Annotated in this window: 52 protein-coding genes (1 of these 52 running past the window's edge); 31 read left to right on the top strand and 21 right to left on the bottom strand. The window is 74.8% G+C overall.

Annotated features, from left to right (window positions below; translation table 11 throughout):
• Positions 1-128 precede the first annotated feature (128 nt).
• The 5 genes from AB0C78_RS36190 to AB0C78_RS36210 all read right to left on the bottom strand — a co-directional run bounded on the left by AB0C78_RS36190 (position 129) and on the right by AB0C78_RS36210 (position 4,135).
• Positions 129-1,358 (bottom strand): styrene monooxygenase/indole monooxygenase family protein, encoded by a 1,230-nt coding sequence (locus tag AB0C78_RS36190; protein ID WP_360757052.1) that lies wholly within the window; start codon positions 1,356-1,358, stop codon positions 129-131.
• A gap of 67 nt (positions 1,359-1,425) precedes the next feature.
• Complete coding sequence (locus AB0C78_RS36195; protein WP_151543153.1) at positions 1,426-2,079, bottom strand: ATP/GTP-binding protein; 654 nt, start codon at positions 2,077-2,079, stop codon at positions 1,426-1,428.
• The gene (locus AB0C78_RS36200; protein ID WP_151543152.1) at positions 2,057-2,398 is read right to left on the bottom strand and encodes a DUF742 domain-containing protein; all 342 of its coding nucleotides are present in this window, start codon (positions 2,396-2,398) and stop codon (positions 2,057-2,059) included. The genes AB0C78_RS36195 and AB0C78_RS36200 overlap by 23 nt, the downstream gene beginning before the upstream one ends.
• Positions 2,399-2,519: 121 nt before the next feature.
• On the bottom strand, positions 2,520-2,960 hold the full coding sequence (locus AB0C78_RS36205; RefSeq protein WP_225991995.1) for a roadblock/LC7 domain-containing protein: 441 nt from the start codon (positions 2,958-2,960) through the stop codon (positions 2,520-2,522).
• Entirely contained in the window at positions 2,957-4,135 is a 1,179-nt protein-coding gene (locus tag AB0C78_RS36210; protein WP_360757057.1) for an ATP-binding protein, read from the bottom strand. The genes AB0C78_RS36205 and AB0C78_RS36210 overlap by 4 nt, the downstream gene beginning before the upstream one ends.
• 120 nt (positions 4,136-4,255) lie before the next feature.
• Here AB0C78_RS36210 and AB0C78_RS36215 point away from each other — a divergent pair, with 120 nt between their 5' ends.
• Entirely contained in the window at positions 4,256-4,507 is a 252-nt protein-coding gene (locus AB0C78_RS36215; protein ID WP_360757059.1) for a hypothetical protein, read from the top strand.
• 153 nt (positions 4,508-4,660) lie between these two features.
• On the opposite strand, the gene AB0C78_RS36220 is transcribed toward AB0C78_RS36215, so the two are convergent.
• On the bottom strand, positions 4,661-5,605 hold the full coding sequence (locus tag AB0C78_RS36220; protein WP_360757061.1) for a LysR family transcriptional regulator: 945 nt from the start codon (positions 5,603-5,605) through the stop codon (positions 4,661-4,663).
• 73 nt (positions 5,606-5,678) lie between these two features.
• Between AB0C78_RS36220 and AB0C78_RS36225 the strand changes: the two genes are divergently transcribed.
• The 5 genes from AB0C78_RS36225 (at position 5,679) to AB0C78_RS36245 (ending at position 10,172) form a co-directional block, all read left to right on the top strand.
• Entirely contained in the window at positions 5,679-6,539 is an 861-nt protein-coding gene (locus AB0C78_RS36225; RefSeq protein ID WP_360757063.1) for an EamA family transporter, read from the top strand.
• Between the two features lie 121 nt (positions 6,540-6,660).
• Positions 6,661-7,827 (top strand): FAD-dependent monooxygenase, encoded by a 1,167-nt coding sequence (locus AB0C78_RS36230; protein WP_360757065.1) that lies wholly within the window; start codon positions 6,661-6,663, stop codon positions 7,825-7,827.
• 9 nt (positions 7,828-7,836) lie between these two features.
• Entirely contained in the window at positions 7,837-8,640 is an 804-nt protein-coding gene (locus tag AB0C78_RS36235) for an alpha/beta hydrolase (RefSeq protein ID WP_360757068.1), read from the top strand.
• Between the two features lie 79 nt (positions 8,641-8,719).
• Positions 8,720-9,991, top strand: coding sequence for an MFS transporter (locus tag AB0C78_RS36240; RefSeq protein WP_360757070.1), 1,272 nt, complete (start codon positions 8,720-8,722; stop codon positions 9,989-9,991).
• A 31-nt stretch (positions 9,992-10,022) separates the two neighbouring features.
• Entirely contained in the window at positions 10,023-10,172 is a 150-nt protein-coding gene (locus AB0C78_RS36245) for a hypothetical protein (RefSeq protein WP_360757073.1), read from the top strand.
• 54 nt (positions 10,173-10,226) lie between these two features.
• Here the strand turns inward: AB0C78_RS36245 and AB0C78_RS36250 are convergent, their stop codons facing one another.
• The 4 genes from AB0C78_RS36250 to AB0C78_RS36265 all read right to left on the bottom strand — a co-directional run bounded on the left by AB0C78_RS36250 (position 10,227) and on the right by AB0C78_RS36265 (position 12,614).
• Positions 10,227-10,541 carry a hypothetical protein gene (locus tag AB0C78_RS36250; RefSeq protein ID WP_360757076.1) on the bottom strand — a complete coding sequence of 105 codons (315 nt, stop codon included), beginning with the start codon at positions 10,539-10,541 and terminating at the stop codon, positions 10,227-10,229.
• Positions 10,538-10,795, bottom strand: coding sequence for a hypothetical protein (locus AB0C78_RS36255; protein ID WP_360757078.1), 258 nt, complete (start codon positions 10,793-10,795; stop codon positions 10,538-10,540). Before AB0C78_RS36255 ends, AB0C78_RS36250 begins: the two co-directional genes overlap by 4 nt.
• Positions 10,796-10,872: 77 nt before the next feature.
• A complete protein-coding gene (locus AB0C78_RS36260) occupies positions 10,873-11,106 on the bottom strand; it encodes a twin-arginine translocase TatA/TatE family subunit (RefSeq protein WP_360757181.1) in 234 nt (77 codons plus the stop codon).
• A 38-nt stretch (positions 11,107-11,144) separates the two neighbouring features.
• Positions 11,145-12,614, bottom strand: a complete 1,470-nt coding sequence (locus tag AB0C78_RS36265; protein ID WP_360757081.1) for an NAD(P)/FAD-dependent oxidoreductase — start codon at positions 12,612-12,614, stop codon at positions 11,145-11,147.
• 116 nt (positions 12,615-12,730) lie between these two features.
• On the opposite strand from AB0C78_RS36265, the gene AB0C78_RS36270 reads away from it, so the two are divergent.
• The 12 genes from AB0C78_RS36270 (at position 12,731) to AB0C78_RS36325 (ending at position 26,949) form a co-directional block, all read left to right on the top strand.
• The gene (locus AB0C78_RS36270; RefSeq protein ID WP_360757083.1) at positions 12,731-13,345 is read left to right on the top strand and encodes a TetR/AcrR family transcriptional regulator; all 615 of its coding nucleotides are present in this window, start codon (positions 12,731-12,733) and stop codon (positions 13,343-13,345) included.
• Between the two features lie 126 nt (positions 13,346-13,471).
• The gene (locus tag AB0C78_RS36275) at positions 13,472-15,322 is read left to right on the top strand and encodes an FAD-dependent oxidoreductase (RefSeq protein ID WP_360757086.1); all 1,851 of its coding nucleotides are present in this window, start codon (positions 13,472-13,474) and stop codon (positions 15,320-15,322) included.
• Positions 15,323-15,434: 112 nt separating this feature from the next.
• Positions 15,435-16,388, top strand: coding sequence for a hypothetical protein (locus AB0C78_RS36280; protein ID WP_360757089.1), 954 nt, complete (start codon positions 15,435-15,437; stop codon positions 16,386-16,388).
• Between the two features lie 38 nt (positions 16,389-16,426).
• On the top strand, positions 16,427-17,695 hold the full coding sequence (locus tag AB0C78_RS36285; protein ID WP_360757092.1) for an oxygenase MpaB family protein: 1,269 nt from the start codon (positions 16,427-16,429) through the stop codon (positions 17,693-17,695).
• A gap of 41 nt (positions 17,696-17,736) precedes the next feature.
• Positions 17,737-19,185: an MFS transporter gene (locus AB0C78_RS36290; protein WP_360757095.1), complete on the top strand. Its 1,449-nt coding sequence runs from the start codon at positions 17,737-17,739 to the stop codon at positions 19,183-19,185.
• 145 nt (positions 19,186-19,330) lie between these two features.
• Positions 19,331-22,156, top strand: a complete 2,826-nt coding sequence (locus AB0C78_RS36295; protein ID WP_360757098.1) for a Na+/H+ antiporter subunit A — start codon at positions 19,331-19,333, stop codon at positions 22,154-22,156.
• Positions 22,156-22,713 carry a Na(+)/H(+) antiporter subunit C gene (locus tag AB0C78_RS36300; RefSeq protein ID WP_360757100.1) on the top strand — a complete coding sequence of 186 codons (558 nt, stop codon included), beginning with the start codon at positions 22,156-22,158 and terminating at the stop codon, positions 22,711-22,713. Before AB0C78_RS36295 ends, AB0C78_RS36300 begins: the two co-directional genes overlap by 1 nt.
• Positions 22,710-24,284: a Na+/H+ antiporter subunit D gene (locus AB0C78_RS36305; RefSeq protein WP_360757102.1), complete on the top strand. Its 1,575-nt coding sequence runs from the start codon at positions 22,710-22,712 to the stop codon at positions 24,282-24,284. Before AB0C78_RS36300 ends, AB0C78_RS36305 begins: the two co-directional genes overlap by 4 nt.
• Complete coding sequence (locus tag AB0C78_RS36310) at positions 24,281-24,838, top strand: Na+/H+ antiporter subunit E (protein ID WP_151544448.1); 558 nt, start codon at positions 24,281-24,283, stop codon at positions 24,836-24,838. The genes AB0C78_RS36305 and AB0C78_RS36310 overlap by 4 nt, the downstream gene beginning before the upstream one ends.
• Positions 24,835-25,128: a monovalent cation/H+ antiporter complex subunit F gene (locus AB0C78_RS36315; protein WP_360757104.1), complete on the top strand. Its 294-nt coding sequence runs from the start codon at positions 24,835-24,837 to the stop codon at positions 25,126-25,128. The genes AB0C78_RS36310 and AB0C78_RS36315 overlap by 4 nt, the downstream gene beginning before the upstream one ends.
• Entirely contained in the window at positions 25,125-25,466 is a 342-nt protein-coding gene (mnhG, locus tag AB0C78_RS36320) for a monovalent cation/H(+) antiporter subunit G (protein WP_360757106.1), read from the top strand. Before AB0C78_RS36315 ends, mnhG begins: the two co-directional genes overlap by 4 nt.
• Before the next feature lie 76 nt (positions 25,467-25,542).
• Entirely contained in the window at positions 25,543-26,949 is a 1,407-nt protein-coding gene (locus AB0C78_RS36325; RefSeq protein WP_360757109.1) for an MFS transporter, read from the top strand.
• Between the two features lie 18 nt (positions 26,950-26,967).
• On the opposite strand, the gene AB0C78_RS36330 is transcribed toward AB0C78_RS36325, so the two are convergent.
• The 3 genes from AB0C78_RS36330 to AB0C78_RS36340 all read right to left on the bottom strand — a co-directional run bounded on the left by AB0C78_RS36330 (position 26,968) and on the right by AB0C78_RS36340 (position 30,473).
• The gene (locus AB0C78_RS36330; protein ID WP_360757112.1) at positions 26,968-27,657 is read right to left on the bottom strand and encodes a TetR/AcrR family transcriptional regulator; all 690 of its coding nucleotides are present in this window, start codon (positions 27,655-27,657) and stop codon (positions 26,968-26,970) included.
• A 63-nt stretch (positions 27,658-27,720) separates the two neighbouring features.
• Entirely contained in the window at positions 27,721-28,899 is a 1,179-nt protein-coding gene (locus AB0C78_RS36335; RefSeq protein WP_360757115.1) for an acyl-CoA dehydrogenase family protein, read from the bottom strand.
• Positions 28,900-28,916: 17 nt separating this feature from the next.
• Positions 28,917-30,473: an AMP-binding protein gene (locus tag AB0C78_RS36340; RefSeq protein WP_360757118.1), complete on the bottom strand. Its 1,557-nt coding sequence runs from the start codon at positions 30,471-30,473 to the stop codon at positions 28,917-28,919.
• A 115-nt stretch (positions 30,474-30,588) separates the two neighbouring features.
• On the opposite strand from AB0C78_RS36340, the gene AB0C78_RS36345 reads away from it, so the two are divergent.
• Together AB0C78_RS36345 and AB0C78_RS36350 are read left to right on the top strand one after the other, a co-directional pair.
• Positions 30,589-31,185: a TetR/AcrR family transcriptional regulator gene (locus AB0C78_RS36345; protein ID WP_360757120.1), complete on the top strand. Its 597-nt coding sequence runs from the start codon at positions 30,589-30,591 to the stop codon at positions 31,183-31,185.
• 165 nt (positions 31,186-31,350) lie between these two features.
• A complete protein-coding gene (locus tag AB0C78_RS36350) occupies positions 31,351-32,643 on the top strand; it encodes an SLC13 family permease (protein WP_360757123.1) in 1,293 nt (430 codons plus the stop codon).
• 34 nt (positions 32,644-32,677) lie between these two features.
• Here the strand turns inward: AB0C78_RS36350 and AB0C78_RS36355 are convergent, their stop codons facing one another.
• The 3 genes from AB0C78_RS36355 to AB0C78_RS36365 all read right to left on the bottom strand — a co-directional run bounded on the left by AB0C78_RS36355 (position 32,678) and on the right by AB0C78_RS36365 (position 34,662).
• Complete coding sequence (locus AB0C78_RS36355; protein ID WP_151544453.1) at positions 32,678-33,511, bottom strand: SAM-dependent methyltransferase; 834 nt, start codon at positions 33,509-33,511, stop codon at positions 32,678-32,680.
• Between the two features lie 87 nt (positions 33,512-33,598).
• Positions 33,599-33,808: a DUF397 domain-containing protein gene (locus AB0C78_RS36360; RefSeq protein ID WP_192809139.1), complete on the bottom strand. Its 210-nt coding sequence runs from the start codon at positions 33,806-33,808 to the stop codon at positions 33,599-33,601.
• Complete coding sequence (locus AB0C78_RS36365) at positions 33,805-34,662, bottom strand: helix-turn-helix transcriptional regulator (protein WP_151544454.1); 858 nt, start codon at positions 34,660-34,662, stop codon at positions 33,805-33,807. The genes AB0C78_RS36360 and AB0C78_RS36365 overlap by 4 nt, the downstream gene beginning before the upstream one ends.
• A 222-nt stretch (positions 34,663-34,884) precedes the next feature.
• Between AB0C78_RS36365 and AB0C78_RS36370 the strand changes: the two genes are divergently transcribed.
• Positions 34,885-35,403: a hypothetical protein gene (locus AB0C78_RS36370; RefSeq protein ID WP_360757127.1), complete on the top strand. Its 519-nt coding sequence runs from the start codon at positions 34,885-34,887 to the stop codon at positions 35,401-35,403.
• A gap of 133 nt (positions 35,404-35,536) precedes the next feature.
• On the opposite strand, the gene AB0C78_RS36375 is transcribed toward AB0C78_RS36370, so the two are convergent.
• The gene (locus AB0C78_RS36375) at positions 35,537-36,184 is read right to left on the bottom strand and encodes a nitroreductase family protein (RefSeq protein ID WP_360757129.1); all 648 of its coding nucleotides are present in this window, start codon (positions 36,182-36,184) and stop codon (positions 35,537-35,539) included.
• On the bottom strand, positions 36,181-36,984 hold the full coding sequence (locus AB0C78_RS36380; protein WP_360757131.1) for an FCD domain-containing protein: 804 nt from the start codon (positions 36,982-36,984) through the stop codon (positions 36,181-36,183). The genes AB0C78_RS36375 and AB0C78_RS36380 overlap by 4 nt, the downstream gene beginning before the upstream one ends.
• Positions 36,985-37,152: 168 nt before the next feature.
• On the opposite strand from AB0C78_RS36380, the gene AB0C78_RS36385 reads away from it, so the two are divergent.
• Positions 37,153-38,526, top strand: a complete 1,374-nt coding sequence (locus AB0C78_RS36385) for a gluconate:H+ symporter (RefSeq protein ID WP_360757134.1) — start codon at positions 37,153-37,155, stop codon at positions 38,524-38,526.
• A 7-nt stretch (positions 38,527-38,533) separates the two neighbouring features.
• On the opposite strand, the gene AB0C78_RS36390 is transcribed toward AB0C78_RS36385, so the two are convergent.
• Complete coding sequence (locus AB0C78_RS36390) at positions 38,534-39,934, bottom strand: HAMP domain-containing sensor histidine kinase (RefSeq protein ID WP_360757137.1); 1,401 nt, start codon at positions 39,932-39,934, stop codon at positions 38,534-38,536.
• Between the two features lie 34 nt (positions 39,935-39,968).
• Positions 39,969-40,646, bottom strand: a complete 678-nt coding sequence (locus AB0C78_RS36395) for a response regulator transcription factor (protein ID WP_360757140.1) — start codon at positions 40,644-40,646, stop codon at positions 39,969-39,971.
• A gap of 113 nt (positions 40,647-40,759) precedes the next feature.
• Here AB0C78_RS36395 and AB0C78_RS36400 point away from each other — a divergent pair, with 113 nt between their 5' ends.
• Entirely contained in the window at positions 40,760-41,398 is a 639-nt protein-coding gene (locus AB0C78_RS36400; RefSeq protein ID WP_360757143.1) for a PepSY domain-containing protein, read from the top strand.
• A 58-nt stretch (positions 41,399-41,456) separates the two neighbouring features.
• On the opposite strand, the gene AB0C78_RS36405 is transcribed toward AB0C78_RS36400, so the two are convergent.
• Positions 41,457-42,242 (bottom strand): SDR family NAD(P)-dependent oxidoreductase, encoded by a 786-nt coding sequence (locus tag AB0C78_RS36405; protein WP_360757145.1) that lies wholly within the window; start codon positions 42,240-42,242, stop codon positions 41,457-41,459.
• A 563-nt stretch (positions 42,243-42,805) separates the two neighbouring features.
• On the opposite strand from AB0C78_RS36405, the gene AB0C78_RS36410 reads away from it, so the two are divergent.
• From AB0C78_RS36410 to AB0C78_RS36445, 8 genes are all read left to right on the top strand, one after another.
• A complete protein-coding gene (locus tag AB0C78_RS36410; RefSeq protein WP_360757147.1) occupies positions 42,806-44,980 on the top strand; it encodes a DUF4407 domain-containing protein in 2,175 nt (724 codons plus the stop codon).
• Positions 44,977-45,723 carry a 4Fe-4S single cluster domain-containing protein gene (locus AB0C78_RS36415; RefSeq protein ID WP_360757150.1) on the top strand — a complete coding sequence of 249 codons (747 nt, stop codon included), beginning with the start codon at positions 44,977-44,979 and terminating at the stop codon, positions 45,721-45,723. The genes AB0C78_RS36410 and AB0C78_RS36415 overlap by 4 nt, the downstream gene beginning before the upstream one ends.
• Positions 45,720-47,093, top strand: coding sequence for a hypothetical protein (locus AB0C78_RS36420; RefSeq protein ID WP_360757153.1), 1,374 nt, complete (start codon positions 45,720-45,722; stop codon positions 47,091-47,093). The genes AB0C78_RS36415 and AB0C78_RS36420 overlap by 4 nt, the downstream gene beginning before the upstream one ends.
• The gene (locus tag AB0C78_RS36425) at positions 47,083-49,596 is read left to right on the top strand and encodes an AAA family ATPase (RefSeq protein WP_360757156.1); all 2,514 of its coding nucleotides are present in this window, start codon (positions 47,083-47,085) and stop codon (positions 49,594-49,596) included. The genes AB0C78_RS36420 and AB0C78_RS36425 overlap by 11 nt, the downstream gene beginning before the upstream one ends.
• Positions 49,583-51,397 carry a hypothetical protein gene (locus tag AB0C78_RS36430; protein ID WP_360757158.1) on the top strand — a complete coding sequence of 605 codons (1,815 nt, stop codon included), beginning with the start codon at positions 49,583-49,585 and terminating at the stop codon, positions 51,395-51,397. The genes AB0C78_RS36425 and AB0C78_RS36430 overlap by 14 nt, the downstream gene beginning before the upstream one ends.
• 118 nt (positions 51,398-51,515) lie before the next feature.
• Positions 51,516-52,649: a hypothetical protein gene (locus tag AB0C78_RS36435; protein WP_360757161.1), complete on the top strand. Its 1,134-nt coding sequence runs from the start codon at positions 51,516-51,518 to the stop codon at positions 52,647-52,649.
• Positions 52,646-55,234 carry a hypothetical protein gene (locus AB0C78_RS36440; RefSeq protein WP_360757164.1) on the top strand — a complete coding sequence of 863 codons (2,589 nt, stop codon included), beginning with the start codon at positions 52,646-52,648 and terminating at the stop codon, positions 55,232-55,234. The genes AB0C78_RS36435 and AB0C78_RS36440 overlap by 4 nt, the downstream gene beginning before the upstream one ends.
• A protein-coding gene (locus AB0C78_RS36445; RefSeq protein ID WP_360757166.1) for a hypothetical protein crosses the window boundary here: on the top strand, positions 55,231-55,670 show its start. 685 nt of this gene lie beyond the right edge of the window; only the first 440 of its 1,125 coding nucleotides appear in the window; it begins with the start codon at positions 55,231-55,233; its stop codon lies beyond the right edge, outside the window. The genes AB0C78_RS36440 and AB0C78_RS36445 overlap by 4 nt, the downstream gene beginning before the upstream one ends.

A 55,670-nucleotide genomic window follows, 5' to 3' on the forward strand; every position in this document is an offset into this window, starting at 1 on the left:
TATATCTTATCAAAAACACACAAAACTCAATCATCTCACACGGCCCCTCGGGCGCACCCGCCCCCCCCGCCCCCCGCGCCCGCCCCCCCCCCGCGCGGGACGGACGGCCTTCGGGGAGGTCGGGAGGGTCAGCGGGTGACGGTGGCCAGGTACTCCTCGGTCTTCACCGGGTCCAGCAGCCAGTTCGAGAAATCGCCCGGGTTCGCGTAGCCGTAGGCGAACCGGTACGCGACCGCCTCGTTCTCCGCCGCGATCGCCAGCACCTTCTGCACGTGCTCCGGCAGCGGCCCGAGCATCATGTTCGTGTAGGCCGTCGGGTGCTTGGCGTACTCCCAGTAGGCGTCGAACGTCCGCTGCATCCAGGCCGCGTCGAACGGGCGGTCGCCGTTGCGCAGGATCTCCTGGAAGTAGATCTCCGCGCAGCGCGCCGCGTTGTTGGCGCCCTGGCCGGTCACCGGGTCGTTCGCGACCACCACGTCGCCCATCCCGAGGACGAGCGCGGACTCCGACAGCCGCCCGACCGGGCGCCGCACGACCGGCGCGTACCCGCCGTACAGCGTGCAGCGGGCGTCGGTGGGCTCGGCGTCGACGGTCCGCTCGTACTCCCACGGCGCGTACTGCCGCATCATGTCGAGCGTGCGCGCCAGGTGCCCGGCGGGGTCCGGCCGGTCGTCCCACACGTCGAACGGCCCGCCCGGGACGGCCTCCCAGAGCAGGATGTCGCAGGGCCCCGTGTTGGTGTAGCCGGGCATGAAGAACAGCTCGCCGACCCCGGGCGTCGCGGTGATCCGGACGTGCGGCTCCGGGTGGTCCGGCCACGGCGTCATGCCGTGCAGGTAGATGCACGACAGCTTGCGCTGCGGACGGTCATACGGCGACCGGCTCGCGTCGCGGTCGAACAGGTCCACCAGCTCGCCCTTGCCCGCCGCGATCAGCGTCAGGTCGTACAGGGCGGAGAGCCCTTCCAGGTCGGACGTCATCACGCTGTGGTAGACGACGTTGCCGCCGCGCTCCTCGAACAGCTCCAGCCAGCCCGCCATCTTGACCCGCTGGTCCACCGACTGCGCGTAGTGGTCCCAGCGGCCGAGGGTCTGGAACGCCCGGTTGCCGGGCGGCCCCGCCACCGTCACCCGCTGCGCGACGATCTTCGGCGCGCGGTCCTCCCACAGGTTCAGCCCGTGGTCGCGCTCGATCTGCAGCTGCGGCCAGAACACGCACTGCGTCGACATGATCCGGCCGTGCCGGATCTCCTCCGGCGTCCGCGCCGACATGACGGTGACCTCGTAGCCCGCCGACTGGAGGCACAGGGCCAGCTGCAGGCCGGCCTGCCCCGCTCCGACGATCAGGATCCTTCGCAACGCTTCCTCCTTGTGCGGGGCGGTCATGGGCACCGGGACGGGCGGCCCGGCCCGGTCGCACCCGGGTTCAGCGGGACGCGACGCCGCCGAGGCCCGCGGTCCGGTCGAGGGTGTGGCCGAGCGTCGCCGTCAGCGTCCCGACGACCGAGCCGCGGTCCCGCGCGTCGCAGGCGACGACCGGGACGCCCGGGTCCAGCCGGAGCGCCTCCGCGACCTGCTCGAGCGTGTGCGTCTGCCGCCCGTCGAACAGGTTCACCGCCACGATGAACGGCACGTCGGAGTCGTTCTCGAAGTAGTTGACGGCCGCGAACGACACGTCCAGCCGCCGCGTGTCCACCAGGACCAGCGCGCCGCTCGCGCCGCGGCACAGGTCGTCCCACATCGGCCAGAACCGCGGCTGGCCCGGCGTGCCGAACAGGTACAGCACCAGGTCGGAGGCCAGCGTGACGCGGCCGAAGTCCATCGCGACCGTCGTGGTCGTCTTGCCGCCGGCGTCGGCGAGCGGGTCGACGGTCCGGGCCGCCTGCGTCATCCACGCCTCGGTGTTCACCGCCGGGATCTCCGAGATCGCCTCGACCAGCGTGGTCTTGCCGACGCCGAACCCGCCCGCGACGACGATCTTGACCGAGGTGCGGGGCGCCGCCGGCCGCGCGCCCGGCGCGCGGCGCCCGGCGTCCGGCCCCTGTCCCCGGCCCGGGTCAGGCGAGCTCGCGTAGACCATCGATCACTCTCTCCAGGACGTGCGGGTCGTACGGCGAGGCGCCCTCCGCGGCGATCACGATCCGGTCGCCCGCGGCCAGGTCGGCGAGCAGGACGCGGGTGACCCCGAGCGACACCCCGCAGTGCGCGGACAGTTCGGCGACCGACTCGGCGGCGGCGTGCGCCCGCTCGTACAGCGCCCTGGCCTCGGGCAGCAGCCGCTCGGCGAACGCCGCGTCGTAGCCCGCGCCCGACACCACGGTGTGCACGAACAGGTGCCGCCTGCCGCGGGTCCGCCCGCCGGTCAGCACGTACGGCCGCACCCACGGATTGGCCGTCATGTCCCTCCTCCCCGCAGGCCCGGCCGGACCGGCCTTCCCGGCCCTGCCGGCGCGTTCGGCCCTGCCGGCGCGCCCTGGCGGCGCGCGCGGACCGGGGCGGGCGCGGCGCCCGCGGCGCCGGTCACGGCATCGCCTGTTCGCTCATGCGGCGCAGGTCGTCGCGCATCTGCGGGGTCAGGACGTGCCCGGCGCCGTGCACGAACTTCGCCATCTCGTGCGCGACCGCGCCGAGGTTCGCGCCCTCGCCGACCAGCACCACCAGCCCGGCGAGCTGCCCGATCCCCATGAACAGCAGGTGCCCGGACGCGAACTTCAGCATCACCTGGTCGCAGCCGCCGGCGCCGACGTGCTTGGCGATGTTGTTGCCCAGGCTGATCATCCCGCTGGTCAGCGCCGCCATCGGATCGACGAACTCCGACGGCATCGGGCCCGACTCGACGAGCGCCAGCCCGTCCGACGACACGATCAGCGCGAACGTCACGCCGGGCGTGGACGAGGCGAACTGCCGCAGCAGCCACCCGAAGTCCTGGGGGCCGCTGGGGCCCGTGGAGGCGATGCTCACTGCCGTCCTTCCTCCAGGTCGTGCGCGGCTTCCGGAGCCTCGGGAGGCTCGGCCGGTTCGGCGGGCGCTGCGCCGGGGAGACGGGCTCCCGCGGTGAAGGCGTCCAGGTCGGCGGCGAAGGACGACCCGGCCTCGGCGTCCGGCGCGTCCGATGCCGGCGCGGCGGGGGCGGGCGGGCCGTCCGGTGCGGGCGGCGCGACGGGGCGCAGGCTGGCGCGCTCCCGGCGCGGCAGGCCGCCGAGGTCCGGCTCACCGCCGGCGTCCCGGACGCGCGCCGGCCGTGCCGCGGCGGGCCTCGCCGGACGCTCCGGTGCGAGCGTCGCGCGCTCCGGCGCCGCACCGGCCGGGCGCTCCACCCGGCGCGCCATCGCCAGGTGCGCCATCCCCGGCGGCATCTCGCCGGCCCCGGCCGTCCCGCCGGCCCCGGCGGTGCGCGGCTCGTCCGCGGGGATCTCGCAGAGCAGCGACGGAGGGATCGTCACCATCGCGACCGTCCCGCCCGTCCGCCCGGCGAGCCGCACGCCGACGCCGTGCCTGCGGGCCAGCCGGTGCACCACGGGGAAGCCCGTCTGCCGCGACGTCTCGTCCGTCATCGGCGGGACCGGCCCGGCCAGCGCCTTGTTCAGGCCCTCCAGCTGCGAGGGCGACATGCCGATGCCGGAGTCCTCGATGCGCAGCATCACGGCGCCGTCGGCGAGCAGGTGCGCGCTCACCGTCACCCGCGAGGGCGAGTAGCGGGTCGCGTTGTCCAGCAGCGCCGCGACCAGGGACGCGAGGTCCTCCGCCGCGTACGCGGGCACCGCGAGCTCCACCACCCGCAGGATCGACACGTGCTGGTACTGCTCGATGGACGACTCCGCCATCCGGATCACGTCCAGCAGCGACGTGTCGGCCCCGGACGCCTCCTCGGCGTCCCGGCCGGCGAGGACCCGCAGGTCGCGCGCCGCCCGCCGCATGCGCGTCACGCCGTGGTCGATCTCGTAGAGGGCCTCGAGCCGGTCCGGGTCCTCCTCCTGCCGTTCCAGCAGGTCCATGGCGGGACGCATCTTCTCCGCGAGGACGAGGAACTGAAGGCAGAAGCGTTCGCACAGGTCGGGCCACACGTCCGGGTCGGCGGGGACGCGCACCGGAGCCCGCGCCGGCGCCTGCGGCTGCGCGGCCACCGGCATCCCCATCTGCGGCTGCGCAGACGGCTGCGCGGGGGGTTGCGCGGGCGCCTGCGCGGGCGGCCGCATCTGCGGCTGCATCTGTGACTGGGGAGCCGCGGGCGCCTGCGGAACTCCCATTGGCTGCGCGTGCGCTTGCTGCTGCGGAACACCCTGCGGCTGCTGCTGCGGAACACCCTGCGGCTGCTGCTGCCCGAAGGCCTGCGGCTGCTGGTGCGGCTGCCCGAAGGCCTGCGGCGGCGGCTGTGGAACGGTCCGCTGCGGCGGGACGGCCTGCCGGGTGCGCCTCCGCCACTTCACCGGCGCGCTCCGGCGTCCGCTGCCGGCAGGTGCGCGCCGCAGGTCATCCGGCGTTTCGTCAAAGCAGCCTTCTTCACCTAAGCCTCGGCACCGTGCGACGCGGCAGCGGGCCGCGGGCGCTCGGGACGCCGGCAGACGGCCCCCTGCCGGGAGGGGCACCGGGAAAGAGTGGCACACGCACCGTCGTCGATCAATCCAATCCGGTTACATAACCCTTATGGCCACTAAAAGGCTTTATTCGCCTTTTGTCGCTATTGCCGCAAATCTCCCGCCACGTCCCCGGTGGCCGGCGACCCGGCGGAGCGCGTCCAGGCCGCGGGCGATCGGCTGCTGCCCCTCGGCGCCGCGCCGGACGAGGGCGATGAGGCGGCGCTTCGGCACCGCGCCGCCGCGCAGCGGCACCCGGACCACCCGGTCCTCCGGCGGCAGCGGCGCCAGCCGGGGCACCAGCGCGACCCCGAAACCGTGCGCGACCAGCGACGACACCGCGAACCACTCGTTCGCCCCGTGCGCGACGCGCGGCACGTACCCGGCGGCGGCGCAGGCGGCGAGCAGCAGCTGGTGCTGGTCGGGACGGTCCGGGCAGCCGATCCACGCCTCGCCCGCCGCGTCGGCGAGCCGGGCCGTCCCGCCGGACGCGAGCGGATGACCGGCCGGGACGAGCAGGTCCTGCGGCTCGTCCAGCAGGGTCGTGCGGGTGAAGCGGGCGTCGTCCGGGCCGGGGACCCGCCCGCCCGGGATCGCCACGGCGATGTCGGCGCGGTGCGACAGCAGCAGGTGCGCCGCGTCCTCGCTGTCCTTCTCCGCCATGTGGACGGCCAGCCCGGGGTGCTCGGCGCGCAGCAGCGCGGCGGCGGGGGCGACGAGCGCCGCCAGCGCGCTGGACACGCTGCAGAACCGCACCTGGCCGGACGTCCCGGACCGGTGCCCGGCGAGGTCGGCGCGGGCCCGCTCCCACTGCGCGGCCAGGACGTCGGCGTGCCGCAGCACGGTGTGCGCGGCCGGGGTGAGCCGCACCCGGCGGCCCTGCGCCTCCAGCAGGTCCACGCCGAGGTCGCGGGCGAGCTGCCTGAGCTGCTGCGACACGGTGGACGGCGTCAGGTGCAGCGCCTCGGCGGCGGCGGTGACGGTGCCGCGCTCCCGCAGCACGCGCAGGGTCTGCAACCGGTGGTCGATCATTCGGCCATCCAACATGGTTCCCTGCGGGATCTTTCGATGGACCCGCACGATCCGCCGATCGCAGACTGGCCGCATGACCACCCGGACCGGACCCGCGGAACGGGCGGCGGAACGGGCGGCCGTCCCCGCGCCGCTGCTGATCCTCGGCAGCGTCGTCTCGATCCAGGCCGGGCAGGCCTGCGGGAAGGGCATGTTCGCGATCGCCGGCGCGGCGGGCGTCGTCGTCCTGCGGCTCGGGTTCGCCGCGGCCGTCCTGCTGCTCGTCCGGCGCCCGCCGCCGCCGCGCGGCTCGGCCGGGCTCGCGCTCGCGCTCGGCGCGGCGATCGCCGGCATGCAGCTGATCTATCCGGCGATGCAGCGGCTGCCGGTCGGCGCGGCGTCCGCGTTCCAGTTCCTCGGCCCGCTCACGCTCGCGCTGGTCAGGGCGCGGCGCCCCGCGGACCTGCTGTGGGCGGCGCTCGCCGGCGCGGGCGTGTTCCTGATGCACGCCCCGGGCGGCGCGCCGCTCTCCGCGTCCGGCGTCGTCCTCGCGGTGGCGTCGGGCGCCTGCATGGCGATGTACCTCGTGCTCAACAAGCGCGCCGGTGCCCGTCCGGGATCGACCCTGACCTGGGGAGTCGTCGTCGGGGCGGTGCTCGTCCTGCCGCTCGCACCAGCGGCCGGCGGCGCCCTGCTGCGCCCGGGGGTCCTCGCCGCGGGCCTCGGCCTCGCCGTCCTGTCGGCCGTCCTGCCGTGGTCGCTCGACCAGGCCGCGCTGCGCCGCCTGCCCGAGCGGACGGTCGCCGTCATGGTCAGCCTCGAACCCGCCGCGGGCGCCGCCGCCGGCCTCGTCCTGCTCGGCGAGCACCTCGCCTGGCCGCAGTGGCTCGCGATCGCCTGCATCTGCACCGCCTCCACCGCCACCGCCCTCGGCCGCCGCGAGCGCGGGCTATAACCAACCGGTTATCGCACTCACCCGAACAAGCATTAGCCAGGTATGGCCGCAGGTCACAAGATGGTCGCACGGCACCGACGCCGACAGACGCACCCACCCGACGCGACCGAGAGGAACGACCGTGGCGCCGAGCAAGACCGCGGAGGTGATCGGGGCCGGGCTGGCCGGGCTCACCGCCGCCATCGCACTGGCCCAGCGAGGCTGGACGGTCCGCCTGCACGAGCGCGATTCCGACATCCGCGCGATCGGCGCCGGGATCTACGTGTGGGGCAACGGCCTCGCGACCCTCGAGGCGCTCGGCCTCTACGAGGAGGCCGCGCGCGGCGCCCACGTCGGACCGGTCCTGGAGACCCGCGACCACCGCAACCGCGTCGTCGAGGAGGTGCCGATCAACGGCCCCGGCCAGGCGCGGGTGCTCACCATCATGCGCGACCACCTGATCACCACGCTGATCGGCGGCGCCGAGAAGGCCGGCGTGGACATCCGCACCGGCTCGGAGGTGACCGAGGCGGGCCCCGACGGGCGGATCGTCCTGCGGTCCGGCGCGACGTCCCGCGCCGACGTCGTACTCGCCGCGGACGGCGTGAACTCCCGGATCCGCCACCAGTACGACGTCGTCGCGCACCGCGCCCCCGCCCGGCAGGGCGCCACCCGCCTCACCGTGCCCCGCTCGCCCGACTTCGTCCCGCCGCAGGACCAGGGCAAGTACATCGAGTACTTCAGCGGCCGGCGCCGCGTCCTGTACACGCCGAGCAGCGAGACGAGCCTCTACGTCGCGCTGGTCGCCGACGAGGACGACCGGCCCGCGAGCCGCATCCCGGTCGACACCGCCGCGTGGATCCGGTCGTTCCCGCACCTGGAGGACCTGCTCGGCGCGTGCGCCGGCGTCCCCGGACGCTGGGACACCTTCCAGTTCCTCACCCTCACCCGCTGGTCCCTGGGCCGGCTCGCGTTCCTCGGCGACGCCGCGCACGCCCAGCCGCCCTACCTCGGCCAGGGCGGCGGCTGCGCGATGATGAGCGCCCTCGGCCTCGCCGACGCGCTCAGCGGCTCCGGCGCCCCCGTCGACCAGCGGCTGCGCGACTGGGAGTACGCCGAGCGGCCCACGATCGAGCACACCCAGCGCTGGTCGCACCGGCTCGGGCGGCTCAACTACGTGCCCGACGCCGCCCGCGCGTCGCTGCTCAGGGGCTGCGGGCGGGTGCACCGCCTCGGCGCGTCCCGGCTGCGCGCCGCCCTGACCACCCCGACCGGCTCCGGACGGTTCGCCGGCGCGTCCGCCCGCTGAGAGGAAGACATGAGCGACCTGCAGACGATCCGGATCGACGGCAACCCGATCACCTACCAGGACCTCGGGCCGCGGGACGCGCCCGCCGTGCTGCTGATGAGCGGCTGGTGCCACGACCACCGGCTGTTCGACCAGCTCGTCCCGTACCTGGCCGGCGACCTGCGCGTGCTGTGCGTCGACTGGCGCGGGCACGGCGAGGACCGCGGCCCCGTCGCCGACTTCGGCTACCGCGAGCAGGCGTCCGACACCATCGCCGTCCTGGACGCGCTCGGCGTCGACCGGTTCCTGCCGCTGTCGCACTCGCACGGCGGCTGGGCCAACCTGGAGATCGCCGAACGGGTCGGCGCGGCGCGCGCGCCGCGGCTGATCGTCGTCGACTGGCTGATGACCCCGCCCGCCCCGGACTTCGCCGCCGGGCTCGCCGCGATCCAGGACCCCGCCACCTGGATCGAGGGCCGCCAGGGCCTGTACGACGTGTGGCTCAACGGCCACGACCACGAGCGCGTCCGCCGCCACCTCGACGAGGAGATGTCCGGCTTCGGGTTCGAAATGTGGGCGCGGTCCTGCCGCGTGATCGCCGACGCGTACGCCGAGTTCCGGTCTCCCCTCGACCGGATGGCCGCCCTCACCGAGCACCGCCCGGTCAAGCACCTGTTCTCCCAGCCCACCGACCCCGCCTACGAGCAGGCCCAGATCGACTTCCGCGCCGGGCACCCCTGGTTCGACTACCGGACGCTCGGCGGCCCCACCCACTTCCCGACCCTCGACTCGCCCGACAAGGTCGCCGCCGAGATCCGCGAATACCTCGGCTGACCCGGGCCCGCCCGGACGCAGCGCCGCGCACGGCGGACGCCCGCACAACGCAGAACCCACCCCCTGCAAGGAGTTCGCCATGCGCGATCCAGGTCCCGTCATGCCCGGAAACGACCCGCCCGCCCGGAAATGGGGCATGCTCGCGATCGTCTCCGCCGGATTCGTCGCGATGACCGTCAACTGGTTCGACATCTCCACCGGCTTCGACGCCATCGGCGAGGAGTACGGCAAGGCCATCCCCGACGTCGCGTTCCTCATCTCCGTCTTCGTCGCGGCGTACGGGATCCTGCACATCCCCGGCGGCCTCCTCGCCACCAAGTGGGGGCTGCGCCGCACCCTCGCGCTCGGCCTCGCGATCGAGGCGGCCGGCGCGCTGATGTCGGCGACGTCCGCCTCGTTCGCGCAGCTCGTGCTGTGGCGCGCCGTCGCGGGGGCCGGCGCGTCCGTCTTCGCCGCCGTCGGGATCGCCGCCGTCAGCATCTGGTTCCGCGACCACGCGCACGCGCTCGCCCTCGGCGTCTCGTCGGCGGCGTTCAGCGTCGGCACCGCCCTCGGCCTCTACGCGTTCGCCGACCTCACCGACGCCGCCGGCTGGCGGACGTCCGTCGTCGTCGGCGGCGTCCTGTGCCTCGCCGTCGCCGCCGCCAGCGCCCTGTTCTTCCGGGTGCCGCGCGGCGCCGGGTCCCTCGCGGGCGTCCAGATCACCCGCGACGGCCTCCGCCAGGCCCTGTTCAACAAGGACATCTGGCTGTACGGCCTCGCGTTCTTCGGCGCGTACGGCTCCTACCTCGGCGCCTCGCAGCTGATCTCCGGCTACGGCGAGGACCGGCACCTGCCCGGCGGCCAGGTCGGCGCCGCCGCGTTCCTCATCGGCGTCGCCGGCGTCCCCGGCAGCATCGCCGCGGGCTGGCTCGCCGACCGCTACCTCAGCCCGCGCCTGCTGTTCGCCGCCGGCGCGGTCCTGGAGGCGGTGTCGCTCGCCTGCGTCCCGCTGTCCGGCCCGCACACCTTCTGGATCCCGGCGTTCGGCGTCGGGTTCATGTTCAACTTCGTGTTCGCGATCTGGCAGACCGTCCCCGGGAGCATGCGCGGCCTCGCGCCGGAGAACATCGGCACCGCGGTCGGGCTCATGCTCACCATCTCGGCCGTCGGCGGGTTCGTCCTGCCCTGGGCGTTCGGCCTCATCACCGACGGCCCCGGCTACACCGCCGCCTGGACGTTCCTCGCCGTGGTCAGCGCCGTCACCGTCGCGTTCTGCCTGTTCACCCGGGCCGGTTCGCGGGCGTCCGCGCCCTCGTCCGGCGCGTCCCGGGCCCCGCTGCCCGGCGGCGCCGAAGCCCGGCCCCATTGAACCCGGCTGGGGGCGGGCGGACACTGGGGCCATGAAGCGTCCAACCATCGCGCGCATCGCCGTCGCCGCCGTGGCCGCCTCGCTCCTGGCCCTGCTCGGCGCCGCTCCCGCCTCCGCCTCCGCGTCGCACGCGGCCTCCGCCGCGTCCGCCTACCACCCCGACGGCAACAACTGGGAATGACGCCGTGACCGCGGGCCGCCTCCGGCCCGCGGTCCCAGCGCCGCCCGCCCCGGATCAGGCCGGGACGCCGTCGGCGTAGGCGTCGCTGAAGTTCCGGCTCGCCATCCGCTCGGCGGCACCGAACCAGCCGCCGATCTCCTCCGGCCCCCGCTTCGGCAGCTTCGCGTGCCCTTCGCGGATCCGGTCGAGCGCGGCGTTCGCCCGGTCCCGCACCGCCGCGAGGTCCTGGCCGACGAGCCTGCCGTCCTTCTTGCGGAACTCGCCGTCCACCAGCACCGTGTGGACGTCCGCCGCCGTCGACTGGAGCGCGACGGTGCCGGTCATGTGGCTCGGGCGCACCAGGTCCATCCGCGGCCGGACCACGATCACGTCGGCCTTCTTGCCGGCAGGGCGTCGCGGGTCGTCAGGTCGATCGTCCAGGGCATGGTGCCGGTGGCGTGCACCTTCGCGTTGTCGAGCATGCGCTGGGTCTGCAGGCCCGGCCGCATCTGCGAGGACAGGTCACCCGACCCCACGCAGACGATGTCAGTCGACACCCCGGGCCGCAGGCCGTGGTCGATCGCGCCGTAAAAGGTGCCGGCGAGGAACTGCGACAGGGACTCGTCCGCGGAAACGCCGCGCATCAGCGCCATCCACGTGTGCCGATGGCCAGCGATCATTCCCTATCGAATTCCATAACGGGCAGGAGCGGGGCCGGTATTCAGAGGTTCCGGGTTCGCTGGGCTTCGCTTTCCAGGCGGGCGGCTTCCTGGCGGAGGAGGGCGGCCTGCTCGCGGGGGCCGGGCGGGAGCGGCGGGGCGGGCGGGGCGTCGTCGTCGTGAAGGCCTTTGGTCTCGGTCTTGAGGATGCGGGCGGAGCGGCCGATCGAGCGGGCCAGTTGCGGGAGCTTCGCCGAGCCGAACAGGAGCAGGACGACGACGAGGATGATGAGGATCTAGGGGGTGCCGAGGCCGGCCATGGGGTGTCCTTCCGTCAGCGTTCGAGGTGGTAGTCGGACGGGTCGAGGCGGCGGGTGCGGCGGCGGTAGCCGGTCATGGAGCCGGGCCAGTTGTTGGTGTTGCGGTGCTCGGCGTCGAGGTACCAGCTGTCGCAGCCGCCCTGGTTCCAGACGGACGTCGACAGGCGGCGCTGGGCGTCGGCGTCGGAGGCGTCGAGGACGTCGGCGCGGACCTCCAGGGAGGTGACACCGCCGGCGAGGAGGCGGGCCGCCTGGACGATGTAGCCGATCTGGCTTTCGAGCATGTGGACGATGGAGCCGGAGCCGACGTTGGTGTTCGGCCCGTACATGAGGAAGAAGTTCGGGAAGCCGGGGACGGCGAGGCCGAGGTGGGCGCGGGCGCCGTCCTTCCAGGCCGCGTTGAGCTCCTGGCCGTGCAGGCCGATGACGCGCATCGGGGCGACGAAGTCCTGGGAGCGGAAGCCGGTGGCCCAGATGATGGTGCCGGCGCGGTGGTGGCGGCCGTCCCGGGTGCGGACGCCGTCGGGGACGACCTCGATGATCGGCTCGTCGACGACGTGGACGTTCGGCCGGTTCAGCGTCTCGTAGTACTCGCTGGAGGTGAGGATGCGCTTGCAGCCGGGCTCGTAGCGGGGCGTCAGCCGGTCGCGCAGCCGGGGGTCGCGGACGGAGCGGAGCGCGAACCGGCACAGGGCGCGGATGTGCAGGGACAGGACGCGGCGGCCGCGCGGCGCGATCAGGGCGGGGTTGAGCAGCAGCTCGAACCACAGGAAGATGCCGAGCCGGGACAGTTTCTGCACGGCGGGGACGCGCCGGTTGAGGGCGTGCCGCCAGCGCGGGTAGACGCGGTCGGGCTTGCGGCTGATCCAGTGGGTCTCGAGCTGGAAGACGGTGAGTTCGGCGGCGCCGGGCGCGATGAGCGGGACGAACTGGACGGCGCTCGCGCCGTTGCCGACGACGGCGACGCGCTCGCCTTCGAGGTCGTGCCGGTGGTCCCAGCGGGCGGAGTGGAAGACCGTGCCGGTGAAGCGGTCGAGGCCGGGCAGGTTCGGGACGGCCGGGTTGCCGAGCTGCCCGCAGGCGGCGACGAGGAGGTCGAAGTCGTGGAAGGCGCCGTCGCGGGTGTGGACGCGCCAGCGTCCGGCGGCGGGCTGGTACTCGGCCTGCGTGATCTCGGTGCCGAACCGGAAGTGCGGCATGAGCCCGTACTTCTCCGCGCAGTGCCGGAGGTAGCCGAGGATCTCGGGCTGCTCGGCGAACCGGCGCGTCCAGTCCGGCTTGGGCTCGAAGGAGTAGGAGTACAGGTGGGACGGGGCGTCGCAGGCGGCGCCGGGGTAGGTGTTGTCGCGCCAGACGCCGCCGAGGCCGGCCGCCTTCTCGAAGATCGTGATGTCGGTGAACCCGGCGCGGCGCAGGCCGATGGCGAGGCCGATCCCGCTGAACCCGCTTCCGACGACGGCGATCGACGGTCGTGTGCGTGGCATGCGCGGCTCCCTGCTGTCGCGGCGGGCGGCGGCCGGCGGCGCCCCGGCCGCGCGACCCGAATTTACCGACACTTGTGTCGGTTAGAGTGAACGGAACCGATGAGGGAGTCAAGACCATGGCGGAAATCGCCCCGAAGCCGCGGATGCGCGGGCCGGCCCGCAGGGCGCTCATCACCGCGGCGGCGCTGAAGCTCTTCGCGGGCCGCGGGTACCACGCGGTGTCGCTCGGCGACATCGCGGCGGAGGCCGGGGTGGCGCGGACGGTGATGTACGACCACTTCCCGTCGAAGCGGGTGCTGCTGCTCGCGGTCATGCAGGAGCAGAACGCGGCCCTGGTGGAGTACGTCGGCGCGCGCATCACCGGGTCGGGGCCGCCCGAGGAGCGGATGCGCTCGACGATCGACGCCTACTTCAGCTTCGCCGAGTCCAAGCCGCAGGCCCGCAAGCTGCTGTTCGACCGGACGGACGAGGACGACCCGGAGATCCAGACCGTCCGGCAGGGGATCCGCGAGTCGCGCACGCGCGCCGTCGCGGCGCTGCTCGGCGACGACATGCGGGCGACGGTCGGGATCGACCCGGGCGAGCCGATCGCCGAGGCGATGGTGGAGCTCGTCATCACCGGATTGGACGGGGTCGCGCAGTGGTGGGAGCGGCACCCGGACATGCCGAAGTCGTTGCTGGTCGAGGGCGCGATGCGGCTGCTGTGGACGGGGCTGGGCCATTCGGGCTGACCGGCCGGATCCGCGAAGAGAGGCCGCCGCGGGGGTTGACGCCCCCGCGGCGGCTTCCGCATAGTGGGGCCCCATCACGTAACCGACACAAGTGTCGGTTAGCACACCACCCCCAAGGAGTGCGCCGTGGAGGAGACAACTCCATCGCAGACCGGGCCGTCCGCACGCGAGCAGCAGAACGAGGGCGTCGGCCGCCGCCAGTTCGTCACCGGGGCGCTCGCCGCGGCCGGCGCGGTCGCCGCCGCCGGCGTCCTCGGCACCGGCCGCGCCCAGGCCGCGGCCCCGGCCGCGCGCCGCGCCCCCCGCACCGCGCGCGCCGCCCAGGCCGGCCGCCGGGTCGCGATCTTCGGCGGCGGGATGGGCGGCCTGTCCACCGCCCACGAGCTCGCCGAGCGCGGGTTCGACGTCACCGTCTACGAGCGGAAGGCGTGGGGCGGCAAGTGCCGCAGCATGCCCGTCCCGAACACCGGGAGCGGAGGCCGCCAGGACCTGCCGGCCGAGCACGGGTTCCGGTTCTTCCCCGGCTTCTACCAGAACCTGCCCGACACCATGAGCCGGATCCCGCTGGCCGGCGGCGGCAAGGCGTTCGACAACCTCGTCGCCGGCACCGAGGTCGCCGCGTTCTACAACGGCACCAAGCTGGTGCTGCCCGCGCGCGGCACCATCGAGGGCACGCTCAGCCCCGACTCGCTGCTGACCTTCCTGTCCACCGGGGTCAACCTGCTCGGCACCGTCCAGGCGTGGGAGGTCGCCTACTTCCTGCAGAAGATGATCGCGTTCGTCACCAGCGGCCCGCTGCGCAGGTACAACCAGTGGGAGAACATGAGCTTCTCGGAGATGGTGCACGCCGAGAAGATGGACAAGCCCTACAACGAGATGCTGGTGCAGCTGTTCACCGGCACGCTCGTCGCCGCCAAGCCCGACAAGGCCAACGCGCACACCATGGGGCTGATGGCCGAGGCGTGGGTCTACAGCACGCTCGGGCTCGGCGGGTACAAGGCCCCCGACCGGCTGCTCAACGCCCCCACCAACGAGGCGCTCATCGACCCATGGGTCGCCTACCTCACGTCGCTCGGCGTGAAGTTCCAGTCCGACGCGACCCTCACCCGCCTGGACGTCACCGACAAGAAGATCAGCGGCGCGCAGGTCACCGGCAGCGGCGGCACCACCGGCGTGGACGCCGACTACTACGTCCTCGCGGTCCCCGTCGAGCGGGCCGTCCCGCTGCTCAACGACCAGATCCTGGCCGCCGACCCGAACCTGAGGAACCTGGCGCAGATCACCACCGACTGGATGAACGGCATCATGATCTACCTGCGCCAGCCGATCAGCCTGGCCAAGGGGCACGTCGCCTACGCCGGCCAGCCGTGGGCGCTGACCTCCATCAACCAGGGCCAGTTCTGGAAGAAGAAGTTCGGCACGACCTACGGCAACGGCGAGGTCAACGACTGCCTGTCGATCGACCTGTCGTCCTGGGACACCAAGGGCGTCCTGTACGGCAAGACCGCCCGCGAGTGCACGTCCGACCAGATCTTCAACGAGGTCAAGGAGCAGCTGCGCCGGGCGATCCCGTGGGGCGGGGTCGTGCTCAACGACGCCAACATCCACTCCTACTACATCGACCCCGCCATCACCGGCAACGGCACCTCGCAGGTCGCCAACGACGAGCCGCTGATGATCAACAAGCCCGGGTCGTGGAACCACCGGCCGGAGGCCGCCACCGGGCTGCCGAACCTGTTCCTCGCCTCCGACTACGTCCGCGCCGACATCAACCTCGCGACGATGGAGGGCGCCAACACCGCCGGCCGCAAGGCCGCCAACGCGATCCTGGACGCCTCCGGCGCCGGCGGCACCCCCGCCAAGATCTTCAACCTGTACCTGCCCAGCGAGTTCCAGGGCTTCTACGACGACGATGACCGGCGCTACAAGGCCGGCCAGCCGAACGCCTTCGACCTCTACGACCCGGCCAAGCCGTAACGCCCGGGCTGCCACCCCCGAGGTCCACCGGATCCCACCCCCTGAGCCGCCGCCCGCGGCCCGGTCCAGCGCGCCGACCGGCCGGGCCGCGGGCGGCACGGAAGGCTCTGCCATGCAAGCGCAGTACCAGGCCCTCGCCGTCCTCTCCACCGGCATCTACTTCACCGGACTCGCCTTCCTGAAGATCGCGGCCACCGGCATGCCGCCGCTCGCCGGAGACCGCCCCGTCCACCTCGCCCGCACGCTGCTCACCGACCGGACCTGGCTCGCCGGCGGCACCGTCGTCGCCGTCGGCGCGTGCGTCCAGGCCGCGTCCCTGACCGGCCTCACCCTGGTCCGGGCGGAACCGATGTTCCTCGCCGGGATCGGCCTGCTGATCGTGCTGGCCGTGCCGGTCATGGGCGAGCGGCCCACGTTCCGCGAATGGGGCTGCGTGCTCGTCCTCGCCGCCGCGACGGCGCTGTTCGCGGACGCGTCGGACGGCGCGCCCGGAACCGGCCGCCACGGCGGGGCGGTGGTGCTCACCTCGGCGGCCACGGCGCCCGGCGCCGGGGCGGCCACCGCCGTCCCGCCGTGGCTGCTCGGGACCGTCGCGGCGATGTCGCTGCTGGTCCCGTGCGCCGGGTTCCTCGCCGCCGACCTGGCCCGCAAGGGCGCGCACGCCCGCCCGCTGACCGGCGTCGCGCTCGCCATCGACGTGGGGCTGCTCACCGGCACCGCCGAGCTGATGCTCACGGGCACCGCCGCGGGGATCGGGCACCCGTTCACGCCGGTCGCCGCCGCCTACCCGGCCCTGTTCGCGGTCACCGCGCCGCTCGCCCTCGGCCAGCTGCAGATCGCCCTCCAGCGCGGCCGGCTCGTCATCGTCGGGCTGGTCGCCACCGCGACCGCCAAGACGTACCTGCTGCTCGTCGGCACGCTGCTCTTCCACGAGCCGTGGCCGGACGGGGCGGCGCCCGAACTCGCCGTCGCGCTCGCGCTGGCGGTGCTGGCCATCGCCGCCGTCCCGCACCACGAACGCCGGCCGTCCCCCGCCCGGCTGCACCGCGCGCCGAACGCCCGATGACCGCGCCCGCAACCGCCGCCCACAACCGAGAGGACGACATGACCGAGAATCGCCTGCCGCATCCGGGATGGATGACCCGGCGCCCGTGGGCCCTGGCGCTGCGGCTGTTCGCCCCGGGCGACATCCGGGCGACGCCGGCGCAGCTGGAGGCGTTCCGCGCGTTCGCCTCCGCCGGCGACCCGCTTGCCGACGCGGTGGCGGAGATGATGGCCCGGCTGCCGGGCGGCACCGGCCGCCGCCTGTTCGAGCAGGCGCTCCGGCACGGCGTCGGCACGCTGGACGACCCGCCGCCCGAGCTGGTGGAGTTCTTCGCCTCGGTCGACACCGTCCCGTACTGGCTGGACCCGGACCTGCTGCGGCGCGGCGCCCGGGTGGTCGGCCGGACGGGGCTGCTCGGGCTCGCCGTGGTGATGCCGTGCGCGTCGCTGTACGGCGGCTACCTGGCGTCCCGCGCGAACAAGACCCTGCTGCGGACCGGGGAGCTGGACTCGATGGCGCCCCGGCGGCTGGCGGAGACCGCGAGCTGGTGGGTGGACGTCACCACGCCGGGCGGGCTCGGGCGCTTCGACGCCGGGTTCACGCAGACGCTGCGGGTGAGGATCATGCACGCGCAGGTCCGGGCCGCGCTGGCGCGCCGCGCGGACTGGGACCGCGAGGCCTGGGACCTGCCGGTCAACCAGGTGCAGCTGACCGGGACGCTGCTGCTGTTCTCGCTGGTCATGCTGCTCGGCTCGCGCGCGCTCGGGCTGCGGTTCTCCGCCGCCGACCGGGCCGCCGCGCTCCACCTGTGGCGGTACGTCGGGCACCTCATGGGCGTGGACCCGGACCTTGTCCCGGCGAGCGAGGCGGACGCGTGGCGGCTGCTCTGGCTGGAGGCCGCGACCGAGTTCCTGCCGGACGACTCGTCGCGGCGGCTGGGCCGCGCGCTCATGGACGCCGCCGCGCCGCTGCTGCTCCCGCCCGCCCTGAAGAACTCCCCCACGGCGCGGCGCGTCCTGACGAACTACCTGTTCTCCTACAGCCGCGTCATCCTCGGCAAACGCAACGCCGACCACCTCGGCGCCCCCGACAGCCGGCCCTACCGCGCCGCCGTCCTCGGCACCGCCGCGGGAGTGTTCGCATTGGAGAGCGTCCGGCGGCTGGTCCCGGGCGCGACGCGGCTCAGCGAACGGGCCGGGCAGCGCCGCCGCACCGCGCTGATCCGGCGGATGGTCGCCGAGCAGCGCGCCGACCGCTCGTACGGCCGCCACGACGCGCTCCGCTCCCCCGCCGGCGGCGGCCGGGCGCTCGACCCGGGGGCGGCCTGACGCGCCCGTTTGATCACGGCCCGGCGGGCAGGTACCCGGGGATGGGACGTCTCGGAACCGGCGGCCGGGCCGCAGGGGAACGCCCGGACACCGCACAAGGCCTGGGGACGCACCGCCGGGCGCTCGCCGCGCTCGTGCTCGCCGACGTCGCGTTCGCCTACCAGCAGACGGCGGTCGTCCCGGTGATCCCGGTGATCGAGAAGGAGATCGGGGTCTCGCAGGCGTGGGGCGCCTGGCTGCTCAGCGGCTACCTGCTGGTCGCGACGGTCGCGGCGCCCGTGCTCGGACGGCTCGCCGACCGGCACGGGCGCCGCGCGATGCTGCTGCTCGGGCTCGGGTTCTTCCTCGCCGGGTCGATCGCGGCGGCCGCCGCGCCGTCGCCGGTCGTGCTGATCGCGGCGCGGGCGGTGCAGGGCGTCGGCGGCGCGGTGTTCCCGCTGTCGCTGTCGATCGTCCGCGAGGAGTTCCCGCCCGGCCGGGTCGGGTCGGCGACCGGGGTGCTGACCGGCGCGTTCGGGATCGGGACGGCGCTGGGCTTCGCGACGGCCGGGGCGCTGACCGAGGCGGTGTCGTGGCACCTGGTGTTCGCCGTGGGCGCCGCCGTGGTGGCGCTGGCCATGCCGATGGTGGTGCGGTGGGTGCCGTCCAGGCCCGGCCCGTCGGGCGGGGCGCTGGACGTGCCGGGCGCGCTGCTGCTCAGCGGCGTCCTCGCGCTGCTCCTGGTCGGCCTCACCTTGCTGCCGCAGTCGAAGGGGGCGGCGTGGGCGGTGCCGGGCGGGCTGATCGCGGCGGGGCTCGCGGCGGGCGCGCTCTGGTTCCGCCGCGAGAACCGGGTGGCGGAACCGCTGATCGACCTGCGGACGCTCCGGTCCCCGGCGCAGGTGTGGACGAACGGGGTCACGGTCGCGATCGGCTACGCGCTGTTCGGGACGTTCTACCTGGTGCCGCAGCTCGTCGGGAACGGCCGCGAGGGCTTCGGCGCCGGGACGGGCACGGTCGGGCTGTACCTGCTGCCGCTGGCGGTGGGGCAGATCCTCGGCGGGCCCGCCGCGCGGACGCTGCAGAAGGGCGGGACGCCGCGCCGCCCGCTGGCGGCGGGGATGGCCGCGCTCGCGGCCGGGACGGCGGCGTGCGGGCTGATCGGCGGGTCCTCGCGTCCGGCGTTCCTCGCGGCGGCGTTCGTCATCGGCTGCGGCGCCGGGCTGACGATCAGCGCGAGCGGCACGCTCGTCAACGTGCAGGCGGACCGGGAGCACGCGGCCGTCTCGACCTCGGTGAACAGCACGGTCCGGCGGGTCGGCGGGTCGCTCGGCAGCCAGGCGAGCGCCGCCGTGATCATCCTCGTGGGCACCGGACGCGGGGGCCGGCTGACGGCGTTCGGGCTGGCCGCCGCGTTCGCGCTGGTGAGCGTCCCGTTCGCGGCGCGCGTCCCGTTGTCCTCCGCCGGCCCCGGGCAGGGGAACGGGTCGCAGCCCGACCTCAGCACCTGACCCGGCGGCACGCGCGGGTAAAGCAATCGTGTCGGCGGGCCGGAGAGCGTGGCGGCGCCTGCCCGGAGCACTAGTGTGACGGTCCAGCACGATCCGATCACCATGCGTGACTGCCGGTTCGCCGTCCATTCCTGCTGGGGCCTCATTGCTGCTGTTGCTCGCCGCGTACTGCGCGGCCGCGGCGGCGGCGCCGGTGCTCGTGCGGGTCCTCGGGCGGGGCGCGTTCCCGCCGCTGGCGGCGGTGCTCGCAGCGGCGGCCGGATGGGCGGCGTGGCCGTGGCTGCGCGGCGGCGCGCCGCGCACCGAGTCGTGGTCGTGGATCCCCGGCCTCGGCCTCCACCTGTACCTGCGCTCCGACCCGCTGACCTGGATGATGATGGTCGTCGTCGGCGGCGTCGGCGCGCTGATCGTGCTGTACTGCGGCCGCTACTTCACCGGCGCCGAGCCGAAGCTCGGCGCGTTCGCCGGGGAGCTGGTCGGGTTCGGCGCCGCGATGCTCGGGCTGGTCCTCGCCGACGACCTCGTCCTGCTGTACGTGTTCTGGGAGCTGACGACCGTCCTGTCGTACCTGCTCATCGGGTACGACGCGGAGCGCGGCATCGCGCGGCGCGCGGCGACGCAGGCGATCGTCATCACCACGTTCGGCGGGCTGGCGATGCTGGTCGGGCTGCTCCTGCTGGGACGGGCGGCCGGGACCGACCGGCTGTCGGCGATCGTCGCGGCGCCGCCCGGCGGCGGCGCGGTGACGGCGGCGGTCGTGCTGATCCTCGTCGGCGCGCTGTCGAAGTCGGCGCTCGTCCCGTTCGGGCTGTGGCTGCCGGGGGCGATGGCCGCGCCGACGCCGGTCAGCGCGTTCCTGCACGCCGCCGCGATGGTGAAGGCGGGCGTGTACCTGGTGGCGCGGCTCGCGCCCGCGTTCGCCGGGACGCCCGGATGGCGGCCGATCGTGCTGGGCTGCGGCGTCGCGACGATGCTGCTGGCCGGGTGGCGGGCGCTGCGCGAGCACGACCTGAAGCTGCTGCTCGCCTACGGGACGGTCAGCCAGCTCGGGTTCATGACCGTGCTGGTCGGCGCCGGGAACCGGGTCGCGGCGCTCGCGGGGTTCACGGTGCTGCTCGCGCACGCCCTGTTCAAGTCGGCGCTTTTCCTCGCGGTCGGGGTCGTCGACCATTCGACGGGGACGCGCGACCTGCGGAAACTGTCCGGGCTCGGGCGTCGCACGCCGGTGCTGTACGGGGCGGCGATCGCGGCGGCGGCGTCGATGGCGGGCGTCCCGGCGACACTCGGGTTCGCGGGGAAGGAGGCGGCGTACGAGGCGTTCCTCGGCGGCGACACCGGGCTGCTCATCCTGCTCGCGGTGGGTTCGGCGCTGACCGCCGCGTACAGCCTGCGGTTCCTGTGGGGCGCGTTCGCGCGCAAGGAGGGCGTCGCACCGCGCGAGGTGCACCGTCCCGGGGTGCTGCTGCTGGCGCCGGTGGTACTGCTCGCGGCGGCGGGCGTCGTCGTCGGCCTGCTCGCCGCACAACTGGACGCGCCGATCGGACGGGAGGCCGCGCCGTTCCCGGTGACGCGCCACGGCGGCTACCACCTGTCGGCGTGGCACGGGTTCGGGGTACCGCTGCTGCTCACCGCCGTGTCGCTGGCGGTGGGCGCCGCCCTGTTCGCGCTCGGACGGCGCATCGCGCGCGTCCCCCAGTTCTTCGAACCCGAGCAGGTCTACCTGCGGTTCATGCACGGGCTCAACACGTTCGCGCTGCAGCTCACCGGGACCGTGCAGCGCGGATCGCTGCCCGACTACCTGCTGATCATCCTGCTCGTCGCGGTCGGCCTGGCCGGCGGCGCCGTCGTCACGGGCCTGCCGTGGCCGGACCCGCTGAGCGACCGGATCTGGGACTCGCCCGCGCAGGCGCTCGTCGCGCTGCTCACCGTCGCGGCGGCGGCCGCGGCGATCCGGGCCCGCGACCGGGGCCAGACCGTCGTGCTGTCCGGCGCGTCCGGGTTCGGGGTCTCCACCCTGTTCGTCCTGCAAGGCGCCCCCGACCTGGCCCTCACCCAGTTCCTCGTCGAGACCGCGAGCCTGATCGTCTTCGTGCTGGTGCTGCGCCGCCTGCCCGCCCGGTTCTCGACCCGCTCCCCCGCGCAGCGCACCGTCCACCTGGCGGTCGGCGCGCTCGCCGGGCTCACCGCGACCACCGTGACGCTGCTCGCCGCGCAGGCCCGCCACGCGGTCCCGGTGTCCGCCGCCTACCCCGGCGCCGCCCGGGACGCCGGCGGCGGCAACATCGTCGCGATCGCGCTCGTCGACCTGCGCGCCTGGGACACCCTCGGCGAGAGCGTCGTCATCGCGCTCGCCGCCCTCGGCGTGACCAGCATGGTGTTCGCGCGGCGGCCGCTGGCGGCGCCGCCCCCGCCCGGCCCGGACACCACCGTGTGGGGCGTCGAGGAGGTCACCGCGCTGGACGACGCCCCGCCCGCCGGCTGGCTCGCCGCCGGGTCCACGCTCGCCGCCGAGCGGCGCTCCGTCGTGTTCGAGGTCGTCGCCCGGACGATCTTCCACACCGTGCTGCTGTACTCGCTGTTCCTGCTGTTCACCGCGCACTCCGCGCCCGGCGGCGGGTTCGCGGGCGGCATCGTCGCGGGGCTCGCGCTCGCCGTCCGCTACCTCGCCGGCGGCCCCTTCGAGCTGCGCGAGGCGGCGCCGGTCCCGGCGGGCGCGCTGCTCGGCACCGGCGCGATCGTCGCCGCCGGGACGGCGCTCGGCGGCCTGGCCTGGGGGAACGCGGTGCTGCAGAGCGCGTCCGTGGACGTGCACCTGCCGGTGCTCGGGCACGTCCACGCCGTCACGTCGCTGCTGTTCGAGATCGGCGTGTACCTGATCGTCGTCGGGCTCGTGCTGACCGTGCTGACCGTGCTCGGCGCCGAGATCGACCGGCAGACCGCCGCGGGCCGCACCGGCGAGGGGGCCGGCTGATGGGCCCGTCGCTGGTGCTCGCCGCGACCGGCGGGACGCTCGTCGCCGCCGGCGTCGTGCTGCTGCTGGAGCGCAGCCTGTCCCGGCTGGTCGTCGGCGTGCTGGTGCTCAGCAACGGGGTGAACCTGCTGATCCTCACGGCGGGCGGCCCGGCCGGCACGGCGCCGATCCTCACCTCCCGCGGCGGCCCGCACCGGGCGCTCAGCGACCCGCTGCCGCAGGCGATGATCCTCACCGCGATCGTGATCTCGCTGGCGTCCGCCGCGTTCGTACTGGCCATCGCCTACCGCGGCGGGCGGCTCAGCGGCGACGACGACGTCCGCGACGACATCGAGGACCTGCGGGTGCGCCGCGAGAGCGAGGACGACGTCGGGCTGCGCGCGGAGCGCGAGCGGCGCGCCGTCGCCGACCCGTCCGAGCTCGGCGCCCGCGAGGAGCCCGACAGCGACTTCCCCGGCGGCGTCCCCCGCGACGGCCGGCCCCGCGGCGGCGGGCGGGGGAACGGCGGGCGGCGCAACGGCGGGCCCCGCGGCGGCGGGCGGCGGGACGGCCGGTGAACGCGGAGAACGCGCTGGTCCCGCTGCCCGTGCTGCTGCCCGTGCTGGCCGCCGGCGTCAAGATCCTCATCGGGCCGCGGCGGCCGCTGCTGAAGCGCGCGATCAGCGTCGTCGCGCTCGCCGCGGTGCTCGCCGTCGCGGTCGCGCTGCTGGTCCGCGCCGACCGGGACGGCCCGCAGGCGGTGCGGCTCGGCGGCTGGCCCGCGCCGGTCGGCATCACGCTGGTCGCCGACCGGCTGTCGGCGGTGATGCTCGCCGTGTCGTCCGCCGTCACCCTGTGCGTGCTGGTCTACGCGTTCGGGCAGGACGTCGCCGAGCGCGACCGGGACACGCCGCTGTCGGTGTTCCACCCGTCCTACCTGCTGCTGACCGCCGGGGTCTGCGACGCGTTCCTCGCCGGCGACCTGTTCAACATGTTCGTCGGGTTCGAGATGATGCTGATGGCCAGCTACGTGCTCGTGACGCTCGGCGGCACCATGGCCCGCGTCCGCGCCGGGACGACCTACATCATCGTCGCGCTGCTGTCGTCGATGCTGTTCCTCGTCGCGATCGCCGTGCTGTACGCCGCGGCGGGCACGGTGAACATGGCGCAGCTGTCGTGGCGGATCGCCGAGCTGCCCGGCCCGGTCGCCCGGATCGCCGAGGTGGCGCTGCTGGCGGCGTTCGCGGTGAAGGCGGCGGTGTTCCCGCTGTCGATGTGGCTGCCCGACTCCTACCCGTCCGCGCCGACCCCGGTCACCGCCGTGTTCGCCGGGCTGCTCACCAAGATCGGCGTGTACGGCGTCATCCGGGCCGAGACGCTGCTGTTCCCCGGCGACCACCTGCGCCGGCTGCTGCTGGTCGCGGCGCTGCTGAGCATGCTCGCCGGGGTGCTCGGCGCGATGGTGCAGATCGACGTGCGGCGGCTGCTGTCGTTCACGCTGGTCAGCCATATCGGCTACATGATCTTCGGGGTGGCGCTGGGCTCGGCCGCCGGGCTCGCCGCGACCGTCTTCTACGTCCTGCACCACATCACGATCCAGACCACGCTGTTCCTCGTCGCCGGGCTGATCGACCGGCGCGGCGGCGCGACGTCGCTGGCCCGGCTCGGCGGGCTCGCGCGCACCGCGCCGCTGGTCGGCGCGCTGTTCTTCGTCCCGGCGATGAACCTCGGCGGGATCCCGCCGCTGTCGGGGTTCCTCGGCAAGCTCGGGCTGCTGCGGGCGGGGATCGCGCAGGGCGGGGCGCTCGTGGACGTCCTCGTCGCGGGCGCCGTGCTGACGAGCCTGCTCACCCTGTACTCGCTGGTGAAGGTGTGGAACCAGGCGTTCTGGAGCGCCCCACCGGACGACCCGCGCGACGACCCGCGCGACGACGCGCGCAGCGACGCGCGCGGCGACCGGCCGCAGGGCGCGCGCGCTGTGCGGCTGCCCGCCGCGATGGTCGCCGGAAGCACCGCGCTGGTCGTCCTCAGCCTCGCCTACACCGCGGCGGGCGGCCCCCTCTACGCGCTGTGCGAGCGCGCCGCCGCCGAACTACTCACCCCGCAGACCTACGTGCGGGCCGTGTTCCCATCGGGAGGCGCCACTTGAGGGAGTTCACCGTCCGGGCCGGACGCCGCCGCGCGATCCGGCTGCCCGCGCTCGTCTGGCTGACGGTCGTGTGGATGCTGCTGTGGGACCGGCCGACCGTGGGGAACCTGCTGTCCGGGCTGGTCCTCGCCGTGCTGCTGCAGCTGGCGTTCCCGCTCCCGCCGGTCGGCCCGCAGCTGCGGCTGCGGCCCCTCGGGCTCGCCGCGTTCGCGCTGCGCGCCGCCGCCGACCTGCTGCACAGCGCCGGGCCGCTGGCCTGGCAGGCGGCGGGCGGGCGCGGCCGGGCCAAGCGGAACTCGGTCATCGCCGTGCCGCTGCGCACCCGCTCCGACCTGATCCTCACCGTCATGGCGATCTCGCTGTCGGCGACGCCCGGCACGCTGGTGCTGGACGTCCGGCACTCCGACGCGACGCTGTTCCTGCACGTCCTCGGCGCCGCCGACGACGCGGCCGTGGCGAAGGCCCGCCGGGACGTGCAGGCCCTCGAACGCCGGACGGTCCGCGCCTTCGGCACCCGCGACGACCTGCGCGCCCTCGCGGAGGACCGGTCATGACGATCGTCCTGGACGCGGTGACCGCGATGCTGTTCCTCGCCGCCGCGTGCACGCTCGTCCGCATCGTGCGGGGCCCGTCGATGCTCGACCGGGCGATGGCGCTGGACGTCCTGCTCGCCGTGATCATGGCGGGGCTCGGCGCGTCCGCGGTCGCCGGCGGCGACACCTGGGTGCTGCCGACGCTGCTCGCCCTGTCGCTGGTCGCGTTCGTCGGCTCGGTCGCGGTCGCCCGGTTCCTCACCCACCACGTCCCCCGCCCGGACGAGCCGGAGCAGGGGGCGGACGCGTGAGGACGGCGTTCACGGCGGCGTTCCTGCTGCTCGGCGCGGGCGCCTCGCTCAGCGCCGGGCTCGGCCTGCTGCGGCTGCCCGACCTGTTCACCCGGATGCACGCCGCGACGAAGTCGCAGGCGGTCGGGCTGCTGCTGGTGCTGATCGGCGTCGGGATCCGGTTCCCGACCATCGAGCTGCTCACCTCGCTGGTCCTGGTCGCGCTGCTGCAGATCATCACCGTCCCGGTCGCCGCGCACCTGGTCGGGCGCGCCGCCTACCGCACCGGCCACGTCGACCGCGCCCTCCTGCACGTCGACGAGCTGGAGCGCGCCCTCGAACCGCCCGGCGACGGCTGAATCGTCCGGCGGCCGGCGGTTTGGCGGCGGCGCGTGCGGCTACACAAGGCGCCGACGGATCCACGGAAGGGCGGGCATGAGCGGCGGCGGGACGGGCGGCTTCGCGTGGCGCCCGCTGATCGCGGTCAGCTTCGGCTGGTTCATGGTGATCGTGGACGCGACGATCGTGAACGTCGCGCTGCCGCGCCTCGGCCGCGAGTTCGGCGCGTCGGTGTCCGGCCTGCAATGGGTCGTCGACGGGTACACGGTGGTGTTCGCCGGGCTGCTGCTGTCGGCGGGCTGGCTCGGCGACCGGTTCGGCGGCCGGCGGGTCTTCCAGGCGGGCCTCGCGCTGTTCGTCCTGGCGTCCGCGGCGTGCGGGTTCGCGACCGGGCTGGACGCGCTCGTCGGCGCGCGCGTCGTGCAGGGCGTCGGCGCCGCGCTGCTGGTGCCGTCGTCGCTCGCGCTGCTGCAGGGCAGCTACGGGGACCGCCGCAGCCGGGCCCGCGCGATCGGCGTCTGGGCGATGGTCGGCGGGTTCGCGTCGGGGGCGGGGCCGCTGCTCGGCGGGCTGCTGACGGCCGGGCTCGGCTGGCGCTGGATCTTCTTCGTGAACGTCCCCGTCGGGATGGCCGGGATGCTGCTCACGGCCCGCTGGGTGCGCGCCGGCGCCACCGGCCGCACCGGCGGACGGTTCGACGTGCCGGGCCAGGTGTCCGGCGCCGTCGCGCTGCTGTCGCTCACCGCGGCGATGGTGCGGGCGGGCCGGGCCGGCTGGGGCGACCCGCTCGTCGTCGGCGGGTTCGCGCTGTTCGCCGCCGCGACCGCGGTGTTCGCCGTCACCGAGACGCGGGTGCGGGCGCCGATGCTGCCGCCGTCGCTGTTCCGCAGCCGCGAGCTGACCGCGGCGACGGCCGTCGGCGGGCTGATGAACCTCGGCTTCTACGGGCAGCTGTTCGTCCTGACGCTCTACTTCCAGCAGGTCCGCGGCTACACGCCGCTGCAGACCGGCCTGGCGCTGCTGCCGCAGACCGGCGTCATCGCGTTCGGGTCGTGGCTCGGCGGGCGGGTGACGGCGCGCGGCGGCCCGCGCCTCCCGATGGTCGCGGGCATGGCGGCCGGCGCCGCCGGGTTCCTCGCCCTCACCATCGCGACCCGCTCGATCCCGTACGCGGCGCTCGTGGCGCCGATGATGGCGACCGGGTTCGGGATCTCGTTCACGATGCCCGCGGCGACCGCGGCGGTCGTGGAGGGGGCGCCGCCGGGACGCACCGGCATCGCGTCCGGAACGCTCAACGCCGCGCGGCAGGTCGGCGGCGCCGTGGGCATCGCGCTGCTCGGCGCGTTCATCGCCGGGGGCGCGGCGCACTTCACCGCCGGGATGCGCACCGCCATGCTCGTCGCGGCCGCCGCGTACGCGCTCGGCGCGCTGCTCGCGCTGTCGGTCCCCCGCGGCGTCCGCGGCGACGCCGAGGAACGCGACATGGCGGAATCCCGCCGCTGACCCGCGATCAGGCCGGGGTCAGGACGAGGCGTCCGGAACCGGCCGGTGCCCGAACGCCCCGGCCTCCCACAGCGTCCGGACGTTCCGGACGAGCGGCGGGCCGACCGCCCGCAGCGCGTCCAGGTCGTTGTCGGCGACCGCGTTCGTCACCAGCGTGCTGGTCGCGGCGACGATCATCCGGCAGGTGAAGCGGCCCGCGTCGTCGCGCACGCCGAGCAGGTCGGCGAGCACATCGGTGATCATGTTCTGCAGGTCGGCGCGCCGCCGGATCGCCTCCGGCCCGGCGGCGTACACCTCGATCAGGAACAGCCGGGTGTAGGGCAGCTCGATGGCGAGCGCCTCCAGGTAGGCGGTGAAGCCCTGCTCGAAACGGTCCATCGCGTCGCCCGCCGCGCCCCCCGCGCCCGCCGCCGGGCGGCCCGCGTCGTCCGCGCCGATCATCTCGAGCAAGTGCTGCACGAGCAGCTCCCGCGCGACGTCGAAGGCGGCCATGAAGCAGTCGAGCTTGCTGTCGAACACCTGGTAGAAGCTCTGCCGCGACACCCCGGACCGCTGGAGGACGTCCGCCACCGACGTGGCGACGTACCCCTTCTCGGCCATCACCTCGGCCATCGCGGCGCACAGCCGCGACCGCTGGATGCGTTCCACTTCCTCGGGTGACAGCGCCGAGCGCCCCCTGGGCAGCCGGCGCGGCGATGAGTCCGACACGCGTTCACCTTATGTCCACCCAGCCCTGACGTGCCCGTACACCACCACGGACGGCCCCGGTCGCTACGGGAGCAGGGCGAGGCCCTTCGCGATGCCGTTGCGCTGGATCTCGGACGTCCCCGTCAGCACTCGGAACATCCGGACCTTCCGGAACAGGTACTCGATGTCGTTGCCCTGCGTCAGCCCCTCCTTGCCGTGGATCTGGACGGCCTCGTCGAGGATGGAGAACGCCGTCTCGGCGACGAACAGCTTGCACATGAACGCCTCCAGCCGCGGCGGCGTGCCCGCGTCGAGGTCGGCGAGCGCCGCGTACGTCATGGAGCGGGCCGCGTAGAAGCCGGTCGCCATGTCGGCGAGCTTGTGCTGGATGGCCTGCAACTGCATCAGCGGCCCGCCGTTGACGACCCGGGTGCGCGCCCGGTCGAGGGTGAGCCGGAGGGCGCGCCGCGTCATGCCGAGCAGCGTCGGGCAGTGCAGCAGCCGGTTCACCGTGACGCGGCCGAGGCCGATCCTCATGCCGTCGCCCTCGGCGCCGATGAGGTTCGCGGCCGGGACGAAGCAGTCCTTGAGGATCACGTCGCTCTCGATGTGCTCCCCGGACATCGGCGTCGCGCCGTCCACCACCTCGCACCCCGGACCGTCGAGGTCGACGATGAACGCCGAGAACGACCGCTCGGTGCCGTCCATGCGGGCGATGACGATCGCGAAGTCCGCGACGGGACCGGCGCTGCTGAACACCTTGTGCCCGGTGAGCCGGTACCCGTCGCCGTCCCGGACGGCCGTCGTGCTCATCGCCCGGACGTCGGATCCCGCGTCGGCCTCGGTGAGCGAGAAGCAGCAGGCCCGCTCGCCGCGCGCGACCGGCAGCAGGTAGGTGCCGAGCTGGTGCGGGGTCGCGACGCGGAAGACGTCGCCGGCGCGCAGCGGCCCGCCCATCTCGCCGAGCACGCTGTGCCCGAGGACGCGCCCGGCCGCCGCGACCTCCTCCTTCAGCGCGGCGAGCCGGGTGTGGGTGAGGCCCTGCCCGCCGAACTCCGGCGCCAGGTGGATGCCGTAGAAGCCGAGTTCGCGGCTGCGCCGCCACACCGGTTCGAGGAGCGCGCGGCTGATCGGGGTCGTCCGGTCGACGCCGTGCTCGCGCTCGTAGTCGGCGAGCTCGCCGTCGAGGTAGCCGCGCAGCCGCTCGACGAGCGCGGCGAGTTCCGGGTCGCCGTCGTAGGACGGCCGCAGGGAGAAGGTCATCGGGGTCTCCAGAGGGGTCAGTTGACGGCCCGGTCGGCGCCCGCCCAGAACGGCGCGCGGACCGCCCTGCGGTCGACCTTGCCGTTGCGGTTGTGCGGCAGCGCGTCGACGAGGTCGACGGTGCGGGGCTTCTTGAACCGGTCGAGCCGCTCGGCGCAGAACGCGATCAGCTCGCCGCCGCTGACGGCGCCGGGCGCGGACGGCACGACGACCGCCTTGACCGCCTCGCCCCACCGCTCGTCCGGGACGCCGACGACGCAGACCTCGCGGACGCCCGGATGCTCGTACAGCACCGCCTCGACCTCGGTGCTGTAGATGTTGAAGCCACCCGAGATGATCATGTCCTTCTTGCGGTCGACGATGAACAGGTAGCCGTCCTCGCGCATCCACGCCAGGTCGCCGGTGTGCACCCAGCCGTCGCGGAACGTCGCCGCGGACAGCTCCGGCTCCCGCCAGTACCCGGTGACGCAGTCCGGGCCGCGGACGACGATCTCCCCGATCTCGCGCGGCGGCAGCTCGCCGCCGTCCTCGTCCACGATCCGGATCTCCGAGTCGTAGGCGGCCCGGCCGCAGGACGCGAGCAGCTCGGGGTCGTTCTCCACCGCGTCCGCGATCTCTGCGCTGTTCAGCCCGGCGACGACGCTGGTCGTCTCGCCGAGCCCGTAGCCCTGCGCGACGATCGGGCCGAACGCCGCGACGGCCTCGCGGAGCCGGCGCGGCGAGACGGGGGCGCCGCCGACCCGCAGGCTGGTCAGGCTGGACAGGTCCCGCTCCGCGAACCCGGGGTGCGCCATCAGCATCGTCAGCATGGTCGGCACCATGAACGTCGCGGTGATCCGCTCCCGCTCGACGGTGTCCAGGAACGCCCCGGCGTCCCACGCGGGCAGGATGTGCGCGGTCGCGCCGCCGAACACCCCGGCGAGCAGGCCCATCCCGGCGGCGTGCGTGATCGGGCCGCACGCCAGGTAGCGGTCGCCGGGCCGGGGCCGCGACTCGTCGCTCATCAGCTGCTTGCGCATGTTCGCGAGCCGGTTGCCGAACGTCTGCGTCGCCGCCTTCAGCGCGCCGGTCGAGCCGGACGTGAAGTTCAGGACGGCCGCGTCGGACTCGGCGACCTCGACGCACACGCGGTCGCCGGTCCCCTCGGCGAGCAGGTCGCGGTAGGCGAGGACGTCGCCCGCGTCGCCGTCGTACTGGACGGCCAGGCAGCCGGTGCCGGCGGCCTCCAGCGCGGCGAGCGCGTCACCGCGGTGCGCCGCGTCGAACAGCAGGGCCCGGACGGGCGCGTAGCCGAGGATGTGCCCGATCTCCGCACGGCCGAGCCGCGCGTTGATCGGCGCCCTGGTCAGCCCCGCCTTGTACAGCGCGAACTCGGTGACGACCAGCTCACCGCGGTTCCACGCCAGGCTCGCGACCGCGTCGCCGGGCCGCAGCCCGCGCGCGACGAGCGCGGCGGCGAGCCGGTTCGCCTCCGCCTCCAGCTCCCGGAACGTCCAGACCTGCTCGCCGCACACGACGGCGCGCTCGTCCGGCCAGTACCGGGCGCTGCGCGTGAGGTAGATCCCCAGGTTCATCCGCGTCCCCCAAGTTAACGAACTGAATGAAAGTTTCCATACAGACTGTTCATTTACTGAGGAGCTGTCAAGAGTTCTCTATGCTGGGACGCTCCGGACGGGTGGAGGCGAGTCGATGGCCGAGGACAGGCGGACCAGGCGGACGAGGCGGGCACTGCGCGACGCCCTCGTGAGCCTGGTCCTGGAGCGCGGATACGCCGCGCTGACCGTCGACGACATCACCGGCCGCGCCGACATCGCGCGCGCCACCTTCTACAGCCACTGCCGCGACAAGGAGGACCTGTTCACCCAGGTCGCGCAGGACCTGCTGAAGGAGCTCGGGCAGCGGCTGCAGCCCGCCGTCGCCGGGTCGCCGGTCGGGTTCACCGGCAAGCCCGTGCTGGAGCTGTTCCGGCACGCCGAGGAGGAGCGCGACCTCTACCGGATCATCCTGCGCGGCGAGGGCGACGGCCGGCCGCTGCGGCTGTTCACCGACGTCTTCGTCGCGCGGACCACCGGCGAGTTCCGCGACCGCGCCGACCGCAACGACGTCCGCCCGCGCATCGACCCCGAGCTCCTCGCGCGGGCCTGGGTCGGCGAGCAGGTCGCGGTGCTGCGCTGGTGGCTGGAGCACGACGTGCCGCCCATGCCCGCCGAGGAGGTCACCCGGATGCTGCTCGACCTCGCCGTCCACGGCCGCTACTGGGCCAGCGGCTTCGACCTCCCGGCCTGACCCGCGCCGCCCTCCGCCGGTCCCGCGACGCGGGACCGGCTTCTTCATGCCCGCCGTCCCGCGCCCTTGATGCCTCCGACGGTGTGACGTATATTACCGGGCACTTCGCACGTTAATGAACAAGTTGTTCACTAACTTGCGCGCACCTACCCGGGAGAACTGACCATGTCCGGTCCCGAAGTCCTGTCGCTCGTCCTGCTGGTGGCGGTGTTCGCCCTGGCCCTCTGGCGGGACGTCAACGTGGGGCTCGTCGCGATGCCCGCGGCGTTCCTCCTCGGCCGGGTCGCCGGCGTCCCGAAGGAGCAGATCCTCGCGGGCTTCCCCGCCGGGATCGTCGCGCTGATCGTCGGCGTGATGTACATGTTCGGCCACGCCCAGCGCAGCGGCGCGATCGACCGGGTCGTGCACGGCATCGTCCGGATCTCCGGCGGCCGCGACTGGATCCTGCCGTGGAGCCTGTTCGCCGTCGGCGCGGTGCTCAGCGGCATCGGCACGCTGCCGAGCGCCACCGTCGCGATCGTCCTGCCGGTCGCGATGCGGGTCGCCCGCAACAGGGGCATCGACCCGGTGCTCATGGCGATCGTCGCGGCGCACGGCGCCGGCGCCGGCGGCTTCTCCCCGATGTCCCCGTGGGCCGCGATCATCGAGTCGCTCGCCGCCAAGGCGGGCGTCCACTACTCGCCGGACCTGCTGTTCCTCGGGCTCGCCGGGTTCGACGTGCTGAGCACGGCGGTCTTCTTCTTCGCGCTGGGCGGCCTCGGCCTCGTCCGCCGCGGCCGGACGAGCGGTGACGGGGGCCCGAGTGCGGACGCAGACGCGGACGCCCGTCCCCTCGAGGCCGTGCAAGGCGCCTCGCGCATCACCCCGTACGAGATCGGCTCGCTCGCGGGCCTCGGCTTCTTCGTCCTCGGGGTGCTCGTCCTCGACCTGAACATCGTGTTCGCCGCGTTCGCCGTCGGCCTCGTCCTGCACCTGGCGTTCCGGCCGGACGGGCGCCGGGTCGTCGCCGACATCCCGTGGGGCGTCGTCATGCTGACGATCGGCGTCCTCGTCTACGTCGGCGACCTGGAGGCGACCGGGACGCTGAAAACGATCTCCGGGCATCTCGGCGGCATCGGGGCGCCGGTCGTGGCGGCGCTCGCGATCGCCTACGTCGCGGCGCTGTTCGCGACCGTGGAGTCATCGACCGTCGCGGTCCTCGGCGTGGTCGTGCCGCTCGCCGCCGCGGTGCTGCCGCACCAGACGTCCGCCCAGTTCACGGCGCTGCTCATCGCGGTCTGCGGCACCATCGGCGGCGTCGCGATCAGCCCGCTGCACCTCGGCGGCGGGCTCGTCCTCGCCAGCGTGGACGACGGCGACCACGCGCGGGTGTTCCGCTGGCTGCTCGGCTGGTCGGTGGGCGCGGCGATCGTGCTGCCCGCGCTGCTGATGCTGCTGCCGATCTCGCTCGGGCTCTGACGGGCCGCCGCCGGCGCGGGGGCGGGCGGGTGGGTCAGGGCTTGCGGGCTACGCCGGCGGGGATCCAGGTGTGCGACGGGTCGACCTCGGCCGGGTTCTTGCTGCCCCAGACGTCGACGTAGGACAGGCCGGGCTTGGCGTCCTCGTGCGGCGGGAGGTACTCCCAGCCGTCGAAGAACCGGTCGATCTCCGCGAACGTCCGGAAGTTCAGCCGGGCGGTGACGTTCCGGTAGACCTCGTTGAACCGCTCGATCTTGTCCGGGCGCTGCCCGTCGGCGGTGACGTGCGACAGGGCGAGATAGCTCCCGGACGGCACCGCGTCGAGGTAGCGGCGCAGCAGCGACCACGGGTCCTGCTCGGGGTTCACGAAGTGCCAGATGGCGACGTGCATGTACCCGACGGGACGGGAGAAGTCGATGAGCCGCCGCACCTCGGGGTCGTCGATGACGGACGCGGGGTCGGCGATGTCGGCGTCGACGTAGGCGACGTTCCTCTCGCCGCTCCGGCGCAGCATGTCCCGCGACATGTCCAGGACGACGGGGTCGTTGTCGACGTAGACGACCCGCGCGTCCGGGTGGACGACCTGGACGACCTCGTGGGTGTTCCACGCCGTCGGGATGCCGGAGCCGAGGTCGATGAACTGGTCGACGCCCGCGCGCGCGATGACGCCCGCCGCGCGCTGCAGGAATATGCGGTTGGCCTGCGCCATGTAGTGCAGTTCCGGGACCTTCTCCTGGAGTTTTCGGGCGGCCTCCTCGTCCGCCGGCGTGTGGTGCCGGCCGTTGAGGAAGTAGTCGTAAATGCGTCCCGCCGAAGCGACACCGGGACCGCTTTTCAATGCGCCCTTGGGGTGGGGGTAGGTGTCCATCGTGTTCCTTGGGCAGAGGTCGGGGGAAAGGGGAGAAGGACACCCGGCACAAGGGCCGCCGGGTGCCCTTCGTCCGCCTTCAGGCGCTCACAGGTCGAAACGGCCCGCCTTCACCTGCGCGGCGAATGCGCGCCATGTCTCGCTGCCGAACACCAGCGTTCCGCCGTCGCGGTCCTTGGTGTCGCGGACTCCGATGACCCGGGCGCCGCCGCCGACTTCCACGCAGGCGTCCTGCGCGGCGTTCGACCGCGACGATTTCCGCCAGGTTCCGGGGGCGATCAGATCACGATTCGTCATTGCGGGGCTATCCTTTCCATCATCTTCTCGAGGAACTCCGTCGTCTGTTTCGGGGTCAGCGCCTTCGCCTGGAGCCAGGCCCAGACCTGCTCGTAGCGGGCGACGGCCGCGCCGGTCTCGACCCGGCTGCGCCCGGTCACCGAGCCCTCGACGAACACCCCGGCGCTGATGACCTCCGAGTCGAAGTCGAAGGCCATGAAGGAGCCGAGCGCCGGGTGCGGGCCGGCGCTGAACGGCATCACCTGGATGGTCACGGCGGGCGGCGGGACGAGCAGCCGCGCGATCTGCGCGCGGCGCAGCGCCGGGCCGCCGGGCATCCGCGCCAGCGCGCTCTCGTCGATCATGAAGACGGCCTCGCGGACGGCGCCGCCGAACACCTCGGCCTGCCGGCCCATCCGCAGCTCGACGCCGGAGTCGACGCGGGGCGGCGAGACGCTGGGGTCGACGGCCTGGATGACCTGCCGGGCGTATTCGGGCGTCTGCAAGAGCCCCGGAATTGCGGTCAGGTCCCAAGCGCGAATCCGGACGGCCGCCATCTCCATGCCGAGCAGTTCGGCGGTGGCGTCGGGCCAGTCGCCGCTGCCGTTCCACCAGCCCGGCCGGCTCGCCCGTTCGCGCAATTCTTCTAGTTCGTCCTGTTTGTCGGACGGGACTCCGTAATGCGCGCACAGCCCGCGCAGGACGAGCACGCTGGGCGTGACCTCGGCGTTCTCCCATCGCCGCACGGTCTGCGGATGCACGCCGAGATCGCGCGCGATCGACGTCACCGACTCACCGGACGCCTTGCGGGCATTCGCGAGCGCATTGCCGAGCAGCCAGCCCGACAGCACCGGCCCGTCGTCACCCGGAGTCATGCTCCCGTGTCTACACCGGGGTCATCACACCATGCAACCCGCATAATGCAGCTTTTGCCGACCGCCCCCGCGCTCCGACGCAAACGATCATTCCGTGATCAACGCCATGTCAATTGACATGAAGCGCTTGACACACTGCTGCACGCGTAGGACCGTCTTTCGCAGGGAGTCAGCGTCGCGCGACCTGGCTGTCAGACTCCGCCACCGGTCCCGGGAGCCCGCATGACGATCTCCGCACCCGCCAGGCCCCCGCACCCGGACACCGCCGGCCGTGCAGGGGAGCCGGGCGGCCGCGCGGACGCCGGCCCCGGCGACGCGGACGACGCGGACGGCGCGGAGGACTACGCGCGCCGGCTCATGTCCCGCCTCCACGCCCTCGGCCTGCGCACCTCCGGCCCGTGGGAGGCCGGCTCCTGGGAGAGCGAGCCGTCGCCGATGGCGGTCTCGGCGCAGTGCGTGCAGGTCGAGCCGTACGTCGGGCGCACCGTCTGGCTGCTGCCGCCTCCCGGCGGACCGGCCCGCGACGAGCCCGCCGCCCGGGAGCGCCTCTACTGGCACTGGCAGCGGCCCCGCCGCGACCGCAAGGGCCGCCCGATCGCCCGCTGGTTCCAGCCGTTCTGCCCGGCCGCCGACCCCGAGAAGGCCGCCACCGCGATCTCCGAAGCGATCTTCGCCGACGTCCGCAGGCGCCTGCGCGGGCACCGCGCCCACCCGGACCCGGCGGCGCGCCCCGGCCGCTGACGGCCCCGCCACCCTGTCACCCCAGGGCCGCCGGCCCCGGCGGGACCGGCGGGAACGCCCCGTGCCGCGCGGGGCGAGGCTCCCGGCGGGCCGAGGGGGGTCGCCGGTGCCCGCCCCGCGCTGGGGCGCCGGATCACCAGCCGTCGACGTGCAGGACCTCGTCCAGCGGGACGCGCGGCGCCGGGCGGAACGTATCGCCCGTGTAGTAGGCGGTGGGGACGAGCGCGCCCTGCCGCACGTCCGCCGGCAGCCCGAGGACGTCCGCGACCTCCTGCTCGTACGCCAGGTGCAGCGTCGTCCACGCGGTGCCGAGGCCTCGCGCGCGCGCCGCGAGCGCGTAGTTCCACACGGCCGGGAGCAGCGACCCCCACAGCCCGGCCTGGTTGCCGTCCGGCAGCTTCCCGCCGTGCAGCCGCAGGCACGGGATCACCAGGACCGGCACGTCCCCCATGCGTTCGGCCAGGTAGGAGGCGCTGTCGCCGACGCGGCGCTGCACCTCCGCGCGGTCCGGGTCGTCCGCGTACTGCCCCGCGGACGTGCCGCCCGAAGCGGCGTACGCGGCGAACGAGCGCCGGTAGTACTCGCCGATCGCCTTCCGCTTCTCGGTGTCGGTGACGACGATCCAGTGCCAGCCCTGCCGGTTGCTGCCGCTCGGCGCCTGGACGGCGATCTCCAGGCACTCGCGGACGAGGTCCACCGGCACGGGACGGGCCAGGTCGAGGCGCTTGCGCACGGTACGGGTGGTGGTCAGCAGTTCGTCCGGGCTCAGCGGAAGAGTCATGATCCCAGTATCGACGGCGGGGGCGGCGGCGCGGCGCCGGAGGGGCCGGACGCGCCGGAGGGGCCCGGAGCGCGCGAGGCGCCGGAGGCGTCGGACGCGTCGGCGGGGTCGAGCATGGCGCGGGTCGCCTCGTCGACGATGTCGCGCATCGCGCGCTCGGCGGCCGCGGCGTCGCCCGCCTGGACGGCCTGGGCGACCTCGGCGTGCCAGCGGATCGCGGCCGGCTCCGGGCGCGCGGGCATCAGGTGGTGGTGGGTGCGGCCGGCGAGGACGGCGGCGACGACCCCGCTGAGCGCGCCCATCATCTCGTTGCCGGAAGCCTCCAGCAGCGTCCGGTGGAACAGGACGTCCGCCTCCAGGTAGGCCTCCAGGTCGCCGGACTTGCCGTGCACCGCCATCTGCATGACGGCGCCGGTGAGCGTGCCGCACTGGGCGGGCGTCGCGCGGAGCGCCGCGAGGTGCGCCGCGACCGGTTCGAGGCCGCGCCGCAGCTCGCCGAGCTCGCGGAGCTGCTCGTCGCGGCCCGGGCCGTCGAGCCGCCAGGCGATGATCTGCGGGTCGAACAGGTTCCAGCAGTGCCGGGGCGCGACCGTGATGCCGACGCGGCGGCGGCTCGTCACCATCCCCATCGACTCCAGCACCCGGATCGCCTCGCGGACCACCGAGCGGGAGACCCCGAACCGGGCCTCCAGCTGCTCGATCCGCAGCACCTCGCCCGCCGGGGCGGCCCCCGAGGTGATCTGCACGCCGAGCCGGTCGACGACGCTGCCGTGCAACCCGGCCTGGCTGTCTCGCACCATGGCGTCAATCATCACACGATTGCTTCGATGCAGGCACACCGGGATGTCAAAGGTATGTTTTTTCGAGCTGCCCCCTTGATAACGGCTGGTTAATGAGGTGCACTCGGCGGGGTGGCGCGCCCCACCCCCGGGGTTCCCCCAGCCCGCCACCGAGGAGGATGACCCCACATGCACTCGATCGTGCTGGCCGCGGCGCCGCACGCGTCCAGCGGGCGGCTGGTGCCCGCCGCGCTGGCCGGCATCGCGCTGATCGTCGTACTGATCACCTGGCTGAAGGTGCACCCGTTCCTCAGCCTCACCCTCGGCTCGCTGCTGGTCGGGGCCATCGCGGGGCTGCCGATGGCCGACACGGTGAAGAGCTTCGGCAAGGGCTTCGGCGACACCGCGTCCGGCGTCGGCGCGCTGATCGCGCTCGGCGCGATGTTCGGCAAGCTGCTCGCCGACTCCGGCGGCGCCGACCAGATCGTCGACACCATCGTCGGACGGTCCGGGCGGCGCGCGCTGCCCTGGGCGATGGCGCTGGTCGGCGCGCTGATCGGGCTGCCGATGTTCTTCGAGATCGGCCTCGTGCTGCTGATGCCGGTGATCTACCTGGTGGCGCGCCGCTCCGGGCAGTCGATCATCGCGGTCGGCGTCCCGGCGCTGGCCGGGCTGTCGGCGATGCACGGGCTCGTCCCGCCGCACCCGGGGCCGCTCGTCGCGATCGACGCGCTGCACGCCGACCTCGGCGTGACTCTCGGCCTCGGCGTGCTCGTCGCCGTCCCGACCGTCGCGCTCGCCGGCCCGGTGCTGGCCCGCTTCGCCGCCCGCTGGGTGGACGTCGCGCCGCCCGAGCTGTTCACCACCGACAAGGAGGAGGGCGAGGAGGACCGGCGCCGCCCCTCGTTCGCGATCACGCTGGCGACCGTGCTGCTGCCGGTCGTGCTGATGCTGCTCAAGGCGTTCGCCGACATCGTGCTGGACGAGGGCACCGAGGCCTACACCGTCCTCGACAACCTCGGCACGCCGCTGATCGCGCTGCTGATCGCGGTGGTCGTCGCGATGTTCACGCTCGGCCTCGGCGCCGGCATGGACCGCCGGACGATCACCACGACGCTGGAGCGGTCGCTGCCGCCGATCGCCGGCGTGCTGCTGATCGTCGCCGCGGGCGGCGGCTTCAAGCAGACGCTCGTCGACACCGGCATCGGGAAGACCATCGCGGACTGGGTGGACGGCAGCGGGGTGTCCGTGCTCGTCCTCGGCTGGCTCGTCGCGGTGCTGATCCGGCTCGCGACCGGGTCGGCGACCGTCGCGACCGTCACCGCGTCCGGGATCCTCGCCCCGCTCGTCACCGGGCTGAGCACCGGCGACACCTCGCTGCTGGTCCTCGCCGTCGGCAGCGGGTCGCTGTTCTTCTCGCACGTCAACGACGCCGGGTTCTGGCTGGTGAAGGAGTACTTCGGGCTGAGCGTCGGGCAGACGATCAAGTCGTGGTCGCTGATGGAGACGGTGATCTCGGTCTGCGGCCTGGTGTTCGTCCTCGCGCTGAACCTCGCCATCTAGCGGCGCGTCATCTGGCGGCGGGCAGCCACAGGTCGAACGCGGCGCCGCCGCCGGGCGCCTCGCCCGCGGTCAGGTCGCCCCCGTGCGCGCGGGCGACGCCGCGGGCGATGGCGAGGCCGAGGCCCGCACCGCCCTCGTCGCGGGCGCGCGCGTCGTCCAGCCGGACGAACCGCTCGAAGATCCGCTCCCGGTCGGCGGGCGGGACGCCGGGGCCGTCGTCGGTCACCCGCAGCGTCACCCGCCCGCCGGCCGCGGCGAGCGCGACCCCGATCGCGGACGCCGCGTGCCGTTGCGCGTTGTCCAGCAGGTTGCCGAGCACCCGTTCGAGCTGCGCGGCGCTGCCGGACACCTCGAACGTCCCGGTCCCGGTCACCTCGACGGGCACCCGGCCGGTCGCGGCGCGGTGCGCCACCTCCTCCTGGACCAGCTCGCCGAGATCGACCCGGTCGTGGCGGGGCCGCTCCCCCGCGTCCAGCCGGGCGAGGAGCAGCAGGCCCGCCGCCAGGTCCTGGAGCCGGACGACGTCCTGCACCGCACCGTCCACGTCCAGCAGGTGCGGGTGCGCGGCGGCGACCTCCAGCTGGGTGCGCAGCGACGCGAGCGGGCTGCGCAGCTCGTGCGACGCGTCCGCGACGAACCGGCGCTGCCGCTCCACCGACCGCTCCAGCGCGCCGAGCGTCTGGTTCGTCGTGTCCGCCAGCCCCGCCACCTCGTCCCGCGACCCCGGCACCGGCACCCGCCGCGCGAGGTCGCCGGCCGACGTGATCGCCGCCATCTCCGCCCGGATCGCCTCCACCGGACGCAGCGCGCGGCGCGTCACCAGCCACGTCACCCCGCCGACCACCAGCAGCAGCAGCGGCAGCCCCAGCAGCATCGCCCGGGTCACCGACCCGACGGCCTGCGTGGCGAGCCGCGCCCCCGCGTAGACGACGACGGTCCCGCCCGTGGGCGGGGTCGCCTCCACCGCCGCGAACCGGTAGTCGGCCGCGTCGTGGTCGACGGTCGCGCGGCCGCCGGTGTAGCGGACGTCCGTCGAGACCTCGCCGCGCCCCGGATCGTTTCCGTGGTCGTCGTGGTCGTCGTCATCGTCCCTGCCCGTGGGCGCCGCCGACGGCGTCACCGACGACGACCCGGTACCGCTGATCGCGTTCAGGTCCTTGGTGACCGCGAGGACCCGGCCGTGCTCGTCGACGACCTGCACCGGATGGTCCCCGGAGTCGGGCAGGTCCAGCCGCGCCGCCGGCGTCCCCAGCGCGATCTGCGCCGCGACCTCCCGCGCGACGACCTCCGCCTGCAGATCGGACTGCTTCGTCAGGCTCCCGCGCAGGATCAGCAGCACCGCCAGCCCGGCCGCGACCAGCGCGACCGCCACCACCGCCGTCGCGGCGAGCGCCGCACGCGACCGCACGGACGCGAACGGCCGCCTCCTCCCGCCCGGCACGTCAGCCGCCGTCGGTGCTCAGCCGGTAGCCCGCGCCCCGCACCGTCGTGATCGACCGGCGGCCGAACGGCGCGTCCAGCTTGCGGCGCAGCGCGCTGACGTAGACCTCGACGATGTTCGGGTCGCCGTCGTAGGCGAAGTCCCACACGTTCTCGATGATCTCCGTCTTCGGCACCACCCGGCCCGCGTTCACGGCCAGGTGCTCCAGCACGGCGAACTCCTTCGCGGTCAGCTCGACCTCGTCGTCGCCGCGCCGGACCGTCCGGGACGCCGGGTCCACCCGCAGGTCGCCGAGCACGATCTCCGGTGCGCCGCCGCGCGTCCGGCGGCGCAGCAGCGCGCGGATCCGGGCCAGCAGCACCACGTAGGAGAACGGCTTGGTCAGGTAGTCGTCGGCGCCGGTGTCCAGGCCCTCCGCCTCGTCGTACTCGCCGTCCTTGGCGGTCAGCATGAGGATCGGCACCTCGGACCCGGCGGCGCGCAGCTCCGCGCAGACCCGGTAGCCGTTCAGGCCGGGCAGCATGATGTCCAGGACGACCAGGTCGTAGTCGCCCTCGGTCGCCCGGTGCAGGCCGGTGACGCCGTCGTGCGCGACGTCCACCGCGAACCCCTCGGCCGCCAGCCCGCCGGCCAGCGACCGCGCGAGCCGCCGCTCGTCCTCGACCACCAGCAGCTTCATGCCTCCAGCCTGCCAGAACGCACCTGAAGCGCTCTTCAGGAAGCTTCAGCGTCCCTTCAGCATCGGTCCCGCAGGGTGGTGGACGTCCGCTACTCCATCCGACGGGGAGAACGATGAAGCCCGACTTCCGCACGTTCCTGACCGGCCGGCGCCTGCTGGTCGCCGGCATCGCCGCCGCGGCCGTCGCCGCCGGGACGGCCGGCACCGCCCTCGCCGCGGGCCACGGCGACGACGACCGTCCGGCGAAGGCCCCCGCCGTCACCGCAGGCCAGGCGATGGGCGCCGCGCTGAAGGCGGTCCCCGGGACCGTCGGCGAGGCCGACCTCGACGACGGCGCCTGGGAGATCGACGTCCTCACCGGCGGCGGCGCCTGGCACGAGGTGACGGTCGACGCCTCCAGCGCCAAGGTCACCGCCGACCGGACCGGCCGCGGCTCCGACGCCGCCGAGGCGCAGGGCCTGAAGAACAGCAAGGTCACCGCGCAGCAGGCCGCCGCGACCGCGCTGAAGACCACCGCCGGGGCTGTGACCTCCGTGGAGCTGGAGCATGAGGGCGCTCAGCCCGCGTGGGAGGTCGAGATCGCCGGGCAGGACGGCGCACAGCACGAGCTGCTCGTCGACGGCGCCGCCGGCACGGTCACGAAGAACGAGACCGAGCACGAGGACCACGGCAAGAAGGAGGACGACGGCAAGCACGAGGACGGCAAGCACGACGACCACGGCGGCCACGGCGACCAGGACGACGACGACTGATCCCGCCCGCCATGCCCGCCCCGGGGCGCCGCGCACCGCGCGCGGCGCCCCCGGCGTCTCAGAGCATGATCTTGCCGCCGGCGATGTCGAGGGTCAGGCCGGTGAGCCAGGACGACTGGGCCGAGGCGAGGAACAGGGCGGCGGACGCGACGTCGCCGGGCTCGCCCATGCGGCCGAGCGGGTGGGTCGCGGCGACGAGGTCCTGCATCTCCCGCGGCATGTACCGCTCGGTGCGCTCGGTGCGGATCGCGGCGGGGGCAACGCAGTTGACGCGGACGCCCTGCCCGCCGACCTCGGCGGCGACGTGCCTGGTCAGCGCCTGGATGCCGGCCTTCGCCGCCTCGTAGGCGACCGGCGCGCCCCACGGGTTGCCCGTCTCCCGGCCGCCCGCGGTCGGCAGGTTCGACGGCGTCCGCCCCGCCGACGACGACGTCGTGACGATCGAGCCGGCGCCGCGCTCCTGCATGCCGGGCAGGAAGCTCTTCAGGGTGAGGAAGGTCGCGGTGAGGTTGCCGTCGACGACCGAGTGCCATTCCTCCTCGGTCATGGCGGCGGTCGGGCCGGGGCGGGCGATGCCGCCGCCGGCGAAGGCGCACAGCACGTCGGCGGGGCCGAGGTCGGCCTCGACGCGGCGGCGGGCGTCCTCGATGGCGGCGAGGCTGGTGACATCGGCGACGACGCCGATGCCGCCGGTCTCCTTGGCGACCTCGTCGAGGGCACCCGAGTCGCGGCCGAGCACCGCGACCCGGGCGCCCTCCGCGGCGAACGCGCGTGCGGTGCCGGCGCCGATGCCGCGCGATCCGCCGGTGATGACGACGACCTTGCCGTTGAGCTCGGGGTACATCGGAGCCTCCCTGACTGAGTGTGCGCTCATTCCGAGTTTGAGTGAGTACTCACTCATTGTCAAGCGGGCGCGCGTCCGGGCGACGTCGTCCTCGATCCGCAGGAACCTGGTCATCCCTCCATTCGACGCCCGTCCCGCCCCGGCCGCAACGGCCCGCCGGCGCCCCGGACACGCCCTGCGGAAGCCCGAAACCGGTCATCTACGGCCGATTGCGGCCACTTTTCCCATCTGTGTCAGGGGACTCACAAGCTCCTCGAGATAACTGCCAGTATTTGACGAACCCTCTCGGTAAGGGATGCGTCACAACTGAAAGCCGGTGGCATCGCGGTCCGCGCTGCCGTCCGGCCGATGTCCGGCGGACCGGTGGCCCGAACGCCACGGCGGAGGTGCGAATGGCGTGGGAGGACGAGCCGGGCGGGCACCCGCGCCCCCCGTCCGGAGGCATGCGCGGCCACCGCGCACCGGACGGGTACGGCGATCCGGGAGGGGTCCCGCCGCCGGGGGTGTCCGATATCGGGGTGCCGATACCGGAACCAGCGGACGAACGGGGCGCGCGGCCGGCCGTGCCGCATCCCCGCGTCGCGCCGCCGCACGCCCGCGCCGCCGTGCGGGCGCCGGACGGCCCCGTCGAGGACGTCGACGAGCGCGCCGAACCGCTGCGCGAGGCCGCGCTCCGGCGGCGCGCGCCCGGCCGCCTGCGCGCGCTGCTGCGCCCGAACCCCCCTCCCACCGCGGACCGGATCCCCCCTGTTCCTTCGAGCGGGCCCCTCCCCCCGACCGGGCCCGTCCCCCCGACCGAACGTCCAGTGAGGGCCGAGCACATGACCGAAGCGAGCACGCCGCCCCCGCCGCCCGCCCCGCGCGGCGGGACGCGGTTCTCCCCGCTGCTGTGGGCGTCCGGCGTCAACCGCGACATCCTCCGGCAGTCCCCCACCGACAAGACCCGCTTCCAGGGGCTCGGCAGCGTCGTGATCTTCACGGCGGCGCTGGCCGGCGCGTCGATGGCGGCGGCGCTGCACATCGCGCTGAAGGCCCCGTGGCCGGTGATCGTGCTGCTGACGGCGGGCTGGTTCCTCGGCATCCTGTCGCTGGACCGCTGGCTGGTCGCGTCCATGACCCGGACCACCAGCAAGTGGGGCGTGGTGTTCCTCGCCCTGCCCCGGCTGGCGCTCGCGCTGCTGTTCGGGTTCGTGCTGTCGATGCCGATCGTCCTGCAGATCTTCGCGCCGGAGATCTCGCAGGAGGTCAACGTCCTGCACGCCGAGGCGGAGTCGAGGTACCAGGCGCAGACGGCCGACGACCAGGTCGGCAAGCGCATCGCCGCGCTGGAGAAGCGCAAGCAGCAGCTCGAGGCGCAGATCACCTCCGGCGGCCTGCCCGCGACGCCGGACGCCGACCCGACGCTCAAGCAGCTCCAGGACAAGCGCGACCAGCTGCAGAAGGAGCTGGAGCAGCGGCGCGAGAAGCTGACCTGCGAGCAGCTCGGCAAGTGCGGGACGGGCCGCGCCGGCCTCGGCCCCGAGGCCCGCAAGCGCATCCAGGACTACAACGACACCAAGCGCGACTTCGACACCGCCGACACCCAGCTCAACAACTACCTGGCGCAGCTGAAGACCAAGGGCGTCCAGGACGCGCAGAACGAGCTGAACGGGCAGGGCGGCGCCGAGGGCGTGACGGCCGAGCTGACGCGGCTGAAGAAGCAGCAGTCCGCGCTGCAGGCCCAGCACGCGGCCGACACCCGCAAGTCCGACGGGATGGCGCTGCGGCTGGAGGCCCTCAACCGGCTGTCGCAGAAGAACGGGACGATCGGCACCGCGCACCTGTTCGTCACGCTGATGTTCATCGCGATCGAGCTGCTGCCGGTGCTGGTGAAGATGATGCAGATCCTCGGGCCGCCGACCGTGTACGACGACCTCGTCGCGGCGCACGAGCGGGAGAACCGGGAGACCGGCGCGCACCTCGCCCGGCGCGACGCGGACGTGGCGCGGGTCCGCGCCGCCGACGACGTCAAGTACGCGGGACTGGTGTACGACGCGCGCCGCGCGATGCTGGAGAGCCTCGCGCAGCGGACGGCGATGGCGGAGGGCGAGGTCGGCGAGGCGGCGCTGGAGGAGTGGAAGCGGCGCGAGATGGCGCGGATCCCCGCCGACCTCGACCGGTACGTCCGGACGGAGCCGGGCTACGGCGCTCCGCCGGCGTCCGCGTCCCCGGGCGGGTTCGGGTCCGGGTCCCCCGGCGGGCTCGGGTTCGATCCGCCGGTGCGGCCCGCGAACCCGGGCGGGATCGCGTTCGACCCGCCGGTGCCGCCCGGGAACGGCGGGTTCCCGGCGGGCCGTCCGGCGCCGTCGGGGGGCGGCGGTTTCGCGGGCGGCGGGCCGTCGAACGTCCGGGTGATGAACGGCCGGCCCGGCGACCCGTACGGCGGCGGCGCGCCGGGCGGCGGCGCGAGCGGCGATCCGGCGCCGTTCGGCGGCGCGATGCCCTTCGGCGCCGACCCGCACCGGGGCGCCCCGGAGGCGGGCGGCGGCCCCGCGCCCTTCGGCGGGAACCCGAACGGCAACGCGGCGCCGTACGGAGGCGGAAGCCCCCTCGGGTTCGGCGGCGGGCGGGCCGGGGGCGCGCCGCAGCCGTCGCGGTTCGGGCCGTCCGGCCCCGAGGGGCATGACGCCACCCGCCGGTCGCGCCGGGACCAGCTCCTCGGGCCGCTGACGAACTGGTGGCAGGGCCGGCGCCGGTGATCAACGTGGCGGAGACGTGCGTCGGGACGCGGGCGCTCGGGCCGGGGCTGCGCTCGGTGGTCTGGGTGCAGGGCTGCCCGTTCCGCTGCCGGGGCTGCGTCGCGCCGGACTGGATCCCGTTCCGGGAGGCCCGCCGGGTCGCGCCGGACGAGCTGGCGGACGAGCTGCTGGCCGACCCGGACGTCACCGGCCTGACGCTGTCGGGCGGGGAGCCGATGGAGCAGGCGGCCGGGCTGGCGGACCTGGTCCGGGCGGCGCGCGCGAGGCGCGAGCTGTCGGTCATCTGCTTCACCGGGTACCGGCGGGCCGAGCTCGCGGGCCGCGCGGAGGCCGCGGCGCTGCTAGCCGAGGTGGACGTGCTGATCGACGGCCGGTACGTGGCGTCCCGCAACGACGACCGGGGCCTGCGCGGCAGCGCGAACCAGCGCGTCCACCACCTGACGGGCCGGCTCGCGGGCGCGGCGGAGGAACTGGCGGGCGGTCCGCGCCGCGCGGAGGTGCGGGTCCGCGGCGGGGAGGCGCTGCTGGTCGGCGTGCCGCCCCGCGCGCTGTCCGAGGGCTTCGCCCGCGCCCGCGAAGGCACCGCCCGCGAAGGCACCGCCCGCGCGCGCGAAGGCACCGCCCGCAAAGGCACCGCCCGCGCGCGCGAAGGCACCACCAGGGGGCCCGGCGGCGGCACGGGCGGGGGCGAAGGCTTCACCGGCACGGTACGCGAGGGAACGAGCGGCGAGGAGTCCCGATGAGCGGCGCGAAGGTGATCTCGGTGGACGCGGCGGCGTGGCGGGACGCGCAGGCGTCCGCCCGCGACCTGGCGAAGGTGCGGCGGGACATGCCGCGCCTGCTGCGGCAGGTGGAGCGGGCCGCGCGCGACGACGTGGAGCGCGTGCGGCAGGAGGCGGCGGCCCGGCAGGACGGCACCGACCGCGCGCTCGCCGACCTGAGCGAGCACGCGAAAAAGCTGGAGGACGAGACCAGCCGGCGGCTGCGCAAGCACGGCAGGCAGCTGGCGGAGGGCCGCAAGCAGCTCGCCGAGCAGGGCGAACGGCTCGCCGCCGAGATCGCCCGGGAGCGCGCGGAGCGGCGCGCCGGGCTCGCGGCGGTGGACGCGCGGGTCGGCGAGCTGCGCGGCGAGAGCGACGCGGCGGCGGAGGCGGCGCGGCGGCTGTTCGGCGACGCGCGGACGATGCACGACGCGATCCGCGACACGCTGCCGCACGACCGGTTCGCGCCGGGCCGGCTGGAGCGGCTCGCGTCCCGGCTGGACGTCGCGCGCGGGAACCTGGAGGCGCACGCGGCCGGGTACTCGCTGAGCCAGGTGCAGGACCTCTACCTCGACCTGAGCGAGCTGCGCGCGGACGTCGAGCGGCTCGCGCTGGAGTGGGAGGCGCTCCGCGCGGAGGCCCTCGCCGCGCTGCGGACGGTCGCGGCGACGATCGAGGACAACGCGGAGCGTCCGATCGCGGAGGCCGACCCGGGCGTCGTCCTGGACGTCGACCACTGGACGGACGGCGGGCTCGGCGCGCTGCGCGACGAGGTGGCCCGGCAGGTCGACGCGGTCGCCGACCCGGACTGCCCGCTCGACGCCGCCGAGCTGCGCGCGCTGATCAGCGAGGCGGCGCCGGAGTACGAGGGGCGGCTGGACGCGCTGGTCGAGCGGGCCGCGGAGCGGATCGTCGCGTCGCAGCTGCGGGTGAACGTCGCCGAGCAGGTGGTGGCGGTGCTGGAGGGGCAGGGGTTCGCCTGGTCCGGCAACACCTACGCGGCCGGGGACGAGCGGCGCGCGTTCTTCAGCCGGCTGCGGCACCGCGCGGACGGCGGCGAGGTCGTGGTGGAGGTGGCGCCGGACGGCGACGGCCCCGGTTTCACGCTGCGGATCCTGTCGTACGAGGACGATCCGGACGAGGCGGCGCGGCGGGAGCGGTCGGCGGCGGTGAGCCGGGCGCTGCGCGCGGAGGGCCTGGACGCGGGCGACCCGGCGGAGGACGCCGCCGGGCCCGACCCGGCGCTGCGCGACTTCGCGGCGCTGTCGCGTCCGGCGGCCCGGGACGAGGCCGGCGAGAGCCCGCTGGTGAAGCGGGCCGGGGTGCGCGCCCGAGGGGCCGATGAGCGCTGAACCGGCCCCCGTCGACTCCGCCGAGGCGGTGCCCGAGCGGCTGCTGGCGCTGCGCGACGCGGCGCGCGAGGGCGAGTCGGTGCTGCTGCTGTACGGTCCGGGCGTCAAGGACGCGTTCGTGGACGGCCTGTACCGGCAGCACGATCTCGGCAGCGCGGTGTGGGAGGCGCTGCACGACGCCGGCTACGAGCGCGTCGTGTTCTTCTCGCTGGACGCGACGCTGACCGTCCGGGACGCGGCGTCGCGGCGCCTGCCCGCCGACCCCGAGGCGGGCGAGCGGCCGGACGGCGACGCGTCGGTGATGCGGCCGGGGTTCAGCGGACCGCTCGGCCGCCGCCGGCTGCGGCCCGCGCCCGCCGCGCCGGCGCGGGCGGAGAGCCGCGCGATGTCCGGCGCGTTCGCGGTGCGGATGCTGCGCAGCCTGATGCTGGACGAGTCGACGCCGACGGCCGTCGTCGTCGAGCAGCTGGAGGTGCTGGAGCGCTGGCAGGAGGCGCGGGCGCCGTTCGCGGCGGCGCTGGAGCGGTGGCTGGAGTTCCGGCCGGGCAGCCGCAACATCTGCGTGCTGGTGTTCGGCGGGGCGTCGCTCGCGGAGGTCCGCGCGTTCGCCGAAGGCAGCCGCGACCTGCCCGGGCTGGTGCAGGTGGTGCAGGCGGAGGAGCGGCGCCCGGCGCGTCCGGGGCTGCTGCGGCCGCCCGGCGAGGCGGAGCTGACCCGCCTCGTGCACCGGCTGCGGATCCAGCGGAACCTGCGGATCGCGGACTGGACGCGGCTCGCCGGAACGGTCCGGGCGATGGCGGCGCAGGACGTCCCGCTGGAGACGTGGGAGCGGCGGCTCGGCCGGCGGATGGCGGCGGAGGGCACGCCGCTCGGGCAGGAGCAGCTGCACCGGTACGGCTGGATCGCCGCGACGGTCGCTGACGGCGACGTGATGCGGCGGCTGGACGAGCTGGTCGGGCTGGAGCCGGTGAAGCGGCACCTGGAGGGCCTGCGGTACCGGCCGCCGGCGGGCGTCGAGCCGGTGTCGCACCACCTGGTCTTCACCGGCAACCCGGGCACGGGCAAGACGACGGTCGCGCGGATCGTCGGCGACCTGTACCGGGAGCTCGGGATCCTGCGGCACGGCCGGGTCCGGTCGGTGCGGGCGAGCGACCTCGTGGCGGGGTTCGTCGGGCAGACGGCGATCCGGACCCGCGAGGTGATCGACGAGGCGCTCGGCGGGGTGCTGTTCATCGACGAGGCGTACGAGCTGAGCGACCAGGCGGACGAGTTCGGCCGGCAGGCGATCACCGAGCTGCTCGCCCGGATGGAGGACGACCGCGCCGAGCTGGTGGTGATCGTCGCGGGCTACCCGGACGAGATGCGGGAGTTCCTCGACAGCAACTCGGGGCTGCGCAGCCGGTTCCCGCACGAGAACGTCATCGCGTTCCCCGACTACGGGCCGGCGGAGCTGGCGGAGATCGCGGCGCGGCAGCTGCGGCCGATGGGGATGGCGTGGGGCGAGGGGTTCGAGACGGCGCTCGGCGAGGCGGTCACGGAGCTGCACCGCACCCGCGACCGGGGGTTCGGCAACGCCCGCGCCGTCCGGGACGTCACGCAGGAGACGGCGGCGCGGTGGGCGCGGCGCGTGAAGGACGACCGCGACCTGCCGCTGGAGCCGCGCGACCTGCCGGAACGGCTGCGCCGCGACGCGCGCCCCGCGCCGCGCGACACCGCGGAGCTGCTCGGCGAGCTGAACGCGATGATCGGGCTGGCGCCGGTGAAGCGGAGCGCGGACGTCCTGGTGAAGCGGCTGCGGCTGCGCCGGCTGCGCGGGCAGGGCGAGGTCGTCGCGCCGAACCTGCTGTTCATCGGCCCGCCCGGCACCGGGAAGACGACGGTCGCGCGGCACTTCGGCCGGATCTTCAAGGAGATGGGGCTGCTGGAGCGCGGGCACGTCGTGGAGACGGGCCGGTCGCGGCTGGTCGCGTCCTACGTCGGGCAGACCGCGCCGCTGACCCGGCGGGCCGTGGAGCGCGCGCTCGGCGGGGTGCTGTTCATCGACGAGGCGTACGCGCTCACCTCCGGCGGCGACAACGACTTCGGGCAGGAGGCGATCGACACGCTCGTCGAGGAGATGGAGCGGCACCGCGGCCGCCTCGCGGTGATCGCGGCGGGCTACCCGGAGCCGATGCGCCGGTTCGTCGCGGCCAACGACGGGCTCGGCTCCCGGTTCGGCGAGACGATCGAGTTCCCCGCCTACGGGGTGGACGACCTGCTGGAGATCCTGCGGTCGATGGCGGAGCGGCAGGCCTACGAGCTGGACCCGGCGACGCTCCCGGCGGCGCGGGCGTGGCTCGACGGAGCGGCGCGGCGGCCCGGGTTCGGCAACGGCCGGACCGTCCGCCGGCTGCTGGAGCGGATGGAGGCGCGGCTCGCCGAGCGGGTCGTGGACCGCCCGGACGCGGACGCGCGGATGCTGAACCTGCTGCTGCCGGAGGATGTGCCCGATGACCTCGGCTGACCGCTGCCCGCTCTGCGCGGTGCCGATCGACGCCACGGCGGTGAACGCGGCGGCGACGCGGCAGGACGTGCGGTGCGCGGCGTGCGGGTGGACGCTCGCCGGGCCGTGGCGCCCCGGCCGCGCCGACCGGGCCGCGGCGGAGGCGGCGCTGTCGGCGGCGCGGCTGGAGTTCGACCTGCGGGCCGCGGCCCGCGCCGGCGACGACTGGCTCCCGTACGCCGCCCACCTGCGGGGAAGGCCGACGGAGGCGCAGTGGCAGGAGGCGCGGCGGGAGGTCGCCGCGCTGCGGGAGGCGGCCCGGCCGCCGTTGGCGGCGGTGCTGGACGCGCTCGGCCCGCACCGCGCGCTCGTCGTCGTCGCCGTGGAGGACGCCGGGGTCCGGCTGTTCGTGACGGGCGGCGTCCCGGCGGCGGGCCCGCTCGGGTTCCGCGAGCTGGCGGCGGTGCCGTGGCCGGCGCTGCTGCCGGGCCTGCCGTCGGACCCGGTGCACCGCAGGTTCCAGCTCGCGGGCGGGCCGTCCGGCATCGACCCGGCGTGGGCGGAGGCGACGATCGGCGGCGCGGCCGGCGACCTCGTGCGGCGGTACTGCACGTCCGTCGACACGGCGGTGATGTCGGGGCTGCCCGGCATGCCGTTCCCGGACGCGGTCGTGCGGGCGTTCACCGACCTGCTGCCGGACGTCCGGATCGCGGCGGGCGAACCGGACGCGGCGGCGCTGCTCGAGCGGGTCCTCGCGGAGCGGCCGATCGCCCTGTCCTACGGGCTGGCGGCGCTGCGGTCGCGGCCCGGCGACGGCGCCGCCGAGGTCGTGCGGCTGCCGCTGTTCCCGGCGGGCGCGCGGGCCGGCGACGAGGCGGAGGTGCGGGTGCGCCGCCCGCCCGGCCCCGACCAGGAGACCGCGCTCGCCGTCGTCACCTGGGACGACCCGCCGGAGCCGGTCCGGATCGTGTCGGCGCGGATGCCGCGCGGCGCGGCCGGGCTCGTCCGGGTGGCGCTCGACGGCCCGGGCCGGCTCCGGTTCCTCGAACCGGACACGGTGGACGCCGACGCCCCCGCCTGGCCGGACCTGCTGCGCCGCGTCCCGCGGCGGCTGCCCGCCGCCGCGTTCGCGACCGAGCTGGTCTGCGTGCTGGAGCTCGGCGGCCGCGCCGAGACCGCCCGCCGCCGCCGCGACCTCGTCGCGGACCTGCTCGAACTGCTCGGCGACGAGCTGGGCGGCACCGCCCGCGTCGCCGTCGTCGGCCACCTGGACCATCCGATCGACCCGAAGCACAAGAACCGGGACGTGGTGTCCGGCGGGCCGCTGCAGCCGGCCGACGACGCCGCCCGCACGCTCGCGGACCTGCCATCCCCGCCGTCCGGGCCGTTCGGCGCGCGCGCGGCGCCGCTGGAGGACTCCCTCGACCGGGCCGCCGCGCTGCTGAACGGCCCCCGCGACGGCCGCGCCCGGATCCTGCTCACCGTCGCGGGCCGCCCGCCGCACCCCGGCAGCGGGCACGGCGACGTGATCCGGCCCGTCGAGCCGTGCCCGCACCGGCTGAACTGGCGGCAGTCCGTCGCGCAGCTGGAGGCGTCCGGGGTGCGGCTCATCGCGGTGACCGACGCGCCCGCCCCGAAGAGCACGCCGGGGCAGGGCGTCCCGGGGCAGGACGGCCGCCGCCGCGACGCCCCGGAGTGGGCGGTGCTCGGCGCCGCGCACCGCACCGACCTCGACTCCGCCGACGCCGCCGGGCTCGCCAAGGTCCTCGGCGTCCTGCCCGACGGCGACGCCCCGCCGCTGCCGTTCCCCCTCGTCCCATGACCCCGACGACCCGCGCCCCCGACGACCAGCGCCTCGACGACCAGCCACTCGAACCCCAGGACCCCGCGCGAAGGAAGGCCCCGCCCCGTGAACGGCACGACCCCGTGAAAGGCCCGGCATGACCGAACCGTCCCCGACCGAGGAAGCCCGGCACGACGAGCCCGCCGCCGGCGGCCCGGCCGCCGGGCCGCCGCCGCCCGCGCCGCCGCAGCCCCGCCGCATCGGGCTGTGGGGCGCGCCGACCTGCGGGAAGACCACGTTCCTCGCGGCGCTGCGGATCGCCGCCGAGGAGGGCGGGCACGACGTCCGGCTCGTCGGCTGCAACCGCGCGTCCACCGAGTTCCTCGCCGACACCACCCGGCAGCTGAAGATCGAGCGCCGGTTCGTCCCGGCGACCCGGGAGCTGCCGCCGAACCTCGCCTGGCAGCTGCACGGCACGCACATCAAGAAGGTCCGCCCGGACACCGGCAGGCTCCGCTTCAAGCGGCGCCGCCCCGTCCCGTACACGGTGATGCTGGACATGATGGACGCCCCCGGCGGCATGTTCAGCAGCCGCCCGGAGGACCGGGCCGCGCGCGAGCCGTCGTCCGGGCTGCGGTTCAGCAGCTCCGCCGGCGACGGCGACGGCGGGTCCGGCGACGGCGGCGGGGGCGACGCCGAGGAGCGGCTCGTCCGGCACCTCGCGGGCTGCGACGGGCTGCTGTTCCTGTTCGACCCGACCCGCGAGCGGGAGATGAACGACGCGTACGCGTTCTTCCAGCGGACCGTCCTGCAGATCTCCGAGCTGGCCGGGACCAGCGGCGTCGACCACAAGCTCCCGCACCACCTCGCCGTCTGCATCACCAAGTTCGACCACCCCGAGGTGTACGAGCGGGCCGTGCGGCTCGGCTACGTGACGCCGCCCGCGAGCATCTTCGGGATGCCGCGCGTCGACGAGACCCGCGCGCTGGAGTTCTTCCAGGACCTGTACCGGGGGACGCACGCGCACGACCCCGTGAACTCGCTGCTGCGCGGCATCCGCTCGCACTTCGGCGAGTCCCGCACCCGCTACTTCGTGACGTCCGCGATCGGGTTCTACCGCGACCCGATCGAGAACCGCTTCCAGCCGGAGGACTACCTGAACATCGCCGAGCAGTCCGACGGCGGCGACGGCCTCGCCGGCGAGGACCGGTTCCGCATCCGCGGCGACGTCGCCCCGATCAACGTGCTGGAGCCGGTCATGTGGCTCGCCGGGAACGTGGGCGAACCGTGACCGACCAGGCTCCCGCCCGGGAGGCGGCGGCGCTGCGGGCCGGCTGGGCGATCCGCGGCAAGCCGCCGGGCAGCTACGACGAGTACCGCGTCACCGGCTGCGGCGGCCCCGACTTCAGCTCCGCCGACTACGCGCACATCCTGCGGCACTTCGCGCTCGGCACCCCGTCGCCGGGCCGGTCCGGGCCCGCCGCGCTGCCGTGGATCACGATCAGCGAGGTGCGCGGCGGCGACGACGGCACCCGCATCGGCGTCGCGCTGGAGGACTGGACGGGCGAGGCGGACGGCGCGGGCCGTCCCATCGCCGAGACCCGCTACCTGTGCGTCCCGTACGAGGCGCTGCGCGCGGTGCCGGTGTCGTACGCGAGCCTGTACGAGGCGCTGTCCGCGCTGACGCCGCCGTTCCCGTCCGACGGCCTCGACCTGCGGGTCCCGCCGCTCGACCCGGCGGCCGCGGCGGAGGCGCTCCAGCGGTTCGGGGTGCAGCGGGTCGCGGCGGCGGCGTCGCTGCTGCTCGACGGCCCCGTCACCGTGACCGGCGCGCCGGACCTCGCCGCCGTGGACCGGCTGGCGTTCCTCGACGCCGTCGCGGCGCTGCTGCCGTACGGGTGGCGGACCCGGTTCAGCGCCGCGACCTGGGACCAGAGCGGCAACCGGAACGTGTCGCTGGCGTTCGCGCGGCAGGTCCGCGAGCGGACCGCCGAGCTGGACTGGCGGGCGCCCCGGCTGCCGGAGCGCGACACCCCGGGCCGCGCGTACGCGGAGACGCTCGCCGACCTGTTCGGGGAGCGGGGCCGGACGGCCGCCGAGGTCGTCGCGCATCTCGCGGAGGCCACCGCGCCGCTCGCCGACGCCGACCCCGGCGCGGTCGTGCGGGTGCTCGGCGGCCTCGACTGGCCCGCGACCGTGCTGCAGGCCGTGGAGCGCGGGACGTACGACCCCGCCGACGTCCGGGACCTGCTGGCCGCCGGGCGGCACCGCGAGCTCGGCGACGCCGGCGCCCGGAAGATGCTGTACGCGCTGATCCGGGAGCGCGCCCCCGAGGACGTGCCGCTGCTGCGCGAGCGCTGGGCGGAGGTCGCGGGGACGACCGTGACGCCGTTCCGGGAGCTGTGCGGGGCGGTCCGCGCGCTGGTCTGGAGCGGCGAGGACGTCCCGTCCGGCGCGCGCGCGGCGCTCGCACTGCCGTACTTCCAGCTCGCCCATGACCTCGGCCGCGCCGACGACCTGCTCGCCGCCGTGGTGACCGCGCCGAAACGCGACGTGGACGAGGTCGGCGCCGAGGCCGCCGCGCTGGTCGTCCTCGAAGCGATCGGCCCCGCCGCGGTCGCCCCGGCGGGCCCGCAGTGGCCGCAGACGCTCGGCGAGCTGGGCCGGTCCCCGCGCGTGGTGTGCGCGCTGATGACCGCCGTCGGGCGCGGCGAACCCGCACCGCTGCAGGCCTGGTACGAGTGCCTCACCCACCACCTGCCCGAGTCGCTGCTCGGCCTGTTCCGCAACCTGATGTTCTCGCCGCTGACGCCCGTCCAGGGCGACCAGTTCGCCGCGCTCGCCCGGCACGACCCCGCCTGCGTCGGCGACGTCGTCGCCCTCGCCGCCGAGGCGCGCCGCCTCCCCCTCGTCCTCGACGGGCTGGCGGACTGGCTGACGTCGCTCGACCGGATCCCGGCGGGCGACGCGCTGGTGCTGAAGGGCCGGCTGGCGCGGGCCGCCGCGCCCGACCCGGCGTCCCTCGGCATGCTCGACGGGCTGCTGCTGTGGCTCGCCGCTCCCCCGCACCACGTGACCGGCACCGCCACCGCCGACCACCCCGCCTACTGGGAGGGGTTCCGGTCGGTGTGGGCGCGTCCCATGCCGCAGGGACGCGCGGACCGGCGGCGCGAGACGCTGGCCGCCTGGCTGCGGGCGGGCGGCTGGGCCGCGGGCGGCGGCGCCGGGCCCGTCCTGATGCTCGCCCGCGAGCTGATGGCCGGGCCGCACGACGAGGCGCGGCCCGTGGCGAAGGCGATGCTCGCCGCCCGCGCGAACGTCCCGGCGCTCGGCGCCGTCGCGGAGTACCAGGTCTGCCGGCACGAGGCCGAGCAGCTCTTCCCGGAACTGGCGAAGGACCCCTTCATGACCGTGCTGACGAACCTCCCGCAGAACGCGACCGCCGGGCACATCGCGACCCTGTGCGCGCAGGAGATGGCCCGCGGCGTGCCGGCCGCGCAGATCGCCGACACGCTGCTGAACGGGCTGCCGAACATCACCGCCGGCACCGTCGTGGAGCTGATCGGCGAGGTCCGGTTCGCGCTCACCGAACTGGAGGACCCGGACGCCGCGAACCGCGCGCTGGACCTCGCCCGCGCGATCGCCCGGTACCCCGGCGTCGGGCCGGGGCTGCGCACCCAGGCCGCGGCGGTCGCGCTCGCCGAGATCGCCTTCTGGCACCGGGTCATCGAGATCACCGCCGCCGACCAGGACGGCGAGCTGCTGATCTCCGAGGAGACCCGGGACGGGCTGAAGCGCAGCGCGGACCGGGCGCAGTCCCTGCTCAAGGCGTCCAAGCCCGCCCGCTGGGGGCGGGGCGGCGGCGGCCGGTCGTGACGGCCGCCGTCGACATCGGGACGGCCACCACCCGGATCAGGACCGCCGCGGGCCTCACCGTCCTCGCGACGCCGCCGCCCGGCGCGATCGCCGGGGTCCTCACCCGCGCGGCCGGGACGGACCGTCCCGTCACCTGCGTCGTGCCCGACCACTGGCGCGACCACGGCGCCGGCCTCGCCCGGCAGGAACTGCTGCACGCGACCGTCCTGCCGGTCGGGCCCGCCACGCTGATCGGGCGGTTCGCCGCCGTCGCCGCGCACGCCGCCGCGCGGACCGGCCCCGGCCGCTACCTGGTCTGCGACGCGGGCGCGTCCGGCACCGGGTTCGGGCTGTGCGAGGTGTCCGGCGAGTCCGTCCGGCTCGTCGACGCCGTCTTCGACGCGGGCGCGGGCGGCGACGCGTTCGGCGAGGCCGTCGCGCCCGGGCGCGGCCGGGA

The organism is Actinomadura sp. NPDC048394 (assembly GCF_040651755.1).
GTDB lineage: Bacteria > Actinomycetota > Actinomycetes > Streptosporangiales > Streptosporangiaceae > Spirillospora > Spirillospora montaniterrae.

Bases quoted from the DNA above. Each gene is read 5' to 3' on its own strand.
- AB0C78_RS36195 (WP_151543153.1), bottom strand. From the start codon at position 2,079: ATGGTCTACGCGAGCTCGCCTGACCCGGGCCGGGGACAGGGGCCGGAC.
- AB0C78_RS36200 (WP_151543152.1), bottom strand. From the start codon at position 2,398: ATGACGGCCAATCCGTGGGTGCGGCCGTACGTGCTGACCGGCGGGCGG.
- AB0C78_RS36210 (WP_360757057.1), bottom strand. From the start codon at position 4,135: ATGGGGATGCCGGTGGCCGCGCAGCCGCAGGCGCCGGCGCGGGCTCCG.
- AB0C78_RS36220 (WP_360757061.1), bottom strand. From the start codon at position 5,605: ATGATCGACCACCGGTTGCAGACCCTGCGCGTGCTGCGGGAGCGCGGC.
- AB0C78_RS36225 (WP_360757063.1), top strand. From the start codon at position 5,679: ATGACCACCCGGACCGGACCCGCGGAACGGGCGGCGGAACGGGCGGCC.
- AB0C78_RS36235 (WP_360757068.1), top strand. From the start codon at position 7,837: ATGAGCGACCTGCAGACGATCCGGATCGACGGCAACCCGATCACCTAC.
- AB0C78_RS36240 (WP_360757070.1), top strand. From the start codon at position 8,720: ATGCGCGATCCAGGTCCCGTCATGCCCGGAAACGACCCGCCCGCCCGG.
- AB0C78_RS36245 (WP_360757073.1), top strand. From the start codon at position 10,023: ATGAAGCGTCCAACCATCGCGCGCATCGCCGTCGCCGCCGTGGCCGCC.
- AB0C78_RS36255 (WP_360757078.1), bottom strand. From the start codon at position 10,795: ATGCGCGGCGTTTCCGCGGACGAGTCCCTGTCGCAGTTCCTCGCCGGC.
- AB0C78_RS36265 (WP_360757081.1), bottom strand. From the start codon at position 12,614: ATGCCACGCACACGACCGTCGATCGCCGTCGTCGGAAGCGGGTTCAGC.
- AB0C78_RS36270 (WP_360757083.1), top strand. From the start codon at position 12,731: ATGGCGGAAATCGCCCCGAAGCCGCGGATGCGCGGGCCGGCCCGCAGG.
- AB0C78_RS36280 (WP_360757089.1), top strand. From the start codon at position 15,435: ATGCAAGCGCAGTACCAGGCCCTCGCCGTCCTCTCCACCGGCATCTAC.
- AB0C78_RS36285 (WP_360757092.1), top strand. From the start codon at position 16,427: ATGACCGAGAATCGCCTGCCGCATCCGGGATGGATGACCCGGCGCCCG.
- AB0C78_RS36290 (WP_360757095.1), top strand. From the start codon at position 17,737: ATGGGACGTCTCGGAACCGGCGGCCGGGCCGCAGGGGAACGCCCGGAC.
- AB0C78_RS36300 (WP_360757100.1), top strand. From the start codon at position 22,156: ATGGGCCCGTCGCTGGTGCTCGCCGCGACCGGCGGGACGCTCGTCGCC.
- AB0C78_RS36315 (WP_360757104.1), top strand. From the start codon at position 24,835: ATGACGATCGTCCTGGACGCGGTGACCGCGATGCTGTTCCTCGCCGCC.
- AB0C78_RS36325 (WP_360757109.1), top strand. From the start codon at position 25,543: ATGAGCGGCGGCGGGACGGGCGGCTTCGCGTGGCGCCCGCTGATCGCG.
- AB0C78_RS36335 (WP_360757115.1), bottom strand. From the start codon at position 28,899: ATGACCTTCTCCCTGCGGCCGTCCTACGACGGCGACCCGGAACTCGCC.
- AB0C78_RS36340 (WP_360757118.1), bottom strand. From the start codon at position 30,473: ATGAACCTGGGGATCTACCTCACGCGCAGCGCCCGGTACTGGCCGGAC.
- AB0C78_RS36345 (WP_360757120.1), top strand. From the start codon at position 30,589: ATGGCCGAGGACAGGCGGACCAGGCGGACGAGGCGGGCACTGCGCGAC.
- AB0C78_RS36350 (WP_360757123.1), top strand. From the start codon at position 31,351: ATGTCCGGTCCCGAAGTCCTGTCGCTCGTCCTGCTGGTGGCGGTGTTC.
- AB0C78_RS36355 (WP_151544453.1), bottom strand. From the start codon at position 33,511: ATGGACACCTACCCCCACCCCAAGGGCGCATTGAAAAGCGGTCCCGGT.
- AB0C78_RS36360 (WP_192809139.1), bottom strand. From the start codon at position 33,808: ATGACGAATCGTGATCTGATCGCCCCCGGAACCTGGCGGAAATCGTCG.
- AB0C78_RS36365 (WP_151544454.1), bottom strand. From the start codon at position 34,662: ATGACTCCGGGTGACGACGGGCCGGTGCTGTCGGGCTGGCTGCTCGGC.
- AB0C78_RS36370 (WP_360757127.1), top strand. From the start codon at position 34,885: ATGACGATCTCCGCACCCGCCAGGCCCCCGCACCCGGACACCGCCGGC.
- AB0C78_RS36375 (WP_360757129.1), bottom strand. From the start codon at position 36,184: ATGACTCTTCCGCTGAGCCCGGACGAACTGCTGACCACCACCCGTACC.
- AB0C78_RS36380 (WP_360757131.1), bottom strand. From the start codon at position 36,984: ATGGTGCGAGACAGCCAGGCCGGGTTGCACGGCAGCGTCGTCGACCGG.
- AB0C78_RS36385 (WP_360757134.1), top strand. From the start codon at position 37,153: ATGCACTCGATCGTGCTGGCCGCGGCGCCGCACGCGTCCAGCGGGCGG.
- AB0C78_RS36395 (WP_360757140.1), bottom strand. From the start codon at position 40,646: ATGAAGCTGCTGGTGGTCGAGGACGAGCGGCGGCTCGCGCGGTCGCTG.
- AB0C78_RS36400 (WP_360757143.1), top strand. From the start codon at position 40,760: ATGAAGCCCGACTTCCGCACGTTCCTGACCGGCCGGCGCCTGCTGGTC.
- AB0C78_RS36405 (WP_360757145.1), bottom strand. From the start codon at position 42,242: ATGTACCCCGAGCTCAACGGCAAGGTCGTCGTCATCACCGGCGGATCG.
- AB0C78_RS36420 (WP_360757153.1), top strand. From the start codon at position 45,720: ATGAGCGGCGCGAAGGTGATCTCGGTGGACGCGGCGGCGTGGCGGGAC.
- AB0C78_RS36425 (WP_360757156.1), top strand. From the start codon at position 47,083: ATGAGCGCTGAACCGGCCCCCGTCGACTCCGCCGAGGCGGTGCCCGAG.
- AB0C78_RS36430 (WP_360757158.1), top strand. From the start codon at position 49,583: ATGACCTCGGCTGACCGCTGCCCGCTCTGCGCGGTGCCGATCGACGCC.
- AB0C78_RS36435 (WP_360757161.1), top strand. From the start codon at position 51,516: ATGACCGAACCGTCCCCGACCGAGGAAGCCCGGCACGACGAGCCCGCC.